The sequence below is a fragment of the Chryseobacterium sp. GW821-FHT04C04 genome (genome assembly GCF_059420365.1).
In genome coordinates this window covers 414,926-472,596 of sequence record NZ_JBWKTO010000003.1, presented here as the reverse complement: position 1 = coordinate 472,596, position 57,671 = coordinate 414,926, and the positions used below count along the sequence as shown (strand labels likewise).

General features: G+C 36.9%; 52 protein-coding genes (1 of these 52 cut by a window edge). 22 read left to right on the top strand and 30 right to left on the bottom strand.

Translation table 11 applies throughout. The features are described 5' to 3' along the window. A protein-coding gene (locus tag AC07UM_RS11985) for a S46 family peptidase (protein WP_494683295.1) crosses the window boundary here: on the bottom strand, positions 1-785 show its 5' portion. The gene continues 1,423 nt to the left of window position 1, outside the view; only the first 785 of its 2,208 coding nucleotides appear in the window; the start codon lies at positions 783-785; its stop codon lies off the left edge, out of view. A gap of 86 nt (positions 786-871) precedes the next feature. Here AC07UM_RS11985 and AC07UM_RS11980 point away from each other — a divergent pair, with 86 nt between their 5' ends. Beyond that, positions 872-1,306, top strand: a complete 435-nt coding sequence (locus AC07UM_RS11980; protein WP_494683296.1) for an META domain-containing protein — start codon at positions 872-874, stop codon at positions 1,304-1,306. Positions 1,307-1,884: 578 nt separating this feature from the next. Here AC07UM_RS11980 and AC07UM_RS11975 read toward each other — a convergent pair. Beyond that, on the bottom strand, positions 1,885-2,571 hold the full coding sequence (locus AC07UM_RS11975) for a LytR/AlgR family response regulator transcription factor (RefSeq protein WP_494685231.1): 687 nt from the start codon (positions 2,569-2,571) through the stop codon (positions 1,885-1,887). A gap of 213 nt (positions 2,572-2,784) precedes the next feature. On the opposite strand from AC07UM_RS11975, the gene hflX reads away from it, so the two are divergent. From hflX to AC07UM_RS11930, 9 genes are all read left to right on the top strand, one after another. Continuing rightward, positions 2,785-4,011, top strand: coding sequence for a GTPase HflX (hflX, locus tag AC07UM_RS11970; protein ID WP_494683298.1), 1,227 nt, complete (start codon positions 2,785-2,787; stop codon positions 4,009-4,011). Further along, positions 4,011-4,646 (top strand): DUF4919 domain-containing protein, encoded by a 636-nt coding sequence (locus AC07UM_RS11965; RefSeq protein ID WP_494683299.1) that lies wholly within the window; start codon positions 4,011-4,013, stop codon positions 4,644-4,646. The genes hflX and AC07UM_RS11965 overlap by 1 nt, the downstream gene beginning before the upstream one ends. 20 nt (positions 4,647-4,666) lie before the next feature. Further along, positions 4,667-5,962, top strand: coding sequence for a cation:proton antiporter (locus tag AC07UM_RS11960; RefSeq protein ID WP_494683300.1), 1,296 nt, complete (start codon positions 4,667-4,669; stop codon positions 5,960-5,962). Positions 5,963-5,983: 21 nt separating this feature from the next. After that, positions 5,984-6,700 carry a DNA alkylation repair protein gene (locus AC07UM_RS11955; RefSeq protein ID WP_494683301.1) on the top strand — a complete coding sequence of 239 codons (717 nt, stop codon included), beginning with the start codon at positions 5,984-5,986 and terminating at the stop codon, positions 6,698-6,700. A 135-nt stretch (positions 6,701-6,835) separates the two neighbouring features. Beyond that, positions 6,836-7,504 (top strand): hypothetical protein, encoded by a 669-nt coding sequence (locus AC07UM_RS11950; protein ID WP_494683302.1) that lies wholly within the window; start codon positions 6,836-6,838, stop codon positions 7,502-7,504. A gap of 95 nt (positions 7,505-7,599) precedes the next feature. Continuing rightward, entirely contained in the window at positions 7,600-9,531 is a 1,932-nt protein-coding gene (locus AC07UM_RS11945) for a hypothetical protein (RefSeq protein WP_494683303.1), read from the top strand. After that, positions 9,532-10,770 (top strand): hypothetical protein, encoded by a 1,239-nt coding sequence (locus AC07UM_RS11940; protein ID WP_494683304.1) that lies wholly within the window; start codon positions 9,532-9,534, stop codon positions 10,768-10,770. Between the two features lie 31 nt (positions 10,771-10,801). Next, complete coding sequence (locus AC07UM_RS11935; protein WP_494683305.1) at positions 10,802-11,140, top strand: DUF6122 family protein; 339 nt, start codon at positions 10,802-10,804, stop codon at positions 11,138-11,140. A gap of 65 nt (positions 11,141-11,205) precedes the next feature. Beyond that, complete coding sequence (locus AC07UM_RS11930; RefSeq protein ID WP_103234979.1) at positions 11,206-12,276, top strand: calcium:cation antiporter; 1,071 nt, start codon at positions 11,206-11,208, stop codon at positions 12,274-12,276. 74 nt (positions 12,277-12,350) lie between these two features. Here AC07UM_RS11930 and AC07UM_RS11925 read toward each other — a convergent pair whose 3' ends face one another. Continuing rightward, positions 12,351-12,731 (bottom strand): group III truncated hemoglobin, encoded by a 381-nt coding sequence (locus AC07UM_RS11925; protein WP_494683306.1) that lies wholly within the window; start codon positions 12,729-12,731, stop codon positions 12,351-12,353. A 155-nt stretch (positions 12,732-12,886) separates the two neighbouring features. On the opposite strand from AC07UM_RS11925, the gene AC07UM_RS11920 reads away from it, so the two are divergent. The 3 genes from AC07UM_RS11920 (at position 12,887) to AC07UM_RS11910 (ending at position 14,761) form a co-directional block, all read left to right on the top strand. Next, the gene (locus AC07UM_RS11920) at positions 12,887-13,858 is read left to right on the top strand and encodes an ion channel (RefSeq protein ID WP_494683307.1); all 972 of its coding nucleotides are present in this window, start codon (positions 12,887-12,889) and stop codon (positions 13,856-13,858) included. Further along, positions 13,859-14,347 carry a YkgJ family cysteine cluster protein gene (locus tag AC07UM_RS11915; RefSeq protein ID WP_494683308.1) on the top strand — a complete coding sequence of 163 codons (489 nt, stop codon included), beginning with the start codon at positions 13,859-13,861 and terminating at the stop codon, positions 14,345-14,347. Between the two features lie 111 nt (positions 14,348-14,458). Further along, the gene (locus AC07UM_RS11910; protein WP_494683309.1) at positions 14,459-14,761 is read left to right on the top strand and encodes a hypothetical protein; all 303 of its coding nucleotides are present in this window, start codon (positions 14,459-14,461) and stop codon (positions 14,759-14,761) included. A gap of 42 nt (positions 14,762-14,803) precedes the next feature. Here the strand turns inward: AC07UM_RS11910 and AC07UM_RS11905 are convergent, their stop codons facing one another. The 4 genes from AC07UM_RS11905 to AC07UM_RS11890 all read right to left on the bottom strand — a co-directional run bounded on the left by AC07UM_RS11905 (position 14,804) and on the right by AC07UM_RS11890 (position 18,764). Next, complete coding sequence (locus AC07UM_RS11905) at positions 14,804-15,172, bottom strand: iron chaperone (protein WP_494683310.1); 369 nt, start codon at positions 15,170-15,172, stop codon at positions 14,804-14,806. 132 nt (positions 15,173-15,304) lie between these two features. After that, positions 15,305-16,663 carry an NADP-specific glutamate dehydrogenase gene (gene gdhA / locus AC07UM_RS11900; protein WP_494683311.1) on the bottom strand — a complete coding sequence of 453 codons (1,359 nt, stop codon included), beginning with the start codon at positions 16,661-16,663 and terminating at the stop codon, positions 15,305-15,307. 190 nt (positions 16,664-16,853) lie between these two features. Continuing rightward, positions 16,854-17,963 carry a DNA-processing protein DprA gene (gene dprA, locus AC07UM_RS11895; RefSeq protein WP_494683312.1) on the bottom strand — a complete coding sequence of 370 codons (1,110 nt, stop codon included), beginning with the start codon at positions 17,961-17,963 and terminating at the stop codon, positions 16,854-16,856. A gap of 33 nt (positions 17,964-17,996) precedes the next feature. Then, complete coding sequence (locus AC07UM_RS11890) at positions 17,997-18,764, bottom strand: rhomboid family intramembrane serine protease (protein ID WP_236852176.1); 768 nt, start codon at positions 18,762-18,764, stop codon at positions 17,997-17,999. Between the two features lie 249 nt (positions 18,765-19,013). On the opposite strand from AC07UM_RS11890, the gene AC07UM_RS11885 reads away from it, so the two are divergent. Next, positions 19,014-19,940, top strand: a complete 927-nt coding sequence (locus AC07UM_RS11885; protein WP_494683313.1) for a DUF3078 domain-containing protein — start codon at positions 19,014-19,016, stop codon at positions 19,938-19,940. Between the two features lie 227 nt (positions 19,941-20,167). Then, positions 20,168-21,091, top strand: coding sequence for a DUF3078 domain-containing protein (locus AC07UM_RS11880; protein ID WP_494683314.1), 924 nt, complete (start codon positions 20,168-20,170; stop codon positions 21,089-21,091). Positions 21,092-21,165: 74 nt separating this feature from the next. On the opposite strand, the gene sufD is transcribed toward AC07UM_RS11880, so the two are convergent. The 4 genes from sufD to AC07UM_RS11860 all read right to left on the bottom strand — a co-directional run bounded on the left by sufD (position 21,166) and on the right by AC07UM_RS11860 (position 25,470). Next, entirely contained in the window at positions 21,166-22,473 is a 1,308-nt protein-coding gene (gene sufD, locus AC07UM_RS11875; protein WP_494683629.1) for a Fe-S cluster assembly protein SufD, read from the bottom strand. Positions 22,474-22,638: 165 nt separating this feature from the next. Beyond that, positions 22,639-23,382: a Fe-S cluster assembly ATPase SufC gene (gene sufC, locus AC07UM_RS11870; protein WP_103233703.1), complete on the bottom strand. Its 744-nt coding sequence runs from the start codon at positions 23,380-23,382 to the stop codon at positions 22,639-22,641. 225 nt (positions 23,383-23,607) lie between these two features. Further along, on the bottom strand, positions 23,608-25,056 hold the full coding sequence (gene sufB, locus AC07UM_RS11865) for a Fe-S cluster assembly protein SufB (RefSeq protein WP_494683315.1): 1,449 nt from the start codon (positions 25,054-25,056) through the stop codon (positions 23,608-23,610). An 84-nt stretch (positions 25,057-25,140) separates the two neighbouring features. Further along, on the bottom strand, positions 25,141-25,470 hold the full coding sequence (locus AC07UM_RS11860) for a HesB/IscA family protein (RefSeq protein WP_045491822.1): 330 nt from the start codon (positions 25,468-25,470) through the stop codon (positions 25,141-25,143). Between the two features lie 213 nt (positions 25,471-25,683). On the opposite strand from AC07UM_RS11860, the gene AC07UM_RS11855 reads away from it, so the two are divergent. Both AC07UM_RS11855 and AC07UM_RS11850 read left to right on the top strand, forming a co-directional pair. Continuing rightward, the gene (locus AC07UM_RS11855) at positions 25,684-26,625 is read left to right on the top strand and encodes a GLPGLI family protein (protein ID WP_494683316.1); all 942 of its coding nucleotides are present in this window, start codon (positions 25,684-25,686) and stop codon (positions 26,623-26,625) included. Between the two features lie 12 nt (positions 26,626-26,637). Next, positions 26,638-27,498, top strand: a complete 861-nt coding sequence (locus AC07UM_RS11850; protein WP_494683317.1) for a GLPGLI family protein — start codon at positions 26,638-26,640, stop codon at positions 27,496-27,498. A gap of 64 nt (positions 27,499-27,562) precedes the next feature. On the opposite strand, the gene ypfJ is transcribed toward AC07UM_RS11850, so the two are convergent. The 13 genes from ypfJ to AC07UM_RS11785 form a co-directional block, all read right to left on the bottom strand. After that, positions 27,563-28,426: a KPN_02809 family neutral zinc metallopeptidase gene (ypfJ, locus tag AC07UM_RS11845; RefSeq protein WP_494683318.1), complete on the bottom strand. Its 864-nt coding sequence runs from the start codon at positions 28,424-28,426 to the stop codon at positions 27,563-27,565. A 66-nt stretch (positions 28,427-28,492) separates the two neighbouring features. After that, entirely contained in the window at positions 28,493-30,571 is a 2,079-nt protein-coding gene (locus tag AC07UM_RS11840; RefSeq protein WP_494683319.1) for an LTA synthase family protein, read from the bottom strand. A 168-nt stretch (positions 30,572-30,739) separates the two neighbouring features. Then, the gene (gene ribH, locus AC07UM_RS11835) at positions 30,740-31,258 is read right to left on the bottom strand and encodes a 6,7-dimethyl-8-ribityllumazine synthase (RefSeq protein ID WP_103233698.1); all 519 of its coding nucleotides are present in this window, start codon (positions 31,256-31,258) and stop codon (positions 30,740-30,742) included. A gap of 3 nt (positions 31,259-31,261) precedes the next feature. Continuing rightward, the gene (locus tag AC07UM_RS11830) at positions 31,262-31,969 is read right to left on the bottom strand and encodes a YfgM family protein (RefSeq protein ID WP_494683320.1); all 708 of its coding nucleotides are present in this window, start codon (positions 31,967-31,969) and stop codon (positions 31,262-31,264) included. Between the two features lie 214 nt (positions 31,970-32,183). After that, positions 32,184-32,720 (bottom strand): adenine phosphoribosyltransferase, encoded by a 537-nt coding sequence (locus tag AC07UM_RS11825; RefSeq protein ID WP_494683321.1) that lies wholly within the window; start codon positions 32,718-32,720, stop codon positions 32,184-32,186. Continuing rightward, a complete protein-coding gene (locus AC07UM_RS11820; RefSeq protein WP_494683322.1) occupies positions 32,721-33,923 on the bottom strand; it encodes a hypothetical protein in 1,203 nt (400 codons plus the stop codon). It lies immediately after the preceding gene. A gap of 101 nt (positions 33,924-34,024) precedes the next feature. Then, positions 34,025-35,041, bottom strand: coding sequence for a hypothetical protein (locus tag AC07UM_RS11815; protein WP_494683323.1), 1,017 nt, complete (start codon positions 35,039-35,041; stop codon positions 34,025-34,027). Between the two features lie 138 nt (positions 35,042-35,179). Then, positions 35,180-36,511, bottom strand: coding sequence for a quinol:cytochrome C oxidoreductase (locus tag AC07UM_RS11810; protein WP_494683324.1), 1,332 nt, complete (start codon positions 36,509-36,511; stop codon positions 35,180-35,182). A gap of 8 nt (positions 36,512-36,519) precedes the next feature. Further along, on the bottom strand, positions 36,520-37,191 hold the full coding sequence (locus AC07UM_RS11805; RefSeq protein ID WP_494683325.1) for a c-type cytochrome: 672 nt from the start codon (positions 37,189-37,191) through the stop codon (positions 36,520-36,522). Between the two features lies 1 nt (position 37,192). Further along, the gene (locus AC07UM_RS11800) at positions 37,193-37,714 is read right to left on the bottom strand and encodes a DUF3341 domain-containing protein (RefSeq protein ID WP_047398786.1); all 522 of its coding nucleotides are present in this window, start codon (positions 37,712-37,714) and stop codon (positions 37,193-37,195) included. Next, on the bottom strand, positions 37,701-39,098 hold the full coding sequence (gene nrfD, locus AC07UM_RS11795; RefSeq protein WP_047380200.1) for an NrfD/PsrC family molybdoenzyme membrane anchor subunit: 1,398 nt from the start codon (positions 39,096-39,098) through the stop codon (positions 37,701-37,703). The genes AC07UM_RS11800 and nrfD overlap by 14 nt, the downstream gene beginning before the upstream one ends. Before the next feature lie 25 nt (positions 39,099-39,123). Beyond that, a complete protein-coding gene (locus AC07UM_RS11790; protein WP_494683326.1) occupies positions 39,124-42,189 on the bottom strand; it encodes a TAT-variant-translocated molybdopterin oxidoreductase in 3,066 nt (1,021 codons plus the stop codon). A gap of 23 nt (positions 42,190-42,212) precedes the next feature. Further along, on the bottom strand, positions 42,213-43,571 hold the full coding sequence (locus AC07UM_RS11785; protein WP_124532654.1) for a c-type cytochrome: 1,359 nt from the start codon (positions 43,569-43,571) through the stop codon (positions 42,213-42,215). Positions 43,572-43,755: 184 nt separating this feature from the next. On the opposite strand from AC07UM_RS11785, the gene AC07UM_RS11780 reads away from it, so the two are divergent. Beyond that, positions 43,756-44,313: an SPOR domain-containing protein gene (locus AC07UM_RS11780; RefSeq protein ID WP_494683327.1), complete on the top strand. Its 558-nt coding sequence runs from the start codon at positions 43,756-43,758 to the stop codon at positions 44,311-44,313. Positions 44,314-44,364: 51 nt separating this feature from the next. On the opposite strand, the gene AC07UM_RS11775 is transcribed toward AC07UM_RS11780, so the two are convergent. The 6 genes from AC07UM_RS11775 to AC07UM_RS11750 all read right to left on the bottom strand — a co-directional run bounded on the left by AC07UM_RS11775 (position 44,365) and on the right by AC07UM_RS11750 (position 52,519). Further along, positions 44,365-45,642: a DUF6080 domain-containing protein gene (locus AC07UM_RS11775; protein WP_494683328.1), complete on the bottom strand. Its 1,278-nt coding sequence runs from the start codon at positions 45,640-45,642 to the stop codon at positions 44,365-44,367. A gap of 74 nt (positions 45,643-45,716) precedes the next feature. Next, positions 45,717-46,580 (bottom strand): T9SS type A sorting domain-containing protein, encoded by an 864-nt coding sequence (locus tag AC07UM_RS11770; RefSeq protein WP_494683329.1) that lies wholly within the window; start codon positions 46,578-46,580, stop codon positions 45,717-45,719. Positions 46,581-46,662: 82 nt separating this feature from the next. Beyond that, entirely contained in the window at positions 46,663-48,204 is a 1,542-nt protein-coding gene (locus AC07UM_RS11765; RefSeq protein WP_494683330.1) for a protein adenylyltransferase SelO, read from the bottom strand. A gap of 75 nt (positions 48,205-48,279) precedes the next feature. Next, positions 48,280-50,658: a transglycosylase domain-containing protein gene (locus AC07UM_RS11760; RefSeq protein WP_494683331.1), complete on the bottom strand. Its 2,379-nt coding sequence runs from the start codon at positions 50,656-50,658 to the stop codon at positions 48,280-48,282. 6 nt (positions 50,659-50,664) lie between these two features. Continuing rightward, entirely contained in the window at positions 50,665-51,129 is a 465-nt protein-coding gene (locus AC07UM_RS11755; protein ID WP_103232300.1) for a gliding motility lipoprotein GldH, read from the bottom strand. After that, positions 51,122-52,519, bottom strand: a complete 1,398-nt coding sequence (locus AC07UM_RS11750; protein ID WP_494683332.1) for a PSP1 domain-containing protein — start codon at positions 52,517-52,519, stop codon at positions 51,122-51,124. The genes AC07UM_RS11755 and AC07UM_RS11750 overlap by 8 nt, the downstream gene beginning before the upstream one ends. Before the next feature lie 469 nt (positions 52,520-52,988). On the opposite strand from AC07UM_RS11750, the gene AC07UM_RS11745 reads away from it, so the two are divergent. The 4 genes from AC07UM_RS11745 to AC07UM_RS11730 all read left to right on the top strand — a co-directional run bounded on the left by AC07UM_RS11745 (position 52,989) and on the right by AC07UM_RS11730 (position 57,427). Next, the gene (locus tag AC07UM_RS11745) at positions 52,989-54,227 is read left to right on the top strand and encodes an OmpP1/FadL family transporter (protein WP_494683333.1); all 1,239 of its coding nucleotides are present in this window, start codon (positions 52,989-52,991) and stop codon (positions 54,225-54,227) included. Positions 54,228-54,239: 12 nt separating this feature from the next. Then, a complete protein-coding gene (locus tag AC07UM_RS11740) occupies positions 54,240-55,703 on the top strand; it encodes a G-D-S-L family lipolytic protein (protein ID WP_494683334.1) in 1,464 nt (487 codons plus the stop codon). Between the two features lie 85 nt (positions 55,704-55,788). Then, positions 55,789-56,727 carry a ribose-phosphate pyrophosphokinase gene (locus tag AC07UM_RS11735; RefSeq protein ID WP_494683335.1) on the top strand — a complete coding sequence of 313 codons (939 nt, stop codon included), beginning with the start codon at positions 55,789-55,791 and terminating at the stop codon, positions 56,725-56,727. Positions 56,728-56,782: 55 nt separating this feature from the next. Further along, a complete protein-coding gene (locus AC07UM_RS11730) occupies positions 56,783-57,427 on the top strand; it encodes a 50S ribosomal protein L25/general stress protein Ctc (RefSeq protein WP_124532638.1) in 645 nt (214 codons plus the stop codon). Positions 57,428-57,671: the final 244 nt, after the last annotated feature.

Below are 57,671 nucleotides of genomic sequence, written 5' to 3'. Positions count from 1 at the left end.
AAGTCACCAGGCTTAATTCCTTTAAGAGAAACAGGAAGGAAATGCTTAGGCTTCAAAGGAGTATTGCTTGGAGAATATTCAGCAGGGTTTCCTGCAGCATCAGCGTACACTCTGAAAACTGTGAAGTCTGCAGTATGTCTTGGCCACTCCCAGTTGTCTGTATCTCCTCCGAATTTTCCTAATGATGAAGGTGGAGCACCTACCAATCTGATGTCTTTATAATCCTGATATACGAAATAGTAGAATTCATTTCCGTTGAAGAAATCTCTTACCACTACAGTATATTTTCCGTTTTCAGAGTTTTCTGTCTGGATTGCTTTAGTCTCAGCATCAATAACAGCTTTTCTCTCTGCTCCGGTCATATTGTTGTTTAGTTTAGAAGTGATCCTTTGAGTAGCATCATCCATTCTCACTAAAAATCTTACGTAAAGATCCTTTGCATTGAACTCGTCTTTCTGTTTCATTGCCCAGAAACCGTTCTTCAAATAATCTTTTTCCGGTGTAGAAGCAGCAGCAACAGCACCGTAACCACAGTGGTGGTTTGTAAATATAAGTCCTTTATCAGAAACAATCTCACCTGTACAGAAACCACCGAAACTTACGATAGCATCCTTTAAGCTTGAATTGTTTACCGAATAAATTTCTTCAGGCGTAAGGTGTAGACCCTCTTTTTGCATATCAACACCGTTAAGTCTTTTGATGAGCATAAGCAGCCACATCCCCTCATCCGCCCTCATCTGAGCAAAGCCCAATAAGAAAGTGAATAGTAGAAATAGTCTTTTCATTTTATAAAATAATTTTTGTGTCGCTAATTTACTAATTTTTACGAGATTCTGTCCCGGATTGGTATGAAAATGGGAGGATAACCTCTATGAAAAAGATACTATTACCACTTTTTGCAGTTTTACTTTTAGGAGTTGTTTTAAATTGCTCCACAGTACCGGATAAAAATCCATCCCTTCAAAGGCAATGGATGCTGGTTTCTTTTGATGGTTTTTCAAAAGATCAATTGATAGCCAATAAAGCAGAAATGAATCTGACAGGCAGCATGGATAATGGTAAAATTCGAGCGAGTGCCTATATGGGGTGTAATCAAATGTCTTTTGTATCCGAGTTTAAAAAAGGAGGAAAAGTGAAAATTTCAAAAGGAGTGAGTACCATGAAAGCTTGTCAGGATATGAATCTTGAAACCTCTTTTCAGAAAAAAATTGAAACCATGACCAGGTATTCGGTAGAAGGGCATTTTCTCACTTTATCCGATGATAAGGGAACCTCAATGAAATTTGTAGCAGCCGATTGGGATTAATGATTCCTGTTTTACAATATAAAAGTCCGCCGGAGCGGACTTTTTTGTTTAAAAAATCTAGTTTGGTTATCAGCTTTTTGAGGGTTATTAGTTCTGAGATTATTAGTTTTTGAGAATAGTTTTTTTATGTGCTCGTCTATATTATGGTTAGTTCAATAAATTTTGTATTTGTGTTCCTAGAATTTATAATAGCGTGATAGACATGCCTGTTGGTCTGTTGGGAATAGTTTTTTGAAATAGTCGAAATTCAGGATGTTGGAACAAAGTTTTCCAAAAGTTCAAATAAAAATATTGATTTTGCATTCTTGCTTTTTATATCAAGTCCCTGTTTAGGAAACCGGACCTGCTGTCAAAACCTAGAATCAACATGCGGAATTGCAAAAAATGAGAGAATAGATAGATTTTTTTTTCATAGAGAGTTGTTTTTAAGGTATTAGGTTTCAGTGTTATAATGCGGGGTAACTTGGGAAGACTAAATTACTATCTATCTTAATCAAATGACAGGAAAATAGACCAACGGCAGAAATAATCGACCAATGACATTTTATGAATTATTTGTTGAATGTCCGGTGAGGTTTTTAAGGATTGAAAAAAGAAAGATTATCCTTATATGTCCGGCCTATAGGAAGCTTTATATGATGGGTAAGCTCTATTTCATGACAGTTTTTTCCGCGGATGAGATGGCGTGGCACAGCATAGCTTTTGTGTATTCTGACAAAAGAATCGAAAAAACTTTTTTGGAGGAGATTCCCCAGAGAATTTAAAATACAGTGATTTTTTTCAAGGGTGATGATTCGCGTATAATCTTTTAAAGCTTCCAGATACAGAATATCTTTCATTTTGATTTGAAAAATATTGCCGCCCTCTTTTATTTTAATGCAATTTTCTCCTACCATAGCATCATAGCATTCACATTTTTCTTTGACTTCAAAAAAATCAAAAAGCTTCTGCATGGAATAGTGAAAGCGCTCGGAAGTAAGAGGTTTAGTAATAAAATCTAATGTGTTGATCTCAAAAACTCTGGCAGCCAATTCAGGATGGGAACTTACAAAGATACAGGCAGGAATCTTATGAGCCAGCTTCCGGAATTCAAGTCCGGTCATTCCCTGTAAATTGGTTTCGGTGATCAGAAGATCTATAGGGAGATCAAGATAGGGAACAGCCTTTTCTGCAGAATCAAAAGAGGCGACAATCTCAATGTTTTGATAGTGTCTGATATAATGCTGAAGAACCAGCCTGTCCAGTTCATCATTATCAATAATCATACATTTAATATGGCTAATCATGATATTCCGGATATTATTTTAATTTAAATATTTAAAAATCAGAAATTTATTATTTAAAGTTATTGATTTTTTGTATAACCTTCCTCATGTAAACTTAAATTTATATTAAAATATGTTATTAAATAAAAATTGATTTTGTTTTTTTTCTGAAAAATATTAACTTGTAAAAATCATAAACATAGACCGAACTTAATGTTAGAAAAGAAAGAACATAACTATGAGAAAGCAGTCTTGGTGGGTGTTATTACCCAGAATCAGGACGAAGATAAACTGACGGAGTATTTAGATGAACTTGAGTTTTTAGCTTTCACAGCAGGAGCAACCGTAGAAAAACGTTTTACTCAAAAACTGACTCAGCCTGATTCCAAAACTTTTATCGGAAGTGGAAAGGCTATTGAAATAAAAGAATATGTAAAAGAAAACGAGATCGGGACCGTAATCTTCGATGATGAACTCTCTCCTTCGCAGCTTAAAAACCTGGAAAGAGATATGGAGGTTAAAATTTTGGACCGTACCAATCTTATTCTTGACATTTTTGCCCAAAGAGCACAGACTTCTTATGCAAGAACTCAGGTGGAACTGGCACAATATCAATATCTTTTGCCACGATTGACAAGAATGTGGACCCACCTTGAGCGTCAGAAAGGGGGTATTGGGATGAGAGGTCCCGGTGAAACGGAAATTGAGACTGACCGTCGTATTATCCGTGACAGAATTACATTGCTGAAAGAAAAACTGAAGACGATTGACAAGCAGATGGCTACTCAGCGTAACAACCGTGGAAAAGTAGTTCGTGCAGCTTTAGTAGGGTATACCAACGTGGGTAAATCTACTTTGATGAATTCTCTTTCAAAATCTGAGGTTTTTGCAGAAAATAAATTATTTGCAACACTGGATACGACGGTAAGAAAAGTGGTCATCGGAAATTTACCGTTCCTGCTTACAGACACCGTAGGATTTATTAGAAAATTGCCAACTCAGCTGGTAGAATCGTTCAAATCTACTTTGGATGAGGTTCGTGAAGCCGATCTTTTGATTCATGTGGTGGATATTTCTCACGAAAGCTTTGAAGACCATATAGAATCGGTAAATCATATTCTAATGGAAATCAATGCTCACCAGAAACCCATGATTATGGTTTTCAATAAGATTGATGATTTCAGTTATGAGAAGAAGGATGACGATGATCTTACGCCTTCAACCCGTAAAAATATCTCTCTGGAAGAATGGACAAAAACCTGGATGGCAAAATCGAAATATCCAACAGTTTTTATTTCTGCCTTAACGAAGGAAAACTTCCCGGAAATGAAGAAAATGATCTATGACGAGGTGATGAAAATTCATATTTCGAGATTTCCATACAACGATTTCCTTTTCGAATATTTCGAAAACGACGAGGAAGAAGAAAGCGACAATTAATGAAGTACCAATTTTTCCTTTTATTCATTCTATTTTCGGTTTTTGGCTTCGGTCAGAACTCGAAAATAGACTTAAAAGCTATTGAGAAAAGTCTCCAAAATTCTGACTCTCCTTATAATTATGAGAAGCTTATTTTCAAGTATAAAGGATATCCAAAGTCTTTGGATAGTATAGAGTCACAATATCTTTATTATGGAATAAATTTCAGAAAAGATAAAGTAACTACTTCAGAAGATAGTTTTAAAAACCTTGTAGATGCCTTTAAGCAGAACAATTTTGCAGACTGTATCAAGCAAGGGAAAGCTTTGTATAATAAAGATCCAACAAATCTGGATATTCTGCTGATCCTTCTCAGGGCTTATGACTCTGTAAAGGACGGCAACAATTTTATACATCATCTGAATCAGTTCCGTGCGATTACTGAAGGCATAAAAAGCTCAGGGGACGGGAAATCTGAGAAGACAGCTTATATCGTTAATTCCGTAGGAGATGAGTATATTCTGCTGAACATTCTGAACATAGGGCAGGATTACAAAAGAAACTCAAAAACGGTTAAAGATGGTATGTTTGATATCTGGGAAAAAGATGGTACAAAGATTTACATAAAAATACTCTATTGGGAACTCACCAATTAATCTCAAAATAAAGACACTTAGTGGAATTATATTATTCATTTTCAGCGTTAATCGTATTAGCATCAATATTTGCATATCTCAATTACAGGTTTTTAAAACTTCCGAGTACCATCGGAATTATGGTGATCGCAATCGTGGTTTCTATTTTTTTGGTAATGTTCGGAGAAACAGTGCTTCCGAGAACTTTCGGACACCTGCATAACCTGATGGACAGCATCGACTTTACGGAGGTTTTGATGGGAGCTATGCTTAATTTTCTTCTTTTTGCAGGAGGAATTCATATTAATATTAACGATCTGAAAGAACAATTCAGACCCGTTGTTATATTTTCCACAGCAGGTGTTGTGATTTCTACTTTTGTGGTAGGATTTGGAATGTTTTATCTGCTTCCTTATGTGGGCGTTAAGCTTCCTTTTATCTACTGTCTTGTTTTTGGGGCCTTGATTTCACCTACTGATCCGGTAGCCGTTCTGAGTGTTTTAAAGCAGGCTAATGTATCCAAATCACTGGAAACAAAAGTAGCCGGAGAGTCTCTCTTCAATGACGGTATGGCGGTTGTAGTCTTTACAGTGATCTTACAGCTTGCGGTAGGAAAAGAAGTGGATCTGAGTGTTGAAACAATAGGATTGCTTCTGCTTAAAGAAGCAGGAGGAGGTCTTTTACTGGGAGTTTTACTCGGATGGGTTACGTCAAGACTTATGCGTGAAGTAGATGATTATATTATTTCCGTATTGGTGACCCTTTCTGTTGTAATGGGAGGGTATCTTATTGCCCGACAAATGCATATTTCAGGACCATTAACGATGGTGGCAGCTGGACTATTTATGGGGAACTTCAACAGAAGTTTTAAAATGAAATCGGTCACTCAGGATTATCTGATTAAGTTCTGGGAACTGATTGATGAAATTCTGAATGCTGTATTGTTCTTATTCATTGGATTTGAACTTTTGATGATTAAAGATCTGAAACATTTTATGGTTCCTGGCTTACTGGCAATTATTGTCGTTCTTTTGGCAAGATTTATTTCCATCTGGGGTCCTACAAAATTTACCTCTCTGAGAAAAAGTTTCAGCCCGCAGACTGTAAAAGTTCTGGTTTGGGGAGGAATTCGCGGAGGAGTTTCTATTGCGCTGGCAATGTCTATTCCTAAAAGTGAATACAGTGAGATTATTTTAAGTATTACTTACTGTGTAGTGGTTTTCTCTATCATTGTTCAGGGGCTTACTATTGCTAAAGTGGCTAATCCTAACAAGATAGCAAAAGAAGAGGAAGAACAGGAAGAACAGGAAAGCCTTGCGGTAGAGGAGAAAGCTTAGAAGTAACAATCGTTCAGAAACATGAGTATGGTCAAAGAAATACAGGAAGCATTAGCTGTTTTATCCATTCCTGAAAAGGCAGAATTTTTCCCAAGATTTTTCAAAACTGGAAAAGGAGAATATGGAGAAGGAGATCTGTTTCTGGGCGTAAAAGTTCCGGATCAGCGCTCTGTAGCCAAAGAATATTATTCGAAAATCAATTTAGAAGAACTCAGTACTTTACTTTCTTCAAAATACCATGAACATAGGCTGACGGCTCTTTTTATGCTGATTTCAAAGTTTGAAAAAACAAAAGATAAAGCTGTAAAAGAAGAAGTGGTCGCTTTCTATCTTAATCATCTTCCTTATGTCAACAACTGGGATCTGGTAGACTCCACCTGTTATAAAATTTTGGGCAGGTATACTTTTGAAAACCAGAAGGAAAGCCTTCTCAGGGAACTTTCTGAATCTGAAGAAATGTGGCATAAGAGAATAGCCGTTGTGGGGACAATGCATTACATAAAAAAAGGATCGTTTGACCTTACTAAGGAATTCGTAACCAGAAACCTGAAACATCCTCATGATCTGATGCATAAAGCAAATGGCTGGTTATTAAGGGAAATGGGAAATAAAAATGAAAGAGCGCTGATCGGTTATCTGAATCAATATTACAAAGAAATGCCCAGAACCTGCCTTCGGTATGCTATTGAAAAGCTGGACGAAGATCTTCGTCAGGACTATCTGAAAGGGCGTATTTAAAAAAGAATAAACCCAAAAGTAGTGTAGTTTCCTGTCTTGAAAAAGTCCCGGAAAACAGCTATTTATGCTCAAAAGAACAAAGATTGTAAGGATTTAAGGTCAAAATTGAGTAATTTTGTGGCTTTAAAACCAATCATGAAAAATTTTCTCAGATTATTTCTTCTATTTTTTCCTTTGTTATTTCTTACAAGCTGTTTCGATATCCTTGATAAAGTGAATGTAAAGGCTGGCGGAACAGGGGAGTATACTATTATTCTTAACGCCAGTAAAAGCAAAACAAGACTGGCATCCATCTCCAAAATGGAAACCATCAACGGAAAAAAGGTTCCTAAAAAGGCTGAAATTGAGAATAAAATCAATGAAGCTGCAAAAATTTTCAAAGGAACTCCCGGAATCAGCAATGTGAAAACATCCATGGATTTTGATAATTATATCATTAAACTGAGCTGTAATTTCAAAAAGATTGAAAATATCAACGCCGGCTTGGAAAAACTGAAGGCTCAGAATATATTGGGCAAAATGGTTCCAACACAAGTGTACAGCCAGAATCTTGAAAAAAAGACGTTGACAAGGAATAAAGTCAATACCTTCAAAGCAGATTACGATAAGATGAGCAAGGCAGATAAGGAAGTTTTTAACGATGCAAAATATACTTCCATTATGCAGTTCGAAAGCACGGTGAAATCACAAACGAATAATACGTACGTACTTTCTCCCAACAAAAAAGCACTCAAACTGGAGGCTGATATTCTGGATCTGATCCTTCAGAAAAAACAAATACAAAACACTATTCTTTTTCAATAAATTTCTAAACTATCGTCATGAAATCTATCTTATTAAAAACACAAAAAATTATTTTTATACTCTTTGGGTTTACACTGGTTTTTGCCCAAAATAGCATGAAAATACCGTCCGATGCTGTATTTTACATGGAGGTGAACGGAAAACAGCTTAACAATAAAATCAATTGGAATAAACTGAATCCTTTGCTGCATGAACTCAGCAAAAAGAGCAAAGAAGCCCTTTCATGGACAGATTATTCCAAAACAGGAATCAAATACGATGCGGTTCAGTACCATTATGCAAGTTTTAATGATTCCATTAAGACCTACAATACCCATTTTATCATTGATAATAAAGAAAAGTTTCAGGAATTCGTTAATTCTGTAAAGAAAAAAGGACAGGAAGTATCTAAGAAACCCAACTATTCCTACGTTGATATCAATGATGATGTTTTTGTAGCCTGGAACGGAAGCCGTGCAGTGCTTAGCATGATAAGCTATACCAAACCCTACAAAGACCTTTGGACAACGGAAGCTGTTGCAGATAGTGCTGCGGTAGCTGTTGATAGCGTAGCAGTAGATGCGGGAGATACTGCTTATACAGATGAGCCGGAAAAACCTTTTGATTATAAAGAAGAAATTAAAAGCCTGAAGGAAGATGTTAAATATCTGAAAGAAAGCATTAAAGATAATAACAACGAGATCGCAAGAATTCAGAAAGATATCAAATACCTGCAGAAGCATCACAAATACCCACAGGAAAAGGAAAATGCAGAGCAGCATGAAGATGAAAATATGCCTGATGAGGGATATGAAGATGATGGGAAAGCCTTCCAAAAAGAGCAGGATTCTATCCGCAGAGAAAACTTCAAGATCGTTAAAAAGAACGCAGAAGATCGTTTTGACCAATACTTCAGTTCAAATTTAGAAATAGAAGTTCCTAAAGAAATGCTGGCTTTCAGAGATGGCAGTTCCGATGTTTTTGTCTACACAGACTACGGAAGAATTGTAAATGAAGGAATTTATGGTAAGATGGCGAAGTTCTATAGTTATGGACAGTTCTTCAAAAATATGTACAACTCTAACTATGCGTATAATCTGTATTTTGATAAAGACAAAGTAAGGCTGGTGAATAATTATCAGCACAAAGATACTGACATTCAGAAGAATATCTCTGCCATTTATAAAGGCAAGAAAAATAAAAAATTGCTGGAACTGATCAATGAAAAAAGCGTTGGCTATTATGCAATGAACGTCAATGGGGCGAAATGTTTTGACATGATGTACAGCCTTCTTCAGAACTCCGGAGAAAATGAGTACAAAAAAGAAATGGAGCTGATCATGGAAACCATGAAAATCGTTTTGGATGAAGAAGCCATTACCAAAATAGCACCAGGAAACGGAATCTTTGTTTTAAACGAACTGAAATCCAAAAAAGTAGAATACACCGATTACGAATACGATGCTGATTTCAATGAAAAAGAAGTAAAGAAAACCAAAGAGATTGCTGTTCCTAACTTCACTTTTGCTTTTGCAACGGAAAATGAAGGATATTGGAACCGTATTTTTGATGTACTCGCTACCAATAAAAAACTGGCTAAAAGATTCTCTAAAAAAGGAAACATCTACACTTTTAAAGAAGAAAAAAACGGAGGGTATATTGATCAGCTATTCTTTACCGTAAAAGACGGTGTGGTGTATCTGATGAGTTCTGCTGATAATATGTTACCTGTCAGCCAGTCTGATATTTCCAGAAAATGGGCGAAAGATTCCGCGAAGTATCCTTTATCCGGAAGATTGGATATTCAGAAACTTTTAACCGGCTTAGATAAAGAGTTTAAAAGTCCTAAGGAAAGAAAAACATTAGAGGCAATCAGAAAAAATGTAGGCGAATTGTATTATAAAACTGAAGTAAAAGGAGAAAGTATCCAGACTGAAATGAATTATAATATTAAAGATTCTTCTGAAAACAGCTTGATGTATTTCTTTGATGTATTTGAGCAGGTTTTTAAAACAAAAGAAAAAGAAGAGAAGCCACAAATTTTATAAATGAAGAAAAAGAAAATTATTGTCCCGTTACTTTTATTGCTCGCAGCTGCAGTATATTTTGTGGTTTTCCGTAAAGATAAGAACCTCAGATATATTCCTGAGAACGCAGATGCAGTTGTTTTAATCGATATCAAGAAAGTAACGGGACAATATCTTTTCAGTTGGATAACCCATCCTTCACATTGGTCTGGAAGCAAAGCAAAAGGTAAAAACTCCGGATCATTGAAAGGTTCAGGAATCAGAATCCCGGATTTTTTACAGATCTTCCATGTAAAAGACAGTAAGTTTTCAGAATGGTACACTGTAATAGAGCTTAAAGATCCACAGAAATTCATTGCTTTTTTAAATAAGCAAAAATTTACAGATAAAGGGAACGGTCGTTTTCAGAAGGACCAGATTTTCATTATGCTAAATGGAGACCATTGTATTGCAGGAACTTCTGACCAGGCTTTTGAAGGCATTCAAAAAAAACTTCTGCAAGCTTCTGCACATCGTGTTTGGAATGCAGATCAGCTTATTGATAATACATTGGGGAGCCTTTCTTTCATTTCAGGGCAGAATATTCAAAACTTTTCCATTGAATTACATGATGATGAGATTGAAATAAAGAATAATGCAAACCTGGAAATCTTTAATTCGATGGCTTCTAAACTTCAAAAGGAAAGCCGCTTCCTGACATTGGAATTAGATAAAGAAAATATCAGGAACTTCAGCCGGTTTTTCAACAAAAGCATTGCGGATTCTTCGCAGGCATCTTACATTAAAGCAGCGGTAGATCTTGAACGCGTTAATGACACCATTATCAGTTATGAGTATGATGATAATTTCAATGAAGTTGAAAAAAAGACCTTTCAAAAGATAACACAGCCTAATTATATCATCGATATCCAATCTAGAAATCCTGTACAGACATGGGAATACTTTCAGTCTAAAAAGTGGATTAATACGGAAAATCAATTCACCGCAATTCCCTTCCAACCCAATGAAATCAGCCAAAACAATAGCGGAGTTGTAATAAAATCGACCAGAAATCCCGTGATGTTATCGGCTCCATTCAACGAAAACTATATTTTCATCAGAAACAATGTTCTGCTGTATTCTTCTTTGAAAATGCTGAATAATACTGAAAAAAGAATCATTTCCGATATAGATTATGTGCTGTATGGGAATAAGTCGAAGGATTATTGGGTAAAAATAAAAGCCAAGAAAGGAGAATTACCCTTAATTTTACGGTGGTAAGCATAGAAACCGAAAAAATAAATACCTATTAATGGCTCCATCAGACATTGCGTTGCTCAAAACATGCACACATTATTTTTTACATTTTGTATTTCCAGTCTTTATTGCATTGGTTTTTTATCCTAAAAACTGGAAGAAAGTATATCTTATCCTATTGGCAACAATGCTGGTAGATTTGGATCACCTTTTTGCTACTCCTATTTTTGATCCTTCAAGAGGAAGCATAGGTTTTCATTTTTTACATTCCTATTATGCCATTGCGGTGTATTTTTTGATGTTGTTTTTTAAAGGAAATATCAGAATTATAGGAATCGGGCTTCTGTTTCATATGTTGACAGATTTTCAGGACTTTACCTTCTGGCCTCATTAAAATATTATTAATATTTTCTTTTGATATTTAAAATTTCATAGATTTTTTGTATTTTGTAGTCACTTATGAGACCTAAAGAATTCTTACATTATACTTATATTTTCCCTGTCCTTGCGGTAGGTTACTACTTTTCCGGATTGATGGGGGGAGGAGTTCTTTATGATATCATTGCCGGTATTTTATTGATCGGGAGTGTTTTATCGGCAGTACATCATGCAGAAGTAGTGGCTCACAAAGTAGGAGAGCCTTTCGGAACCATTATTTTGGCTCTTTGTATCACCATTATAGAAGTCGCGCTGATCATCTCGCTCATGGTTGCCGGCGGAGATCAGGCGATCACGCTGGCCAGAGATACAGTCTTTGCCGCTGTCATGCTTATTCTAAACGGAATTCTGGGAATATGTATCCTTGTAGGCGGTGTTAAATATCATGAGCAGTTCTTCGCAAGAACCTCTGCAACTACTTATCTGGTAAGTATTGTTTCCATCCTGGTGCTTACCCTTGTTCTTCCCAATTTTACGTCAAGTGTAAACGGTCCTTTCTATAACGAAGCACAGCTTATTTTTATATCCATTGCCTGTTTGGTGATTTACGGAATTTTCCTGATGGTACAAACGGTGCGCCACAGAAGCTATTTTATCATTCCTGATGAGCATCCTGAAGAACATTATATCCCGTCATTGACAAAAACTCTGATCAGTTTTGCCTTCTTGGTCGTTTGTCTGATTATTGTTGTGTTAATGGCAAAAGGACTTTCCGATACTATTGAAGGGATGGTACAAAGTGTAGGAGCTCCTAAATCTTTGGTTGGGGTAATTATTGCCGCTGTAGTTTTGCTTCCTGAAGGGGTAGCCGCAATTCGTGCAGCAAGAGCCAATCAGATTCAGTCTAGTTTAAACCTGGCATTAGGTTCAGCTCTGGCAAGTATCGGATTGAGCATTCCTGCTGTTTCAGTAGTGTGTATTATGTATGATATTCCACTGGTACTGGGCTTAGACAAAAAAGACATTATCCTTCTTTCTTTATCAGTCTTTATTGTAATGCTTTCATTGAGCCGCGGAAAGACCAATATCCTTTATGGAACCGTTCTATTAGTGAATCTGGCAGCTTATATCTTTACGGTAATCGTTCCTTAAAAAGACAAAATGATATCATTGAATTTGTCCTTATTTACAAAATAAATCCTTGGAATTTCGAATCCCGGAACTCGCTAAAGTCTTCTTGCTAATTCCATCTTGAAAGCCATCAGTTTTGCTATGTTTTCGGATTTGTAAATTGCCATATCGGCATTTTCTCCAACGAAGTTTTCTTCAATCGTAGTTCGCCAAAGCTCAAGCCATCTGTCAAAATGTTTCTGCTCCATGGCCTGTATCTCATTGATTGGGAAATGTACCCCCATCGGATTGCCTTTATAAGTCATCTGCCCAAAAAGAATACTCTCCCAAAAAGAATACATTTTAGGAAGGTGTTTGTCCCAATCTACTTTAGCGACATCATTAAAAAAGAATCCTATCGTTTTATCCTTTACGACCTTTGTATAAAATGAGTTGACAAGGTGCTCAATATCTTCTCTTGACTCCAGTTTTTTCATATTTCAAATGTACTCCAAAATCGATTTAAAACTCAAATGAATCAATTGATAAAATTCATCAAAACAATATTTTATCTTTGCTCCAGAATTAACGGAAACGCAAGTTTGCAAATTAGCTGAAAGGATATAAACAATAAAAAAACAAATGATATACAATGACAGGAGGATTTAGAAAAAAAATTCGTCAGAAAAATGCGGAAAACAGTGGCTTCGGAACTAATGCATCCGGAAGATTTATCAACAAAGATGGTCTTCCGAATGTTCAGAGAAGGGGAGTGAATGTTTTCAACAGGCTCAGCTGGTATCATACTATGCTGAATCTCTCCTCATTTCGTTTTATTTCCTATCTGGTCATTGCTTACATTCTGATCAACCTTATTTTTGCAATGATTTATTACCTGATTGGTGTGGAGCATCTTACCGGAATTGATAAAAGTGATCCGTTGAATGAATTTATTGATGTCTTTTTCTTCAGTTCTCAGACCTTTACAACAGTTGGATATGGAAGAATAGCTCCTGTAGGGTTTTTAGCCAGTCTTGTAGCTACTTTTGAAGCTTTTCTGGGATTGCTTACCTTTGCCATTGCAACAGGACTTTTTTATGGACGTTTTTCAAGACCGAGAGCATACCTGAGATTTTCTGATATAGCTGTTATTGCTCCTTTTCAGGAATCTTCAGCGTTAATGTTCAGGCTTGCTCCCTATAAAAATAATGCACTGACAGATGCTGATGTGATTGTGTCGGCGGCTATTGAAGTAATAGAAAATGGGACTGCTAAAAGCAATTTTTACAGACTGGAAACCCAATTAAACAAGATTAATACCCTGGCACTCAACTGGACCGTGGTGCATAAAATTGATGAAAATTCTCCGTTTTATGGCTTTTCTGAAGATGATTTTAAAAATACGGATATTGAGCTTATTGTACAGGTACGGGCGTTTGATGAAGTGTTCTCAAATACAGTGGTTCAACGGTCTTCGTACACTACAGGAGAAATTATTTATGGAGCCAGATTTATCCCGATGTATTATCCAAGCAGAGAAAATATCACGACTGTTTTGGATCTGGATAAAATCAATGAATATAAGAAAGAAGAACTTCCGGATGCCGTGAGAAATAAAGAATAAATGAATTTAGATTTTTATAAAAAACAAGCGATACAAAAGCAGAAAGAGCATAAGAAATTTCTGGACGGATTAAAGAAAAAACCGCCCAAAAACCTTGATTATATCGTACAGGAAACCCATGAGGAAGTTTTTGATGAAATAGACTGTTTACAATGTGCCAATTGCTGTAAAACAACCGGTCCGTTGTATACTGAAAAGGATGTTGAACGTATTGCCAAGCATCTCCGCATGAAATCTGCAGACTTTGAAGCCAAGTTTCTAAGGGTAGATGAAGATAATGACAAAGTATTGCAGAATCTTCCCTGCTTTTTCCTGAACAGCGATAATACCTGCTCTATCTATGAAGTGAGACCTAAAGCCTGCCGCGAATACCCTCATACAGACCGTAAGAAGATTTATCAGATTAATAATCTGATGCTGAAAAATACAGTAATCTGCCCCGCAGCATTTGAATTTGTAGAAAAAATGATGAAAAATATAACAAAATAATTTTTTGTGAAATCCTCTTAAATAATTATAAAGTACGTTAAATAAGCTTTTTACACATAATTTTATAAATGATGCTTCGTTTAAGTTAAACAATCATTTAAATATTACATTATGAAAAAGTTATTTTTAACGGCAGCGTTTACATTAGTCGGAGTAATCGCAGTATCAGCACAATCAACACCACAAAAGCCAGCTGATACCTCCACTCATAACCCAACGACAACTCAAACTCAACAACCGAATACACAAACTACAAGTCCTTCGGATCCAAAGAATCAACAGGAAAAAACACCTGCTACCACAATGGAGACTTCTCCTGCAACTGATCCATCGGTAAGTACAACCCCTACGGATGCCACTAAGCCTGCAGATGCTCCTAAAGAAGGAAAGAAAGACAAAAAGAAGAAAAAGTAAGTACTTTAGCAAACACTAGTCGGAATCCTGAAATCTTGTATTTCAGGATTTTTTATGTTCCGTTTCTTTTACTTTGAACTGAACAATTGCATGAATCAAATCCAGCGGAAGATCTTCGGTAATCGGAAACTGTACAGCTCCTTTTGAAAATTTATAATTTCTTTCCTCAAAATCTTTCTCAAAATTACTAATACCTTCAGCTCCCGGATAGAAACCAATATGCTTTTTATACCCAGCAAAGTAAACCAAAGGCTTTCCTTTATACCTGAAAGCAGGCATCTGGTATCCGATATACTCTTCCAGATCCGGAACCTGTGCGTGAATGGCTTGCCTCAGCTCAAGCAGTTTTTCCTGCGCTTCTATTGGGAAGAGAAGAATGTATTCATCAATATTTTTAAAAGTGTTTTTCATAACATAAAAATAAAAAAAAGCGCTGCATATAGCAGCGCTTTCTCCTTTCACTTTTTACTTTTTTCCCATTATCCCGGGAACAGGCTTTATCAAAAAAGGTCGGGAATTTTTCCCAACCTTTTTTTTTTTCTGTTATACAACTCCTTGAGCCAACATTGCTTCTGCTACCTTTACGAAGCCGGCAATATTTGCACCCTTTACGTAGTTTACATAACCGTCTTCGTCTTTTCCGTAGTCTCTACAAGCTTTGTGGATACCGATCATGATTTCCTTTAATCTTGCGTCAACTTCTTCAGAAGTCCAGTTAAGACGGATAGAGTTTTGAGTCATTTCTAATCCTGATGTAGCAACACCTCCAGCATTGGAAGCCTTACCAGGAGAGAATAATACTTTATTGTCTAAGAAATAGTTGATAGCATCTAATGTAGAAGGCATGTTAGCCGCCTCAGTTACACAAACACATCCGTTTTCAACTAGTTTTCTTGCGTCATCTAAATCTAATTCGTTCTGAGTTGCAGAAGGGAACGCAACATCACACTTCACATCCCAAGGACGTTTTCCAGCGTGGAACTCAGCAGATGGATATTTTTTAGCATAATCTTCAGCTCTGTTATTTCCTGAAGATCTAAGCTCTAATAAATAATCAATCTTTTCTCCGCTGATACCATCTTTATCGTAGATATATCCGTCAGGACCAGAAACCGTTACTACTTTAGCCCCTAGTTCAGTTGCTTTTTTGATAACTCCCCAAGCTACGTTTCCGAAACCTGATACAGTTACTATTTTACCTTGGAAATCCTGTCCGATAGTTTTAAGCATCTGCTCAGCGAAGTATACAACACCGTATCCTGTAGCTTCAGGACGGATTAATGAACCTCCGTAAGCAAGACCTTTTCCTGTAAGAACTCCAGTAAACTCGTTTCTGATTTTCTTGTACTGCCCGAATAAATATCCGATTTCTCTTGCTCCAACACCGATATCTCCTGCAGGTACATCTGTTTCAGGACCAATGTGCTTACATAATTCTGTCATGAAAGCCTGGCAGAAACGCATTACTTCCATATCAGATTTTCCTTGTGGATCAAAATCTGAACCTCCTTTACCTCCTCCCATTGGAAGAGTTGTCAGAGAGTTTTTGAATACTTGTTCGAAAGCTAAGAACTTAAGAACTGATAAGTTTACAGTAGGGTGGAAACGGATTCCTCCTTTGTATGGACCAATAGCAGAGTTCATCTGAATTCTGAAACCTCTGTTAACCTGAATTTCTCCTTTGTCATCAACCCATGGAACTCTGAAAATAATAATTCTTTCAGCTTCAGCCATTCTTTCAAGCAGCTTCATTCCGGTATATTCTTTTTTAGTAGCAATGAACGGAATTACGGTTACGGCAACTTCTTTTACAGCCTGTAAGAACTCTGGTTCGTTAGGATTTTTTGCTTCAATTTTTGCAATAAACTCTTGGATTTTCTGGTCAATATTATATTGTTCCATATATTAAGGTTGAATATTATTGTCAACAAATTTAATTTTTTTTTCAAGATTCACAACACTATATTTTAAGATTGTTAAAAATTAAATAATAATGTTTCATAATATTATTAAATTGATAATTTGTGTTTAAATTTTATTAAAAATGAAATGTTATGTATGAAATAATGCAATATTAAGAAATCATTAATTCTTAAATTGCCACAAATTGCCTCCCGGAAAACGATTTTACTTTCCCTAAAAGTTCCAATTCTAAAATTATTGGTAAGATTTTGTGAGGAGAGACATCCATTTTCTGTGACAAATCGTCCAGAGAAATCTGGGGATGTTCTTTTATAGATTGATATATTAAATACTGATTATCAGATAATTGTATTGTGGTCTCGCTATAAGGAAATAACTCTTCAATTTTTTCATTAGGACCATTAAATCCCAGCAAGCTGATAAGATCTTTTATGGTAGAAATGGCTGTCGCTTTATTATGGAAAATCAATTGATTACACCCCTGGCTGCAGAGGTCTGTAATTTTTCCCGGTAGGGCAAAAACATCCCGGTTGTAGTCATTGGCAAAAGCTACTGTACTTACAGAACCTCCTCCAAAACCGGTTTCCACAACAATAGTGGAAGGTGATATTCCCGCCACAATTCTGTTTCTCTGGATGAAGTTTTCGCGGTCGGGTTTTCTGGAAGAGCTGAACTCTGTTATTAATGCTCCTCCTTCCTGAAGAATTTTCTCTGAAAGCTTTCTGTTTTTTGCCGGATATAAATACTGAAAACCATGGGCAAGGACTGCTACCGTAGGTTTTCGGTGATGAATAGACTGTTCATGAACCTCTTTGTCCACTCCTAATGCCAAGCCGCTTACCGATATATATTTTGAAGATTGCGTAGCCTCAAAAAAGTCCCCAATAAACTGTTGCCCATAAGCTGTCATATTTCTGGATCCTACCATGCTTATTGTGGGAAGAGCATCATCAAGGTTTCCTTTTTGGTAAAGTATTGCTGGAGCATCCGTACATTCATTAAGGAGAGAAGGAATTTCATTAAGGTGTCTTAGCCTGATTTGGACATTATGCTTTTCGCAAAATTTTAATTCTTCTTCTGCGAATTTCAAATGATCCTTGTTGCCAATGTCCGAAACCGTTTTTTGTCCTATTCCTTCCAGTAGTTTATACTCTTTCTTTGCTCTTTTCCATGCTTCCTGAGCACTTCCGAAAGTACGCACCAGTCTATGAAAATGGATGTCACCAATCTGGCTGCATTCGCGGAGAGCGATAGCGTAAAAATATTCTTCAGAGATCATGTGTGTGTTTTTTCAAATGTAGTGAAATAAGCTTTATCTTTTTCTTAATTCATCCAAATGATCCCAGATATCATCTCTTTTCTTGTAAGGAAGCTCCATAAAGTCTTCCGGGTGATTTTCCTTGTATTCTTGCCACAGTTTATCATCCTTTTCATTATAATAATTAGGGAATTCCCAAATGAATTTTTTCTTCTTTTCCCCAACATTTTTAAAAGCAAATGCAATGATACTTCCCACTACCGCTCCAGAAAGATGGGCCTGCCATGAAATCTTGCTCGGTTCCTGCATATTATAGAACAATTCTTCCGGAAGCATTCCCCATACTAGACTTCCATAATACAAAACCACAAGCATTGAAATGGTCAGAAGTTTTGTATTCCATTTGAATACGCCGCTGAAAAAGAGGAAAAATGCAAGAACATATACCACACCACTGGCTCCGATAGTACAAGTGTACATATATTCTCCGGTGAGAATGTCAATAGGAGGAAGAAGCCATACCAAAAGTCCTGTTGCCAGCCAGCCGATAATGAAAACCTTGTTGGCGACTAAAGGATAGAACTGATAGAGCAGAAACATCAATGCCGCTATCGGGATTGAATTTCCTATAATATGATCAATATTTCCGTGTAAAAGGGGAGATGTAACTATACCCAGCAATCCTTCTGGCAAAAGCGGAATGATGGCTCCAAAACAGCTTTGAAAAAAGCCCTGCATTTGTAAAAAATACCCGAACCACATCGCAGATAGCATCAACAATGGGTATATAACCGCTTTTTTGGAAATTACATTTTTAAACATGAGGATTTTACGTCAAATCAAAAGCCAATGATAAATTTCGGAAAATTTGTCGATGAATATGGATCTATCAAACTGATTTTAAGACAAAAGGTATCAAATTATTTTTCAAACTTATTATTTTGGCATTGATTTTATAGAAATATAGGGTTGAGAAGTAATTCAACGGTAATGAAATTGGATTCTTTAAAGGAGAATTTACCTTTAAAAAAAAATATATTAATATTTTTGTACTGAAAATTATTTAGAGTAATGAAGAAGTTTTTATTGATTCTTTCCATTTTTATGGGAATTTATGCAAGTGCACAAGAAGAATTGAAAAAAGATTCCGTAGTGGTAGACACCGTAAAATACTGGTCGGTTTTAGGAAAAAATACATTAATGATTAACCAGGCTGCCTTTTCAAACTGGGTAGGAGGGGGAGCCAACAACGTGGGATGGCTTGCCGGTATCAATTACAATCTAACCTATGAAAAGGATAATGATCTTTGGGAGAATATTATTATACTGGGCTACGGGCAGAATGATACCAAGGGATTGGGAATAAGAAAAACCCAGGATGTTATCAATGTTTCTACCAATTATGGGCGGAAGTTTTCAAAAAGCTGGTATTTTTCAGGAGGAGCCGGGCTTCAGTCCCAGTTTGCCGCGGGGTATGAAGACGGGAATAATCCTGAAGCAAAGAAAATATCGAATTTTATGGCACCAGGCTATGTGAATGTTGGTATGGGGATCACGTACAGACCTAATGATGATCTTACGGTCACTTTACGTCCTACCAACGCCAGATGGACTTTTGTATTGGATAAAGACCTTCAGACGGCAGGAAGTTATGGTTTGAAAAGCGACGGTGATACTTCCTTATTACAATTCGGTTTTCTGGGAACGGCAATATATAAACTGAAAATAATGGAAGATATCTACTTAACGAATACAGCTTCTGTCTTTTCAAATTATCTTGACCGTCCGGACAGATTGGTTCTTGCGTATGGAGCACTATTGAACCTGAAAGTAAACAAATATATCTCATCCAATGTGACATTAGATTTGTTGTATGATCACAATCAGATAGAAAAAACGCAGCTGAAACAGACCCTTGGAATTGGATTTGCTTACACACTGAATAATGGGGTAAAAAGATCTGATCGCAAAGACAGCCAATGGTGGATAAAAAAATAATATACAATCATATTTCAATAGAAAAAAACACTTCAGAAATGAGGTGTTTTTTGCTTTTAAAGTACTGTGGTTTTAAGTAGGTTTAAGTTCATAATGGATATAGGTTATCTTTAAATGAGTTGTTTTCATGAGGTTATGAGACTGAAATTATTTATGTTAAATTCATTTTAAAGTGAATTTTATTCCGGCGTAAATTATTATTTATACATTTGTAATAAATCAACATTATGAAAAAACTTTTATTGATCAGTTCCATTTCTTTTGGAGCGATAGCTTTGGCGCAAGAAACTAAAACAGATGCTTCGGCAGCAGACACCGTTAAAGCCTGGTCTATTCAGGGACAAAACACATTAATGCTCAATCAGGCTGCCTTTTCAAACTGGGTAGGAGGGGGAGCCAACAACGTGGGATGGCTTGCCGGTGTCAATTACAACATGACTTATGAAAAAGGGAAAGATCTTTGGGAAAATATCATTATTCTGGGCTACGGACAGAACAATACCCAGGGAACGGGAGTGAGAAAAACTCAGGACGTCATCAACCTTTCTACAAACTATGGTAGAAAATTTGCTGAAAGCTGGTATTTCTCAGGAGGAGTCGGGCTTCAGACTCAGTTTGCTCCGGGATATGAAGATGGGAATAATCCTGATGCTAAAAAGATTTCCAATTTCATGGCTCCGGGATATTTAAATGTGGGTGCAGGGGTTACCTACCGTCCTAATGATAATTTGACGGTGACTTTACGTCCGGCCAATGCAAGATGGACTTTCGTCTTAGATAAGGATCTTCAAACCGCAGGAACGTATGGTCTTAAAAATAATGGGGATTCATCACTTTTCCAGTTCGGTTTCCTTGGGACAGCCATCTATAAGATCAAAATCATGGAGAATATAAACCTGACCAATACAGCGTCTGTATTTTCAAATTATCTGGATCATCCGGATAGATTGGTGTTAGCTTATGGAGCGATCTTAAATATGAAGATCAATAAATATATTTCATCCAATATTACCCTGGATCTGCTATATGATCATAACCAGATATGGAAAACACAGTTGAAGCAGACATTAGGTGTTGGTTTAGCCTATAATTTCGATAACGGTAAGAAACGTTCAGATAATAAAGATAACCAAGGCTGGTTAAAGAAATAAAGCGGAAATAAACCCGTTAAAACGATAAAAGCACTTCTTTTGAAGTGCTTTTATGTATCAATATATATAAAGTTTTAAAATTCTATATCTACTCCTAGTTTCTCAGCCAATAGCTTTGAAATTTTCTCTTTTAGAGGCTCTATATCAATATTCTGCATGGCATCATTTGCGAAAGCATATAAAAGCAATGCCTGAGCTTCTTTTTTAGAGATTCCTCTTGCTCTCAGGTAGAATAAAGCATCTTTATTCAGCTGACCTACGGTACATCCGTGAGAACATTTTACATCATCTGCAAAGATCTCCAACTGAGGTTTTGTATCGATGCTTGCCCCTTCACTTAGCAATACGTTGTTGTTTTGCTGATATGCGTTTGTTTTCTGAGCAATTTTATCTACAAAAACTTTTCCGTTGAAAACTCCGTGGGCATTACCATCGAAGATTCCTTTGTAGTTCTGGTAACTTTCACAGTTCGGGAAGTTATGGTGAACCGCTGTATGGTGGTCTACCAACTGATCTTTCCCGATGATGGTGATTCCGTTCATGAATGAATTGATGTTTGATCCATTATGAATAAAATCCAGATTGTTTCTTACCAGTTTACCCCCGAAAGAGAATGTATTTACAGTCGTTAAGCTGTCTTTCTCCTGTTTTGCGAAAGTATTATCAATAAGATAAGTTGTATTGTTGTCATTTTGAAGCTTATGCCAATCTGCTTTTGCGTTTGGATAGGTAAAGATCTCCGTTACAGAGTTTGTCAATACATACGTGCTGTCAAAATTATGGTGGCTTTCAATCACTTCTACTTTTGCTCCTTCTTCTACGATCAATAGGTTTCTTGTATTGTAGAATGTATTTTCCTCTTGATTTTGAGAGATATAAAAAACGTGGATTGGCTTTTCAATCACTACATTTTTCGGAACCTTAAGAAAGAAACCGTATTTGCAGTAAGCAAGGTTTAAGTTGGTAAAAGCCTGGTCTTTAGAAGCTGCCGTGTTGAAATATTTTTCAAAAACCTCTTTATGCTTCTCGTCGTTCAATGCGTAGTTGAATGAAAGAAACTCTACATTTTCAATAGAAACTTTTGAAAGTTCCTTGTGAAGTTTACCGTTTACAAAAACAATCCAATCAAAATTTTCCTCTCCAAGGTGCAATTCATCAAACTGCTCTTTAGTGATATTGTGGCTCTCTTTCGGGAAGAAGTTATAGCTTTTTTCCGTGATCTCCTTTAGATTGGTATATTTATATTCTTCGTCTTTTTTTGTTGGAACGCCAATGTTTGCAAATCTTTGAAGAGCCGCTTTTCTTTCATCATCCAGAAACCTGTGACGAAGACTCTCCAAAAATTCATTATGGTTCTCTATAATTTGTTCTTTTAATGCCATTACTGGTATATCTGTGGTTTGCACCATTTTTTCTTTTTATTTTGAATTAAAATATTGTTATTCCAAACAATGTGGAACCCAATTTTTAATATTAGAGATTCTTCATTTTGTTACGTCTCATGAATAATCGCAGAAAACTTTAATCTCTGAAATAATATATTCTTCTTAGTTAAGAAGCCAGTCGTACCCTTTTTCTTCAAGTTCTAATGCTAAAGACTTATCACCCGTTTTGATGATTTTTCCGTTAGCTAAAACGTGAACGAAGTCAGGCTGAATATAGTTAAGCAATCTCTGATAGTGAGTAATCAAAAGAACTGCATTTCCTTCATTTTTAAAGTGGTTTACCCCATCTGCAACGATTCTTAGTGCATCGATGTCCAATCCGGAATCGGTTTCATCAAGAATAGCCAATTTAGGATTCAGCATCATCATCTGAAAAATCTCATTTCTTTTCTTTTCACCTCCTGAGAATCCCTCGTTCAATGATCTTGAAAGGAAATCTTTTTTGATACCCAACTTTTCAGATTTTTCACGGATCAATGCAAGCATTTCTTTTGCAGGCATCTCTGTCAATCCGTTTGCTTTTCTCGTCTCGTTTAAAGCAGCTTTGATAAAGTTCGTTACAGAAACTCCCGGAATTTCCACTGGATACTGGAAAGAAAGGAAAATCCCTTTGTGAGCTCTATCTTCAGGAGCGTCTTCGCTGATATCTTCTCCTTGGAAAAGAATTTCTCCACCCGTTACTTCGTAATCATCTTTTCCAGCGATGACAGAAGAAAGGGTAGACTTACCAGCTCCGTTTGGTCCCATGATAGCGTGAACTTCGCCCGGCTTTATTTCAAGATTAATACCTTTTAATATTTCTGCGCCATCTTCAATTTTGGCGTGAAGGTCTTTAATTTGTAACATTCTTGCTAACTTTTGCTTTTATAATTGTGTGAGCTTCTCCTGTATATACATTATGTCCTTATTTGGAAATTTCTCCAACAGACGGATAGAAGCTTTTTATATTTTATGTTTGTAATAATCTTCTGTGAAGATTAGAACTTATATTTCCGTTTGATCCAATAAAAACGCTGAAAACCTTGCCATTATATCAGTTAGTTTTTATCTGAGAGATCCTTTTTGAAGGATTTATCCTACTGAACCTTCTAAAGAAATTTCTAATAATTTCTGAGCTTCAATAGCAAATTCCATCGGAAGTTTATTTAAAACTTCTTTACTGAATCCATTTACAATCAGAGCAATAGCTCTTTCTGTGTCAATCCCTCTCTGGTTACAGTAGAAAATCTGGTCTTCCCCAATTTTTGAAGTCGTTGCTTCGTGCTCTAACTGTGCAGTAGGATCTTTGATTTCAATATAAGGGAAAGTGTGTGCTCCACATTCATTACCCATCAATAGAGAGTCACACTGGGAGAAGTTTCTTGCTCCTTTTGCAGAAGGCATTACTTTTACCAATCCTCTGTATGAGTTTTGAGATTTTCCGGCAGAAATACCTTTTGAAATGATTGTTGATCTGGTATTTTTACCAATGTGAATCATTTTTGTTCCTGTATCAGCATACTGGTGATTGTTGGTTACCGCAATAGAGTAAAACTCTCCAATTGCATTGTCCCCTTTAAGGATACAAGACGGATACTTCCATGTTACTGCAGAACCCGTTTCAACCTGCGTCCATGAGATTTTTGCATTTCTTTCACAAAGACCTCTTTTCGTTACAAAGTTGAATACTCCTCCTTTACCTTCTTCATTACCAGGATACCAGTTTTGAACAGTTGAGTATTTAATTTCAGCATCATCCATCGCGATCAGTTCTACAACTGCTGCGTGAAGCTGGTTTTCATCTCTTGATGGTGCTGTACATCCTTCAAGATAAGAAACGTAGCTTCCTTCATCTGCAATCACAAGAGTTCTTTCAAACTGTCCTGTTCCTGCCTGGTTGATACGGAAATAAGTAGAAAGCTCCATAGGGCATTTTACCCCTTTAGGAATATAGCAGAAACTTCCGTCAGAGAATACTGCGGAATTCAATGCTGCATAAAAATTATCTCCTCTAGGAACTACTTTTCCCAGATATTTTCTTACTAAATCTGGGTGGTTCTTAATCGCTTCAGAAATTGAACAGAAAATAATTCCTTTTTCTGCCAATGTATCCTGGAAAGTAGTTTTCACAGAAACTGAATCTATTACAATATCTACAGCGACCCCAGAAAGTCTTTTTTGCTCTTCAATATTGATCCCTAATTTGGCAAAAGTTGCCAGTAATTCAGGATCAACTTCGTCTAAACTTTCCAGTTCAGGCTTTGCCTTTGGAGCAGCATAGTAACGGATTGCCTGGAAATCTGGTTTTTGATATTTGATATTTGCCCAAGTAGGCTCTACCATTTTCAGCCAGATTTTGAAAGATTCCAGTCGCCATTCAGTCATCCATTCCGGCTCTTCTTTTTTAGCAGAAATTGCACGGACGATATCCTCATTCAAACCAATTGGGAAGTCTTCATAATCTATCTTCGTTTCCCAACCGAATTCATATTTTTTATTTTCTAGATCGACTCTTAAATCGTCTTCTGTATATTTACTCATTATTTTTTTTTAGATTTCAGATTTTAGATTTCAGAATTCAGAAGTTACTCTGAGATCTGAAATCTAGGATCTAATGTCTTTTCACTAAAGACTAAATGATTCCCCACATCCACATGTTCTGGATGCATTCGGGTTGTTAAAGACAAACCCCTTTCCGTTCAATCCTCCTGAATACTCAAGAGTTGTTCCTGCTAGATAAAGGATGGATTTTTTATCTATAATAATTTTGATGTTATTATCTTCAAAAATCTGATCTGCGTCTGTTTTTTGGTTATCAAACTTTAAAACATACTCTAAACCAGAGCATCCGCCGCTTTTCACCCCTACTCTTATATAATCTTCAGCAGGGTTAAAACCATCTTCCGTCATCAACTGGATGGCTTTCTCCTTTGCATAGTCTGATACTTTTATCATTGTATTTATTTAGAATGATTTAATGATGCAAAAATACGAACTAATTTCCGCAATCTCAAATCGAAGATGTCTATTTTAATGATTATGATATTAATAGCGATCTTGGAGGGAATATTTATGTTAAAAAATAGATAAAATTGTTATCCTTATGTGAAGATTTTATTTCTAATTTTAACCTTGAATCGTATTTTCGATCTATAAATAAAATTGGTAATGAAACAAAAAATAACTGTTTTTTTTGTGCTGTTCTTCACCGCAGTGTCTTATGGACAAACGACAAGATTTGTATATGAAACCCTGGTAAACCCAGATTCAATCAATCTTGTAAGCATGAAAAGTGAAAGAACTTTTCTGGATATTAAAGGAGACCACTCTTTATTTATCAGTGAAAATAAATTGAAAAGAGATTCTCTTTTTGCTTCTTTAAGGTCAGAAATGAAGGAAACTCATAAAAAAGAGGAAAAAGATTTTTCAAAATTGGAAGGAGGTAAAAATCATGAACCTACTTTCTTTGAATATTTTATTACTAAAAGTGTTCCGGATCAGAAAGTATATTACTATGAAAAGGCGGCCGGAAAACAAATTTATTATCAGGAAGACAGACCCATACAATGGGAAATGTCCAATATTGTTGAGAAGCAAAACGGATATTCTGCTCAAAAGGCAGTCACAGAGTTTGGCGGCAGAGTATGGACAGCATGGTTTACAAAAGAGATTCCTTTTTCTGACGGACCATACAAATTTTCAGGATTACCTGGATTGATTGTAAAACTGGAAGATGACAAAGGAGACTATAAATTTGATCTTGTTAAAAAAATGATCGTTAAAAATGCTTTTGAAGAACAGATAAACGCTGATGCAAAACAGAGTACAAGAGTTAATTTCCATGGAGATAAAGCTGCGCTGGAGATGGAGTTTGGTAAAAACAGAAAATCGATGGCCGGAAATAATGGAGGAGGAAATATGAATCTTGAAGGAGGAAGACACGGCGGCGGTATGAATGGAGGAGGAATGAGAGGTGGAGGCCACGGAGGTGGCGGAATGCATAGAGGAATGGGCGGGGAAAGCCAAAGTTTTCCTACACAACAGAATTCATCTATAGAAAGTTACTCCTTTACGGGGAGTATGGTCCAGAATCCAATTGAATTAAAATAAAGAAAAATATAAATGAAAAAATTAGGTATTATCGCATTGGCACTCTTCATTCAGAATGTTTCTGCACAGACAAATAGGTTTGTGTATCAGGTGACTATGAAACCGGATGCAGAAAACAAAACAGATATCAAAACAGAAAATGCATATCTGGATATTTCTTCCGAAAAATCTGTATTTTATTCTGAAAACAGAATTAAAAGAGACTCTATCATGCAAAAAGCATTTCAGGGAGGAGGGGGAAGAGGAAGCATCAACAGAGATCAGATGGAAGGCTTGAGAACGAATATCAACTATTCTATAGAAAAGGATAAAAAGAACCAAAAGACGTATTTTAAAGACCGAATTGGGCGTGATGTTTATTCGTATGAAGAAGACAGACCTTTGAACTGGAAAATTGAGTCTGAGACAAGAAAAATAGGAGAATATAAAGTTCAGAAAGCTGAAGCAGACTTTGGCGGTAGGAAATGGACTGCATGGTTTACCACTGATCTTCCTTATCAGGATGGACCTTATAAGTTTGGAGGTCTTCCGGGATTGATTGTAAAAGTAGAAGATGACAAAGGAGAATATTCTTTTGATTTAATGAAGAATTACAAAATCGCTGAATTTCCTACTTTGAATCAGTTTGGAAATACTTTAAAAGTAAAAAGAGCAGATTATTTAAAACAACAGCAAAAATTTAAGACTGATCCTATGTCATTCATGAGTCAAGGTGGTGGACAGGGCGGATTTTCTACTACAGTAAGAGTAGGTGGTGGCGGAGGAAGAGGCTCTGGTGGTGGAAACCAGAATCCTGCCGATATGAGAAAGAGAATGGAAGAAAGGGTAAAAGAAGAAGCCAAGAAAAATTCTAATCCAATTGAATTGCAATAAATAAAAAATGCGGCCTTATTTTGAGACCGCATTTTATTTTTTTAATCAGAATGGTTCTGATAAATTATTTTAATAACTGGTTGAAAGTATCACCCTGTCTGATATCACCGGTGTTATAGCCTTTCATAAACCACTCTTTACGTTGTGCAGATGATCCATGAGTGAAGCTTTCCTGGTTAACGTATCCTTGTCCTCTTTTCTGAATATTATCATCTCCTACAGCTTCTGCTGCATCTATTGCAGATTCAATGTCTCCGGGCTCCAGAATATGTTTGCTGTCATTGGTTCTTTTTGCCCAGACTCCGGCATAGAAATCTGCCTGTAATTCTGTAGCAACAGATACTTTGTTCATTTCAGCTTCAGAATATCTTCCGCTTCTTCTTAATGCATCTACCTTTTGTGTTGTTCCTAAAAGAGTCTGCACATGGTGTCCAACTTCATGGGCCAAAACATAAGCTACTGTAAATTCCGTTACTTTAGCCCCGAATTTTTGCTGCAGCTCCCCGAAAAAACTCATATCCATATAGACTTTCTGATCAGCTGGGCAATAGAATGGTCCCATAGCAGACTGAGCTGTACCACATGCTGAAGAGGTCGTATTTTCAAAAAGCACAACCTGAGGATCACTATAAGTCATTCCGTTTTCTTTAAAGATCTGGTCCCAGGTAAGGGTATTCCATTTGGCCATCATATCGACCATTTCTCCAATTTGCTTTTCATTGGCCGTAAGTTCTCTTTTTTCACCGGAATTTCCTGAAGACTGCATACTGCCGGAATTCAGAATGCCGGATGGATCTCCTCCCAAAAAGAATACGATGGCGGCTATAATTAAAGTTCCAAGTCCGCCTCCTACGATCATACCACCACCGCCTCCTCCGGAACCACGGCGGTCATCAACGTTTCCGCCTCTGTCGTCTGTCCATTTCATACTAATAAATTTATGGGTTAATTTAAATATTTTACGCTAAACTATAGCGGTAAAATATTTAAATCTTTATTTGTTAAGTTGTTTCGTTTTAAGCCAATAAGAAGTAGATTGATACGCGGATACGGCATCATTTACCAGTTTTGGATCTTCTGTTTTTAATAATTTCTCGTTGTAATACAGCTTAAATGCTGGAGCAAGATCACTTTTTTCAAGTTCTAAAGAATATTGCTTCACCTTTTTTACCGGTGAGATAATGGTCAATCGTCCATCTTTTATAAATCCAAGATCCTGATAAGTGGCAACATAAGCCTTGGGCTGGAATTCCTGTTTGAAGACATCCTGACCCAAAAATTTAGATTGATAACTGAAGTTTAATAATCCGAAAAGGGTAGGCATGAGGTCTATCTGAGACATCAACGCATCAAACTTTTGAGGCTGAATAAATCCTTCTGAAAAAATCATAGCAGGAATTCTGTATTTATCCATCGGAAGCTCAGTTTTTCCGGCACTCGATGCACAGTGGTCTGCAATGATGACAAAAACGGTGTTTTTATACCAATCCTGTTTCTTGGCCATATCAAAGAATAATTTCAGGGAGTAATCTGTATATTTTACACCTCCTTCACGGGATTTTGCTGTCCCGGGAATATCAATTCTTCCGTCAGGGTAAGTAAAAGGTCTGTGATTGGAAACCGTCATCCAGTGATTGAAAAATGGCTTTCCTGATTTAGCTTCAGCATTCATTACCTGAATCGCCTTTTTAGCCATATCTTCATCAGCAACTCCCCAAACATTGGCAAAACTGATTTCTTCAGGTTTAAAGTTGTTTCTGTCTACAATGCCATAGCCATTTCCACTGAAGAAGTCCTGCATATTGTCAAAATAGCTGTAACCACCATATAAAAATTTAACATCATACCCTTTGGATTTGAAAACGCTCCCCGTTGTGAATTTATTTTTGTTATCATCTCTTTTGATGATACTTTCTCCAGCTGTTGGAGGAATACACAATGTTAAAGCTTCCAGTCCGCGTACCGTTCTGTTTCCGGTAGCATACAGATTGGTGAACATCATTGATTTATCTGCTAGGCTGTCGAGGAATGGAGTGATTTTTTGTGTATTTCCATAATGTTCCATGAAATCTGCAGAAAGACTTTCAATAGAGATCAACACTACATTTTTCTTCATATCGGGCTGCTCAGCAACAATATTTCTTGATAAGGTCTGCTGTGGATATTGGCTTAGGAAATTTTTTTCTGCCTGCTGCTGGTTGATCTGTGAATAAAACTGAAAGTAATCCAGCTCATTATGAGTAAAGGCCCAATAGAATTTTGGGATTCCGTTGGCTTCAATTTCATCTGCAAAAACATTATCAGATTTAATCTGCATTAGAGAGGGTATTGCCAGCAAACTAAGAGCACCAAGTACCATAAAACTTCCCAAAAGAACCATTTTTTGTTTAAAATCCGGAAGTTCCAGCAGTTCATCCTTTGTTCTTCTATAAATAAACCATGTGATGGTAAGGGTAACGATCATGATGCCAGAAAACAATGGAATAACAGGATAGCTTTCCATGATATTTCCAATGACTTCATTTGTATAAATAAGGTAGTCTACTGCAATGAAATTATAGCGTACTCCAAATTCATTGTAAAAGAAGTATTCACTTACCCCGTTGAAAATAATCAGGAGAACATATAACAATAATGTTATGAAATAGAGTGTGTTGCGTATTTTGATCCTTTGTGTAGGAAGGAAAAGCATTATTCCAAAGAAAAAAGTCTTTATTCCTACAAAAACAAGGGCTACTTCCGTTACAGAACCTCCATATTGCTTGAAAATATTGTTGGGAATAAGCCAGATATAGAGAAAAAATAAAACGAGCGCTCCAAAAATAAGGTAGCCGTAAGGCTTTTTATATTTTGAATTAGAAAGGAAGAGAAAGTATAGGGCGAGAATGGAACTGGCGAGAATGAAAACGAAAATATCATTCACCAGACCTATCAGCAAAACCTTTACAATTTCGAAAAATCCAAAACTAGCTGTTGTAATAGGATGAAAAAAGAATACTGTTCTTATTATCAATGAAATAATAAGATAGAAAACTCCTAAATATAGGAACGGCTTTATTTTTTTTAAAAACATGTATTGACTGTCTATATTAGTTTCACAAAGATAGTTTTTGTACAGAACTTTTGATGGAAAAAAACAAAAACATCCTGTTTATTAGGAAGATTTTAGATTTACAATTATCCCAATAAAAAAGGACTATTAAAAAATAGTCCCTGTGTGTTGGTTAAGGTTGATTTTCGGTTAAGAATGTCCGAAACCGATATTTCCTTTTTTATCAGATAATTTCTTTTTGAAATCAATCATTCTTAGAGCTGTTACAGCTGCTTCTACTCCTTTATTTCCAAGATCACCACCGCTTCTTGCGATAGATTGTTCTTTTGTATCATCTGTCAATACACAGAAAATAGTAGGAGTATCAGTCATGATGTTGCAGTCTTTGATTCCCTGTGCTACTGCAGAACATACATAATCGAAATGAGGCGTTTCTCCACGGATTACACATCCGATAGAGATTACTGCGTCATATTTTCTCTCTTTGCATAGCTGCATGCTTGCATAGTTTAATTCAAAAGCTCCGGGAACAGGGAAAAGTTTGATGTTTTCAGGTTTTACGCCTTCTTTTTCAAGAATTTCCAAAGCTGCATCACGAAGATTGTACGTTACAAAATCATTCCACTCAGAAAAAACAATGCCGATAGAAAATTCTTCGGCATTAGTTATATGAAGTGGCTTGTAATCCGAAAGATTAACTGTTGCCATTTTTTAGTAATATTTAGTCATTTCAATATAAGAATCAGACATTCCGTTGTCGTAGTCCTGATATTTCTCGTCAATTGCAGAGAAGTATTTTTTAGCTTCTGCATTTTTCTTTAATCCTAAAGCAACAATACCTGCTTTTCTTGTGAAGTAGTAGGTTGTGTAAGGATCGTCAGAAGCTGATGCTGCTTTGTCTAGTAAAGCTAAAGCTTCATCGTTTTTGTTAAGACCTGATTTTGCATCTGCCATAGCTCCGAATTTCATGGCTACTAATGTTTTGTTGTCAGATGAAAACTTGTCTAAAAGATCATAAGCTTCCTGATATTTTCCTTCTTTGAATTTTAATAAACCAGCGTTGTAAGAAGAAAGTTTACCGATTTCAGTTGAAGAATATTCATTAGCTGTACCTATAAAACCTGGGTTAGCTGCAGATTTTCCTCCCAAAGCGTCTTTATCTTTACCTTCAGCAAGGCTTTTTTGAGCAGAAAGGAAACTTTTCACAGCCTCAGTGTTCTTCGGAGCAACTACAAATTGCTTGTAAGCAAAGAATCCTAAAACTCCCAAAATCAATACTCCAAATACAAAACCTAGTGGCTTTGAATATTTTTCAACAAATTTTTCAGTGTTTAAAGCTTCTCTATCAAGGTCTTTAAAGAACTCAACTGTTTCTTTACCTTCTTGCTCGTTCTGAGCACTCTTTCCCAATTTTGCCATAAGTTTTTAAAAATTGAAATGCAAATTTAATTGTTTCTGAGAGATTTACAAAATACTTTGTGAGTATTATTGATGAAATTTTGTGAATTGTTAATCGTGAATGATGAATTTATTAAAAAAAGGAGCTTCGACAAGCTCAGCATGGCACTTCTAATCTCACAGTAAATGATTAGCGTTGTCATGCTGAGCTTGTCGAAGCATATATGTTTTAAATTTAATATCCTAAAATGTGATAGATCTCTGCATCAAATTTTTTCAGTTTTTCATCCCCATTCAAACCTTTTAAGCCAATAAGGAAGCTGAATTGGGAAACCGTAGCGCCTTGTTTTTCTACCAATTTTGCCGCCGCTTCAGTCGTTCCTCCTGTTGCTAAAAGATCGTCGTGAATCAAAACTCTTTGTCCGGGTTTTATTTGTCCTTCACGCGTTTCGATAATAGCGCTTCCATATTCCAGGTCATATTTTTCTGAAATGACTGGGGGGGGAAGTTTTCCTGCTTTTCTGATGAGGATGAACGGGACTTCCAATGCTACAGCAATGGCGATCCCAAACAAATAACCACGGCTTTCTATTCCGCAGACTGCATCTACTTTTCCTTTACTGAAGGCAACAAGATCTGCGATAACATCTTCGTAAAGTTTGGGGTCTAAAAAGATGGGCGAGATATCCTTGAACTGTATTCCCGGAATCGGAAAATCAGGGATATTTTCAATTGTTTCTTCTAATTTTTTGATGAGTTCTGCTGAAGCCATTTATTGATTGATTTTATAGCTGGAAATTTTCCAGTCTCCGTTTACATTTTTAAGCCCGAAAGTTACTTTTAAAGAAGTCGTCTTACCGCTTTTATCCGTTACATCATAAGTGGCGTTTACACTGGCCCCGTTTGCAGTGGCTCCGTTTGTTGTAATATTTTTCACACTTACATTTTTCACAGATCCGAAACCTGAAGTAGGATTTGAGAAAGACTCATAACTTCCCCAGCTTGGATTACTGGCTGTTTCATAAGCTGCTTTCAAGTTCTGTGAACTTACATTGTTCAAAAATTTATTTACTGTATTTTTAGGATCAGCAGTTGGCTGTTTTGGAGCAGCTGAAGCTGCTGGAGTCGTTGCTGCTGGATCTGTAGTGGTTCCTGGAGTAGCTGATGGATTATTGGGATCTATCACAGCACTTGGTTGTTCCGGTACAGCAGTTGTATCAGTTTTAGGAATTGCAGGAACTTTCAGAGCGGCTGCATTTACATCAAGTCCGATTTTTGACATTTTGAAAGTCTTGGCAGTTGTTTTTACAGAAACCGTGATATCAATTTTGTTGTCTACTACTTTTGCTGCAGGAATAGAGGAGAACTTTAAGTTGAATCCTTTAAAATTATTATCCTGCATCAGGTTCTTTGCCGTAGCAAGTCTTACTCCATTACTGAAGACTTCCAATGTAGCTTCCAGACCTGCTCCGGTGAAGGCAACAGGCTTTCCAGCCGCATCCACAAGTCTTGGAACGATCTGAATTGCCGTAGCTGCTCCAGATCCGTCATCTCCTGTAGGGGTTGTAATAAGGGTTAATGAGCCAGCCTTAACGTCATTAGGATCGCTTTCTTTGGCTTTATCATCTCCGAAGATATTCATTTCTCCAAGAGATGGTGGGGCAGTACTTGCCCATTCTATTCCGTTTTTCTGTGCAACCTCGTCTGCAAGTGCCATTACTTCAGGAACTTTTTTCCCGTTGATCAGTTTTCCAAGTGCTTTTAGCTCATTAATATCACCATCAGCTTCTACGCCAAATGTCTTAAGGATATAAAGAGCTTCATTAAACTTAATCTGCTTAATGGTAGGTAAACTGGAAGTCATATCATTGATACTTGACTGCAGTGTTTTAGTATTCGTAGCATCTACATGATCTTTCTTACATGCTGTAAAAAGCAACAGACTGAAAACAAGTAGAAAAGAAAACTTTTTCATTTTTATTTGGTTTGTTGCAAATTTAATAAAACCTTTATTAATACTGGATTTTATTTTTTACTTTATGTTTTCAAGTTGATTTTATATTAATTTAGAGCGCTTTATTGTTTTTTAGGCTGCTCTTTTAGCTCTCCTTTGAAAAAGCTGCTGAAAATAGTCTGCATATTGGGGAATGAAGGATCTTGCCAGTAGGATATTTTGTAATTGCTGTTGTCTTTATCAAATTTTACTTTCTCAACATCATTGTCATTGCTGAAGCTAAGCTCTGTAGGATAAAAATTATTATACAGCATGATCTGGTTGTAATCTGGTTCGCTTTTGTGTTTCAGTTTTACAAAAGCCAATTCATTATATTCCAGGAAATCTTTTAATGTTTTTTCTGATCCTTTTTCGAAAGACATATTCAGGATGGTTCTGATATCATAGAATCGAAATCCGAATAGCGAAAATTCTTTTTCCTGAAGCGCTGCATCAGTTACCTCGATCTGATCTTTACGTTCGCCTTTTAATTCTTTAATGGTATTTCTTTTTGTTTTATAGTCTTCGGGATTTCCTACATTTTTAAGTTTTGGGAGCTGCAGAGAATTGCCATAATCCCATGAAGAAGTCTCTTTTTTCTCATTTTTAGAATCTGTAAGCCTGAAAACTCTGTATTGTTCAACATTGGTGCTTTTCAGTTTTTTGGATTTATTATCAAAAATGTAGGTTACAATTCCGTCAGTATAACTATTCAGCTTATTGTTTACTGTTACATAGGCGTTAAAGTTTCCTTTGATGAGAATGTATTTAGCTGGTTTATTATTTTTGATAACCACGGTTTCAATTTCCTTTACCTGATCATTGATTTTAATGATGGGCTGATCAAAGTCTGAATAGGATAATGTGGCCACTGGAAAATTATTATAAACAAGCTGGAATTTTTCCTGAGCCGGAGATAATGTCTGTTTATCAATTTTTCCGTCGATATCAGAAAAAGCGAGTATGCTTCCATCTCTTCCAAACACCGAAACTCTTGGAAGGGGCTGATTGTTTTTTTCAGAAACGAAAGTGATCGTCTGAGCCTGGATCAAGCCGAACAGGAATATGAATAGCGAGTAAAGGAAAAATTTTGTTTTCATAATAAGAATTTGGTTTAGTTAATCATCTCATTATAGAGACGCAAAAAGTTCAGAATAGTTGCCTGGTGATTAATATGCAAAAAAAAAGACTGATTGTTTAACAATCAGTCTTTTATAATTTTATTTTGTTACAAGTCCTTAGAAAGGATACTCATAAATTTCAGATTCGTGTAGGTAAGGGTTCCCTGTAGGGATCAACTTCAGTTTAGATAAAGCTGAAAGTACAGTAAACATAAACAATCCTCCAACAAATAATACAGCTCCAACAATTAATAAGAACACTTCAGGAGTTTTCCAGTATGGCCCTACCGTTCCTGGCATCACCATGTTGAAGTAATCTAGAAGGTGTCCTAAGATAACTACTACAGCCATTGTGGTAACTACTTTATAGTTTCTCTTGATGCTGCTGCTCACTAGTACCAATAATGGTAATAAGAAGTTTACAATCAGCATTGGTAAGAATGTAGTACCATAGTGCTGGAATCTTCCGAAGAAGTAATTTACCTCTTCCGGAACGTTTGCATACCAGTATAACATGAACTGTGCAAACCATGTATATGTCCAAAGCATACTTGTTGCGAAAAGGAAAACTCCTAAATCGTGTAAGTGGTTGTCATTGAACTGTGGTAAGAAACCATTTTTCTTAAGATAAACACTTAATAGAATGATTACAGCGATACCACTTGAAAGGCAGCTAACCATTGAATACCAGATATACATTGTAGAATACCAGTGAGGGTCAATAGACATCAACCAGTCCCATGCCCAAGCTGCAGAAGCAAATCCGAAGAATGCGATATATCCTACTGCCCATCTGTAAAGGAATTGATATTCAACTTTAGATTTAGTCTCATCTACTTTTTTAGACTGAGCTTTCAGTTTCCATGCGAAGAAAGAAGCACCTGCTACATAAATGATGGTTCTGATAGCATAGAAAGGAATATTTAAGAATCTTTTCTTTTCGAATAAGATCACATCAAAATGCGGAGAATCCGGGTTTGTCAATTCAGGGTCCATCCAGTGGAATAAATGACCATTATGAGTGATGTTTAAGATCATCATGATAATCAAGATAGCCCCTCCATAAGGAATATAAGAAGCGATGGCTTCCATTACTCTTGTGATGATAATCGGCCATCCTGCGTGAGCTGCGTGCTGAATACAGTAGAAAAACAGTACAGCGCAACTTACTCCAAAGAAAAAGACAGCTACAAAGTGCAGCGATGCCAATGGCTGGTTGTGAACCTGAAGCTCAGTATGCTCTAAATGAGCTGCGTGATCCTGAGGTCCTACCATTTCACTTGAGTGTGTAGGAGCGTCGTGACCTGAAGCATGAACAGCTTCCATCATTTGTTCTATTTTCTCAGTAGAAATTCCTTTGTTCAAAAAGAAACCAATACCGAAAAGAACTAAACCTACAACAAGAAGTATTATAGAAGTTGATTTTAATTTTGGTGAAAAACTATACATTTCTTTTCTTATTTTTTAGTTTCGGTAGTCGTTTCAGTTTTTGCTGCTGCCGGTGCTGCTGCTCCTTTTTTGAAAGCACTCATCACATACATTGCTACTCTCCATCTGTCTCCTGCGTTCAATTGTCCCGCATAAGATCCCATTGCATTTCTACCGTTTGTTAATACATAATGAACAGATCCTACAGTAATTTCTCTGTCAGCATAGTTTGGCACTCCGGAGAATGCTCCACTTTGTACGATAGGTCCTTGTCCATCACCTCCTGTTCCGTGACATGCAGCACAAGTATGATCGAACAATACTTTTCCTCTTTCAATATCCTTAGCAGCATTTGCTGGGTTTAAAGGAGAAGCAGTCAGCTTTTTAGAAGCATCATATCCTGCGTTGTACTCGTCAACATTCTTTGGTAATAAGCTTTCTTCAAAAACTCCGTCTTTATTCTGAGGAACTGATCCTTCTACGGGAGAAAGACCTGTTGCTCCATTATTTTTAACAAAAGCGGGAATTTCATTTTCATGATCTGAATAAGCATCCTGCGCTTTCATCAATGGATCATAAGCTACCGGAAAATACATATCCGGGAAGTATACCAGTGGTGTATTTTCTTTTGGACCGCAAGAGTTAAGTAAAACTGTTGTTAAACCTAAAACTGCTGTAATTTTTAATACATTCTTTTTCATTTTAAGCGTCTTTAACAGTTATTTCTTCAACTCCAGTTTCAATAAGCAACTGCTTTACAGATTCTACATCTTCAGTTACAAATTCCATCATGAATTTATCATCAGTAGTTCTTGGATCTGGGTTCTGAGCTGGAGCCCCTGGATACATTTTGTTTCTAACTAAGAAAGTTAAAGACATCATGTGAGCAGCACAGAATACCATTAATTCAAACATAGGAACTACGAATGCAGGCATATTGTGAGCCCAGTCAAAAGCTGGTTTACCACCAATATTCTGAGGCCAGTCATGATTCATTACATACCAGGTAACCGTAGCACCGATAGTAACACCATAAAGAGCATAGAAGAAAGCAGCATCAGAAATTCTAGTTTTCTTTAACCCTAAAGCTTTGTCTAGTCCGTGAACCGGAAACGGAGTGTAAACCTCGTTTATTGCGATTCCTTTATCGTTGAATGCTTTAACGCCGTTCATTAAATCGTCGTCGTCAGCATAAAGTCCGTATACAATTTTAGTGGTGCTCATCTCCTTCTTTTGCTTTATAAGTTTCACCTGAAATTTTCAGAATCGATTTTAATTCAGCCTGTGCAATTACAGGGAATGTTCTTGCGTATAGTAAGAATAATACAGAGAAGAATCCGATTGTTCCTAAATATACACCCACATCAATGATCGTTGGCTTAAACATAGTCCAAGATCCTGGTAAGTAATCTCTCGAAAGGTTGATAACGATGATATCAAAACGTTCAAACCACATACCGATGTTGATGATTAATGCAACAATGAATGTCCAGATAATGTTCGTTCTAAGTCTTTTGAACCAGAATGAAGCAGGAACAACAAGGTTACAGATGATCAATGACCAGAATGCCCACCAGTAAGGTCCTACAGCAGCACCTGGAGAAAGATATGTGAAATCTTCAAATCTAGATCCTGAGTACCATCCGATGAAATATTCAGTAGCATAAGCTACGGTTACCATACCACCTGTAAGAACGATTACGATGTTCATAATTTCGATATGATACATGGTGATATATTCTTCTAAGTGACATACTTTTCTAGCAATCAGCAATAGAGTCTGTACCATTGCGAATCCTGAGAAGATCGCACCAGCTACGAAGTAAGGAGGGTAGATTGTAGAGTGCCATCCTTTAATAACTGAAGTTGCGAAGTCAAAAGATACGGTTGTGTGTACTGAGAATACAAGCGGAGTTGCCAAACCTGCAAGAACCAAAGAAAGCTCTTCGAATCTCTGCCAGTGTTTTGCTTTACCACCCCAACCGAATGCTAGGAATGTATAGATTTTCTTCGTCCAAGGAGTTTTAGCTCTATCTCTGATCATTGCAAAGTCAGGGATTAGTCCCATGAACCAGAATACAGTTGATACTGAGAAATACGTAGAGATCGCAAATACGTCCCAAAGTAGAGGAGAGTTGAAGTTCCCCCAAAGAGAACCGAATTGGTTTGGTAAAGGGAATACCCAGTATCCAACCCAAACTCTACCCATGTGAATTACAGGGAAGATTGCTGCCTGTACAACCGCAAAGATCGTCATCGCCTCTGCAGATCTGTTTACAGACATTCTCCATCTCTGTCTAAATAATAATAATACTGCTGAGATTAAGGTTCCGGCGTGACCGATACCTACCCACCATACAAAGTTGGTGATATCCCAACCCCAGTTAATAGTTCTGTTAAGCCCCCATGCTCCAATACCTGTCCCGATAGTATAAGCGATACAGCCGAATCCATAGAGAAAGAGAACTAACGCAGCATATAATGAGATCCACCATAATTTACCTGCTCTTTCTTCGATAGGTCGTGCAATATCTTCTGTGATATCGTGATAAGTTTTGTGACCAATAATTAGAGGTTCCCTTATCGGAGCTTCGTAATGTCCTGACATTTTTTACCTATTTATTATTTAAACTTTATTTTTCTACTCTGTTTCTTACTTTAGTATGATAGAACACGTTTGGTTTTGTTCCGATCTCCTCTAGTAAATAATATCTTCTGTTGCTAGAATACAATTCTCTAACTTCAGACTCTTTATCATTCATGTCTCCGAAAGTCATTGCTCCAGTAGAACAAGCAGCAGCACAAGCACAAGAGTTCTTGAACTCAGTATCTGTTACTTTTCTGTTCTCTCTCTTAGCTGCTAAAATAGTAGCCTGAGTTTCTTGGATACACATTGAACATTTCTCCATTACCCCTCTAGTTCTTACAACTACGTCTGGGTTAAGTACCATTCTTCCTAAATCGTTGTTCATGTTGAAATCGAACTTATCGTTTAGGTTATACGTAAACCAGTTGAAACGTCTTACTTTGTACGGACAGTTGTTTGCACAATATCTTGTACCGATACATCTGTTGTAAGCCATATGGTTTTGACCTTGCTTACCGTGTGAAGTAGCCGCTACCGGACATACCGTTTCACAAGGAGCGTGGTTACAGTGCTGACACATTACTGGTTGGAAGATTACATCCGGATTGTCTGCAGGGTGGTTTAGTGCACCTCCGTCTCCGAAAGCAGTACCATACAATTCTGGTACAGCCATTCCTTCTTTCAATCCTTCGTATACTTCTACTTTCTGTCTTGAAGAATAGTAACGGTCAATTCTTAACCAATACATATCTCTAGACATTCTTACCTCTTCTTTACCTACTACAGGAACGTTGTTTTCAGCCTGACAAGCAATTACACATGCTCCACAACCTGTACAAGAGTTCAAGTCGATCGATAAGTTGAAGTGAGGTCCATCTGTATCATCGAAAGCATCCCAAAGGTCAATTTTTCTTGCCGGAAGAGCTCCACTAATTGTGTGGTATTCCAAAGGCTTGTTCCATCCTTTGTGCTCATCATCGAAAGCTACGTTTACAAAATCAGCCAAAGGAACTTCCTTAGCAATCTCATAACGTCCCATCAATGTATTTTGAAGCTGGATCCCTGCAAATTCGTGGTCTTCTCCTGTTTTTTCAATTTTAACACCTGAAACAACAAGATTAGAACCGTCAAATAAAGGATAAGCGTTTACCCCTGTATCTGCAGTTGCTCCTGAGTTTTTCTTACCATAACCAAGCGCAAGACCTACAGATCCTTCTGCCTGACCAGGTTGAATAAATACAGGAACATCTTTTATTGTTACTCCGTTTACAGTAAGGTTTACAATAGAACCATCCAACTGCATTCTCGCGTTAAGATCGTTATCAATTGCAAATTTCTCTGCATCTTTAGGAGAAATTGTTAAGTAGTTATCCCAAGACATTCTTGTCAATGGATCTGGTAACTCCTGCAACCAAGGGTTGTTTGACTGTGTACCATCTCCCATTGAAGTCTTAGTATATAATACCAATTCTAATTCAGAAGCTTTGAAGTTTCCTAGTTCAGCAACAGCTTGAGCAGCGTTTCCACCCGCATAAGCTAATGTTGTTGCATTATTAGAAGTAGTAATACCGTTGTACAATGCTTTGTTGAAAGAAGTAGCACCTAAGATAGAAGCTGAACTTGCTTTTAAATAATCATAATAATTATTTGCTGCATTGTTTTTACCGTTCTTCCAAACCAATAGAGATTCTTCAATCTGTCTTGATTTGTAGATCTTCTGGATCGTAGGCTGCATTAATGAATATACTCCAGTCTGTGGTTCAATATCTCCCCAAGACTCTAGCCAGTTTGCTACTGGAATTACAGCTTTCGCTGCTTTGTACATTTCATTTTTCTTATCAGCTACAGCAATAACATAAGAAACTTTTGATAAAGATTTTTTGAAATCTTCACCTTTTGGATGAGAGTAGATAGGGTCTACGTTGTTTGCGATTAATACGCCAACCTGACCTGCATTTACCCATCCTAAGAATTCCTGGTATCTTGCTTTATCAAATTCTTTAAGGAAGTTTGCTTTACCTGTGAAAGCTACTGATCCTAATTTTTGGTTGATTAAGTGTGCTAAAACCTGTGCTCCTTTAGAACCGTCAGCTAAAACAACAGCTTTGCTTCCTTTTGCTTTAAGTTCGTTAGCAATTTCAGTTGCAGTCTTATCAGTAGTACCGCCACCTACAATTGCGTTGTAAACTTCAACTAAAGTTTTGTTTACAGCACTTGGTTTTAATCTATATCTTGAGTCAGCGTTCGCTCCAGTTAATGACATGTTAGATTCCACTTGGATGTGTCTCAACATGTTTGCACCTGGCTTTCTAGCTGCTGCATAAGATGTTTCTAAGCTTGAAGCATTATAATCCCCTAAGAAATCAGCATGGAAAGAAACTACGAGTTCAGAACCTTTAAGGTCATAAACAGGCAATGCTCTCTGTCCGAATACTTCCTGAGCAGCATCTAGAGCCGCAGAATAAGGGAAAGCATCATAAGTTACTAATTCTGCTGTAGGATATTTAGACTTAAACTCAGCAAATAGCTTTTTGAAAGTAGGTGAAGCAAAAGAGTGTGATAAAAGCACAATCTTTTTACCTGACGCTTTAGCTTCTTCTAGACCTTTAAGAACAAAACTGTCTACTTTATCGAAAGTTTCGTCTTTACCGTCTAGTTTAGGCTGCTTTACTTTATCATTATCATAAAGAGAAAGTACACTTGCCTGAGCTCTTGCGTTTGTTTTTCCTAAATCACCAGCTGCTGGGTTTGGATCAATTTTGATAGGTCTACCTTCACGGGTTTTTACTAAAACACTAGCGAAATCGAAACCGTCAAAATATGTTGATGCGTAATAGTTGGGAACCCCTGGAATAATATCATGTGGTTTTACCACGTAAGGGATTGTTTTGATTACCGGAGCTTCGCAGGCAGCTAATGTTACTGCTGCTGTAGAGAATCCTAATAATTTAAGGAAATCTCTTCTTGAAGTACTTGATCCGTTTTGTTCAGCATCTCCAAGGAAATCTTCTACCGGAATTTCTTCCTGAAACTCTTTAAGAGCCAGCTTACCATTTAAAGCTGGGTCTTTAAGTTCATGAATACTTCTGAATTGTATTTTGTTTGAAGCCATTTATACTTCTAATTTTTTAGTTATTAATAATGACATTTACCACACTCAAGACCTCCAATTGCATCTACAGTGATCTTACCTCCATCTTGTGGATATTGTTTTTTCAACTTGTCATGTAGATTTTTGAAGTACTCTTTATTATAACCGTTGTTCATATCAACCTCAGTCGTTCTGTGACATTCAATACACCATCCCATAGTAAAGTCATTAGCCATCTGAACAACATTCATTGTATCAATCTTACCGTGACAAGCTTTACATACAACGTCAATTTTGTTGTTAGGATTCTTTTTGTTGAAAGAATTGATGATCGCTTGTTCACCTGCTACTACGTGCTGAGAGTGGTTGAAGTATACGAAATCTGGCATGTTGTGGATTCTTGTCCATTCAACCGGCTGTGTTTTCCCTGTATACTGTTGTTTTGCAGGATCCCAACCTGTTGCAGCATAGATCTTCTGGATTTCTCCGTCATAGAAAGCCTTATCTTTTCCTGGCTCCATGTAGTGATCTTTGTTGTATTCAGAAATTGTTCTGTGACAGTTCATACAAACGTTCATAGAAGGAATCTCAGATACTTTTCCGTATTTAGCACTAGAGTGACATAATTGACAGTCAATTTTCTGTTCTCCAGCGTGAATCTTGTGAGAGAAGTAGATAGGCTGTTCAGGTTTGTACCCTTTATAAACCCCGATCCACATTAACCAGTTCCATACTCCATAAGCTGCTAAAATAGCCAGAATAGCTAATAAGCCCTTACCAATAAAGTGGAACTTCTCATACATTTCACTGAACGAACGAACTCTTGTTTCGTTGAGTCCTGCTAATTCTTCAGACTGACCTAAAGTTACCAATTGTCTTAGTTTAACTAAGATCCAAACCAGTAAACCAGCGATCGCTAAAAGTGAAATGATTACTACGTTTGTAGTAGTTTTGTCTGCGGGAGCTGCCGCAGCAGCGTCAGTTGCAGTTGTTGCTTCCGGCTTTTTCTCTTCCGGAGCAGGAGGATTAGTCGTGAAAGCTAAAATGTCGTCAATATCCTTATCTGTAAGATTTGGAAAGACCTGCATTTCAGTCTTGTTAAACTTTTCAAAAATCTCATTGGCGTATTTATCCCCAGAAGCTCTAAGAGCTTTGTTGTCTTTGATCCACTTGTGAAGCCAATCTTTGTCTACACCACCTTCTGTCTTTACTCGTTCCACAACCCCCTTCAATGGTGGTCCAACAACTTGTTTGTCCAGCGCGTGACATGCAGTACAATTCGCTTTGAAAAGTTTCTCTCCGTTTTTAGGATCGCCGTCTTGCCCGTAAAATGAAGCACTGGTTGATAACAATAAACCTATTGCAATCAACGTTTTTTTATAATGCTTTCTCCAACTAATCATTTAAATTATCTTATGTTAGTAAATTATTGAACATTCAATCAATTCCGCAAAAATAATATTTTTAACAGGAATTTAACGGTATATCGAAAAGGGAAAATATCATTTACGTTTAATTTGTATTGATTCTAAATAACTAGTTTGGTATAGTTTTTTAATTTGTATAAATTTGCGCAAACAAGTTTAAATGAGAAATTTGATTAAAATATTTTCGATATTATCATTGTTTTGGTTTTATAATATTGAAGCACAGCAGGTTGTTAAGAGGGATACTCTTTCAGGGACAGAGCTTGTCATGACAATGGATTCCAAAATAAATGCAGCTTTGGAAGGAATTGAAGGGAAGTGTTCTAAAGTTGTCACAAATAATTCTACTAAAGATTTTACGAATATTGATAGTGGAATTTCTACGGGGACTATTACGAAGCCTCCCAAAATTTATATTCCAAGCAGGGAACTTACCAATGCTGAAATTTGTAAAAAAAATCCAAGAATTTTAGGATTTAAAATTCAAATTACAACAGTAAAAAGTAATGAAGAAGCCAACGAAGTGAAGTCTTATTTCAGAAAAAGATTTCCTAATCTGAAAGTTGAAACGGATGCTTCTTTAAGACCAAATTATAAAATTTTGGCGGGAAGTTATTTCACTAAGCAAAGTGCTGCGGGAGATCTTTCAAAAATAAGAGAGTACTTCAAATCTGCAGTACCAGTACAGTACAGGATTTTCTGTGCAGAAGCAAAATAGGAGAAATTCTTTTTAAAATAAACAAAAAGCCGAGAAATTTTCTCGGCTTTTTTATTGGTAATAAGTTTCCATAAACCAGAAAAATTCTGACATTCTAAATAGATTATTGGCCAGAAGATAAACAAACAATATGGCTGCTGTCCATGTTAAAAATGATAGTATTTTTGGTGATGATCTGTATGCATAAAAAAGCCATCCTATGAGAAGAGGATATACAAAAACAAAGTGTCCTCCGTAGATGTATGATGTATGAAGTCCGAATCTCATAACACAATGAATGACAATGTCAACAATGAATGAAAGAGTAATAATCTGAACCCATTTATTTTTAAAGTTTTTAAAATAACTCCAACTTATAAGGGCTAATAATACCGCTATAAAAAGGTAAGGGAGAACAGAAGAATAAAGATCCATATAAAGGCCCTTGAAATGGAATCCCTTCATATTATGTTTATCTGAAAGAATGAATCCTGGGAAGAGAATATTGCCTCCGAAAAAGAATGAGCTGATCATATCCCATGTTGGCATTGATTCTACATTGGAAAACTTTTCATACTGCTGGTTTGTTTTAGAAAAGATAGTCTGGTATTTGAAATCTATTCTGTTCAAATAAAGGAGTATAAAGCAAATGGTGGCTATAGCTACTCTGAATACAGCGTTTCCGAATTTTTTCCAGTCTCTGAAAAGATTTTTTTCAAAAAGAAGGGGGATGAAAACCTTTACAAAATTGGTAATGGTAAGCCCTCCAATGGTAATTCCTGCAAGAGAAAGAGCTGCAGCAGGTGTTTTTTCTTCTTTCCTTAGTTTTATCGCCGCATAATGATTGTATAAGGATAATAAAAATAAGGTATAGGTGAAATTTTCCGGAGTAAAGGATAGGATGATATTTGTTGAAAATGTTCCAAAGAATAGAATAATCAAAACATTTAACCATAGTGGAAGAGAGATGATATTCTTTAAGTATTTAAAAACCTGTATGATATTCAAGCTGATAATGATGTTGCTAAGCCATGCGAGGGTGAGTCTGAAGTTCACGTCCATTTTCCCACCTGAAATGAATAATGAAAATTCTCTTACCCAGTTGAAAAAGTAATAGGATAGTGGATGTCTTTCAAAGCTTCCTCCGGTCATAAGGATAGATTTGTTATCAAAGCTAAAATAAGCATCCCACGGTATTCTGCTGTCAAATATGATTCTGTAATGAATAGCAATATAGGAACCTAAAATTCCATAGCAGGTAATGAAAAACAGGAAAACAGCCAGCTCGGTATAGGTGGAAGGAAAAACGAGTTTAAGGAAACTGATGATTTTTGTTTTGATAAAAGACACGTGTCAAATTTTTTGCAAAAGTAAAATAAAAAACCACCAAAATTGGTGGTTGTATAAAGATTGTATAAACGTTGTTATTGTTTAATGACTTTTTCTGTGGTAGAAGTTCCATCTGAGAAATCTACTTTCAACAGATAGGTTCCTTTTGGAAGTGAAGAAATATCTGTATTTCCGGAATCGCCCGCCTTAATGGTTTTTCCTGACATATCGATCACGGATGTTGATTTGATTTTTTTATCAGACTTAATATTGACTTCTCCTTTTGAAGGATTAGGATAAACAGAAAGATTATTGGCCTTTGTTTTTGAGATCTCATTGGTGCCAAGAACTCCGTTGGCAACAACCAGAACATCATCAATTGAAACGGCATCAGCATCATTTGCAACATATTGGAACCTTACTTTTACATTGGCTTGCCCAATATAGGTGCTAAGACTTTTCTGTACAATAACAGTGTTGTAAAGGTCGGTGTCTATATTTCCGTCACCATCGTCGGTAAAAGCGGGCTCACTGTCTTCATTCCATAGAGTAGTCCAGTTGGTTCCTCCATCTGTTGAGATTTGTGCTACCAGGTTACCTTTGTTCAAGCTTATCATATATCCCCAGCCTACTTTTACTTTGAAGCTGAAGATGGGGCTTGCTGCTCCGACTAAGCTGAATGTCGGACTTACAAGATTGGCTGTATTGGCTCCGGTGACCCAGTCAATAGTAGCAGAATTATTTCCAGCAATGGTAAATCTTGTTTTCAATTCAAGAGAAGGGGCGGAAGTCCCTGAAAAAACAGTGCCGGTTAAATCCCAGGCTCTTGATGCGTTTGTATTGGACCTTGCCCATCCTATTGGAGGGAATGTCGCTCCTTCGAAACTTTCCGAAAGTAACGTTTGGGCGTTGCTGTAAAAGCATGATGCCAATGCTAGAGAAAATACAATTTTTTTCATATTAAAGATTTTTCTAAATTTAGTAAAAATATTTAATATGTTGAAAACATACTAGATAATTGTATTTTTTGTTGTTAATTTTTTAAGAACTACATGAAAGTGTAGAACATCCTGCAGTGTCATCATAGCCAGATGGTCTTTTGACGGAGAACTTAGGATATACTTCCTGATATGGAGATTCTAATGCTTGGGTGAGTTTTTCAAGCATTTCTTTTTTACCATTACTGATCTCTTCAATGCATTCATAAAGGAGGTAGTTTCTAAGAATAAACTTGGGGTTTGTTTTTTTCATCATCGTTAAAGAATCTCCTCTTGAAATAGAGTTTAAACTTAATCTTGCTTCGTAACTCTTTGTAAAGCTGATAAGTTTTAAAAGTTTTTCTTCATTAATGGGAGCATAAGAAACATCTTTGAAATGTTCTTTTATATTAGTATCCGGAGTTATTGTTTCCAGTTGGGTGAAAAACAAGGTGTAGTCTAGCTGAAGTTCTTGCATTAATCCCTGCCAATTGGTGAAGAATTCTTCATCCTCTTTTTGAAGTTGATCAAATCCAAATTTTTTACAAAGCATTTGATCATGGGCTTCCCAGAAATAGGTTCCAAAACTATTCAAGGTGTCTTCTAGAAATTTTTCATCTTTAATTAATGGATGAAGGGCGTTGGCAAGCTGCCAGAGATTCCACTGAGCAATCTGCCCCTGTTTTCCGAATGCATATCTTCTGCCGGGAAGATCGGTTGTATTGGGCGTGAAATTCAAATCATATTCATCCATCATAGAATAAGGTCCGTAATCAATCGTTAATCCGAGAATAGACATATTATCAGTATTCATAACTCCGTGTACAAATCCCACTCTGAACCATTCCACGATCATTTCGGCAGTCCGGGTGCATATCCTTTCAAAAAAGTCTCTGTATTTCTGACTGTCGGTAGATGTAACCTCCGGAAAATAGTTTTCAATGGTAAAATCGGCAAGATCCTGTAAGGTATTATATTCTCTTTGGGCAGACATCAATTCAAAATGTCCAAAGCGTATAAAGCTTTCAGCTGTTCTGATGACCGCAGCGCCTTTTTCAAGTTGCGGATTTCCGCTATACATGATATCGCGCATCACATCTTCTCCTGTAAATGCCAGGCTGAGTGCTCTGGTGGTAGGTACTCCTAAATGATACATAGCTTCGCTCATCAGGTATTCCCGTACTGAAGATCTTAGTACGGCTCTTCCGTCAGCATGTCTGGAGTAGGGAGTGGCACCTGCGCCCTTCCATTGAATTTCGGTTTTTTTGCCGGCATTATCGGTGATTTCACCTGCAAGGATGGCTCTTCCGTCTCCAAGTTGACCTGCCCAATTTCCAAACTGATGTCCTGCATAGGCTGTGGCATAGGTTTGAACGTTTTCAGGAAGGCTGCTTCCTACCAGGAAATTCAGGTCTTTATCTTCAAATTTCCCCAATCCTATTTCTTCTGATAAAGCTTCATTAAAAGCAATCAGTTCAGGTTTGTCAAAGCCAGCAGGTTTAGTGGTGGCGAATAAAACCTTTGGAGTATTTCTCTGCATAGAATTGTTGGAGAAATCACCAGGGAATTTCTCAATAAAAGGCTGTCTGATACGTTCGATATTCATGCTTCAAAGGTATTAATTATAAAAGAAAAGACCTTCCAAATAATTGAAAGGTCTTGTGTATTTCTAAAAGAGAATTTATTTATTGAAATCTACTTCATCATTAGAATGAAGGTTTTCATTGACGTTGTCCTCTTTCTTTTCTGTAGGTTTTTTAGGGGTAGGATCTGCCGGTCTTGGATTTTTGATCTCATCGATGGTCTGAAGACTTCCATCATCTCCATATCCTCCGCTTAAGCCTTTAAGGTTTGAGCAGCCGTCTTTCCAGTCTGAAGGTTTGACAAATTTATCGTCAGGAGTTATTCCTAAACTCTTATCTGCCCATACTTTCTTCATGAAGATTGCCCAGATCGGTAATGCCATTTTTGCACCCTGACCTTCACCTGTACCGAAGAAGTGAGTGGCTCTGTCTTCCCATCCAACCCATGCTCCGGTTGCTAATTTTGGAGTGATTCCCATAAACCATCCATCGGAGTTGTTCTGAGTTGTACCTGTTTTAGCAGCAATTTCTACCGCTTTTGAGATTCCTCTTCTTCCTAATTCTCCAGAAGCCGTTCCGTACTGTGCTACACCTTTCATCAGTTCAATCATGGTGTAAGCATACATCGGGTTCATTACTTCTTTTGGTTCCACGTTTACTTCCTTAATTACTCTACCATTGGCATCTTCAATTCTCCAGATCATTTCCGGTTTGTTGTGGTTACCATAGTTGGCAAAAGTACTATAAGCTCCCAGCATCTCGTAAATTGTAATGTCTGATGAACCTAGAGCGATTGTATTGTTTCTCGGAATATCTTCTGTTACTCCCAGATCTCTTGCGGTCTGGATTACAGCGTCTACTCCCGTCATTTCAATAAGTCTTGCAGCAACAGGGTTTTGAGAGTGGGCTAATGCATCTTTTAAAGTAAGCATTCCTCCTCTTCCCGGGACATGCCATCCATTATGATCATAAGTTCCGTTAGAAACAGCTGAACAAGGAGTCATTCCCAGTTTCATAATAGCAGTGGCATATACGAAAGGCTTGAAGGTAGATCCTACCTGTCTCTTACCTTGCTTGATGTGGTCATATTGGAAGTGCTGCCAGTCTATACCCCCTACCCACGCCTTGATCTCTCCTGTTCCGGGAACCATAGACATAAGGCCGGCCTGTGCAATTTGTTTGTGGTATCTGATAGAATCCCAAGGAGACATTTCTACCTCTTCTTCGCCATTCCATGTGAATCTTGAAGTTTTGATAGGTTTCTTGAACTCCATCATAATAGAGTCTTCAGGCATACCGTCAGCTTTTAAAAGCTTATATCGGCCAGTTCTTTTCATGGCCTGAAGCATCACGCTTTGGATTTGTTTATCGTTCAGATAATAGAAAGGTCTGTTTTTTCTTCCTCTCTGTTCTGCATCAAATCTCTTCTGAAGATCAGTTAAGTGTTCCTTGATAGATTCTTCCGCATACTTTTGCATTTTAGAATCAAGGGTTACATATATTTTTAAACCGTCTTTATAAAGGTTAAGCTTCTTACCGGTTTCTTTTTCATTAGCTTCAAGATATTTGTCAATCTCTTTTCTCAGATAAAACTTGTAATAAGCAGAATATCCGTCAGTAATGCTTTTAATAGGGTGGAAGTCTACTTCGACCGGAGTGTTGGCTGCCTTTTCATAAGTAGCAGCATCAATGTATCCGGTTTTCTGCATCTGATCCAATACAACATTCCTTCTTTCTTTTGCCTTTTCAGGATATCTGTAAGGGTTGTTTTTTCTTGGGTTTTCAAGCATTGCTACAAATGTTGCAGCTTCAGGTAATGTAAGTTCCGAAGTTTTTTTGTTAAAATAAACTCTGGAAGCCATTTCAATACCGTTAGCATTGAAAAGGAAATCAAATTTATTGAAATAAAGAGTGATGATCTCTTCTTTCGTATATCTTTTCTCAAGACTTACTGCTACAACCCATTCTTTTAATTTCTGGAATCCTCTTTCAAATTTGTTCTGAGAAGCGTTCCCGGTAAAAAGAAGTTTTGCAAGCTGTTGGGTAATGGTAGAACCACCACCACGTCCACCACCATAGGCTACAGCTCTGGCAACGGAATATAAGTCGATTCCTGAATGTTCTTTGAAACGTTCATCTTCTTTAGCCTGAAGAGCATAAATAAGATAAGGAGGAAGATCCTTATAAACGATAGGCTGTGTTTTTTCTTTTTCAAATTTACCTAAAGTGACTCCGTCTGAAGAAATAATTTCAGAAGCGACAAAGATATCTGGGTTCTCCAGTTCTTTTACATCAGGCATTTCCCCAACGAATCCTTGGGAAACCGCAAAGAAAAGCCCCGAAATTCCCAGCACTACTGCAATGAGTCCAATCCAAATAAATGAAACCCATTTTCTCCAGGAGGTATCTTTCTTTTTTTTGGGAGGCAGAGGAAATGTTTTCCCCTTATTTCCTGCATTTTTTTTGTTTTCTTCCATTTATGGTTACGGTTTAGCCGTTTCTATTTTTACCCCAATATCCTCAATTCCCGGAAGGTTATCATTTCTCATCGCCTGAGTCAAGCCGATTTCATATTTTCCTTTTCCCGGAAATTTATAATTTAATTTATACTGAAACAATGTTTCCTTTGTATCACCAAAGCCTGTACCAAGCCATTCTCCGTTTGGTTTTGCCAATACATAATTCAAGGTGTCGGTTTCCTTTTTTTTGTTCTGGAGATTGGTGAAATTTACAATGAACCTTATATTGCTGTAAGGATAACTATTGTTGTTTCTTACGACAAATATAATATTTTTAGGATTCTGCGGATCTGAAATTTCAAGATTAAATTTTTGCTCACTTTTCTTATTCCATTTACTATCAACGGAATTCATGATAACATCCCCTCCTGAGGAAGAGTTACAGCTAAAGAAAAGGATAAGGGAAAATAATCCTAAAATTTTACGCATCTTTATCTTTTTTTGGGGGAAATTTCTTTTTGAATTTCTTCTTGTTCGGATTGTTTTGTGGCTTATTGTCAGCATCAGAATTGCCTTCTACTTTTTCTACAGGTCCTTTTTGCTGTGGATGTTGTTTTTGTGGTTTAGGCTGGTTTCCGGACTGAGCATTTGGATTTTCGGCTTTATCAGATCTTTCCGGTCTTTCTTGTCTCTCCGGTCTGTTTCTTTTTTGCCCTTGTCCTTGTCCTGACGGTGCCTGCTGATTGTTATTTTGCTTATTCTGGTTGTTTCTGTTCCTGTTTCCTCTGTTCTTTTTCTCAAAACGATCCACATTATTTTCCTGGATCAGGTCAATATTGTGAGTAGAAGGTTCCGGCTGTTTCAGGTCTTCCAGAGGAAGTATTCTTTCTCCTCTTTTATTTTTTGCAATCAGTTTTTTTACAAGATCAATGTCAAAATCGTACCATGCCATAGAGCTATCTACATAGGCAAACCACATTTTCTTTTTGAAAACATCAATTTTGATACAGAATGCTTTTCCCTTCTCTGTCTCCAGCATTGTTGAAGAAGATGGGAAGTTGCTCAAGGCATCCAAATAACTGTCAAGCTCATAGTTAAGACAGCATTTCAGCTTTCCACATTGCCCGGCTAGCTTTTGAGGATTAATACTCAATTGCTGATATCTTGCAACATTGGTGTTTACAGATCTGAAATCTGTAAGCCATGTAGAGCAGCAAAGTTCACGTCCACAAGATCCTATTCCACCTACTTTAGCCGCTTCCTGTCTGAAACCGATTTGTTTCATATCGATTTTAGTTCGGAAAGTTCCAGCGTAATCTTTGATTAGCTGTCTGAAGTCTATTCGGTTATCAGCTGTGTAATAAAAAGTGATCTTTGAAGAATCACCTTGATATTCCACATCAGTGACTTTCATTTCAAGGTTTAATCTTTGAGCAATTTTTCTTGCCTCAAGTTTTACACCCTCTTCTTTTTTTCTTGCTTCCTGCCACACCTCAAGATCCTTTTGGTTGGCTTGTCTGTATATTTTGAGTGCAGATTCTTCAGAAAATTTTTTCTTTTTCATCTGAATCTTTACTAGTTCTCCTGTAAGGCTTACAACACCTACATCGTGTCCCGGACTTGATTCTACTGTAATTACGCTACCTATATGTAAAGGAATATTATTTACATTCTTATAAAACGATTTCCTGTCATTTTTAAATCTAACTTCCACAAAATCACACCTGTTCGGTGCCGGATTGTTGATGTCAGAAAGCCAGTCAAAAACACTTAATTTATAACTATTCCCGCAGGTATTTACACTTTCACAGCCACTTGCAGTTTTTTTAGGACCACAAGAATGTGCAGAATCGCCGGATGTTTTACATCCACAACTCATATATTACTATTATTTATAATCTGCAAATTTATGTATTTTTATCTTTATGCAATTCTAAAATACTTAAATAACCTGAATTCGGTATAAAACATTTATGTATTTTAAATCAGAATAAGAGCTCGAAATTAAAATTAAGGATGTCATAGAGGGGATAAAAGGGTAAGATTTAAAAAAAATAATATCTTTTATTTGACTCCTTTTTTTAATTAACATTTATTATCATTTGCCCTCCCACTTTATTTTTTTGAAGTAAGATTATTTAATAGTTAAACAATTGTTTAATATTAAACGGGTTAATTTTAATTATTTTATAATGTACTTAAGTATTTAATAATTAAAATATTGTATTGTCTTTATTTCAATGTGTTATTTTAAACATAGTTTTCTTTTAAGATATTGTTTAAAATATTAGGAAATATTAACAGACGTATTCAAAATAATTTTATATTTGAATTATATATAATAGTCTATGAAAAAAATATTAGTATCAACTGCTTTATTGGCGGGAGTTCTATCTTACGCAGGAGGCTTCAGAGTTTCCCTGCAAGGGGTGAAACAATTGGCAATGGCGCATACTAGTGCTCATGCCGAAGACGCGAGTGTGACATTCTTTAACCCTGCGGGTATGTCATTTATCCCTTCCAAACTGAGTGTAGTGGCTGGAGGGTTTGCTGCAAGTAACAAGGTTACTTTTCAAAACTTCAATACTTTACAAAGTACAGAAACAGATAACCCTGTAGGAACTCCTTTCTATGCTGCGATTACTTATAGACCAATAGAAAAACTAACAGTGGGTCTTAGTGTTACAACACCTTTTGGAAGCACAATTAAGTGGCCAGAAAACTGGGAAGGTAGAGAATTGGTTCAGAAACTAGAACTGAAAAGTTTCTACTTCCAGCCGATGGTTTCTGTGAAACTTGCCCCTTGGGTATCTTTTGGTGCAAGTTATATTTATGCAAAAGGAGTTGTAGATTGGGATAAAGCTGTAACACAATTCGGTGGGCAGGTGAATATCAATGATAAAAAAGCAAGCGGACATGGATATGGTTTCGGTTTTTATTTCAGACCTGATCCAAAATTAGACGTGAGTATTGCTTACCGCTCAGCAATAGATATGAAAGCTAAGAACGGTACTGCAACATTCCAGTTCCCGTCTCAATCTATTTACACACAGTTGAAACTGAATGCAGCAGGACAGGATGGTTTCTCCGCAACTCTTCCTCTTGTTGAAGAATATACAATTGGTTTAACATATAGAGTAACACCGAAATGGCAGGTTTCTGCAGACTTTAACTATCATGGATGGGAAAGATACAGCAAACTTACTTTAGATTTCGAGAATGCACCTATCGGAAATAATCCATCAGATCCGACTATTCTTACCAATCCTAAGAACTTCAAAAACTCCAAAACATTTAGATTAGGGACTCAATATGCCTTCACCAATATGATTTACGGACGTTTGGGAGCTTATTATGATGAAGCGCCTTATACTACAGATAACTTTATTCCGGAAACCCCTTCATATGATACTTACGTTGTAACAGGAGGGATAGGCATTAAATTGAAGCAGTTCGGAATTGATATCGCAGGAGGATATGCAATGCCTCAATACAGAAATGTAAATAACGCTAGTCTAGGTTTCTATGGACAATCAAAAGCAACAGCGTTCTACTTGGGTCTAGGTTTATCTTATAATCCTTTTTAATTTTAGAAGACTATGAAAAAAATTATAATATCGACAATTGCAGTTTCTGCACTTCTTTTTACAGTAACAAGCTGTAATACGGATTTCGATACGGATGTGAAAGATATCCAGGTAACAAAAGGAGATGCCGACTTCTCAAAATATATTTCTTTAGGAAACTCATTAACTGCTGGTTATAGAGACGGAGCTCTTTATAGCAGCGGGCAGAATGAATCTTACCCAAGCATGATTGCAGCACAAATGCAATTGGCTGGTGGTGGTGCTTTTAAACAGCCTATGATGCCTAATGATATCGGAGGATTTACCAATCTATTTAACCCGACAACCGGAGATTTTGCAGGTAAATATGTATTAAGTGTTGTTAACGGTGCTTTAACTCCAGGTCCAACAGCTCCTGGTGGAGCATTGGATAATGTCTCTTCAGGTGGTCCTTACCAGAATATGGGAGTTCCAGGGGCAAGAGTAGCTCATTTAATAGCACCAGGATATGGAAATCCAGCTGGATTAACAGCTACACCAGCTACAGCTAATCCCTATTTTGTAAGATTTGCATCAACAACAACAGCTTCTGTATTAGAAGATGCGCTGAAGCAGGATCCTACCTTTGTTTCTTTATGGATTGGAAATAATGATGTTTTATTATATGCAACTTCAGGAGGTGCTGATCCCAATATTCCAATTACACCGGTAGATGGTGCTGTAGGAGTAGGATTCAGCAATACCTATGCTTATTTAGTGGATAAATTATTCCCTGCTGGAACAAAAAGAAAAGGAATTCTTGCGAATATTCCAACAGTTACCAATGTACCTTATTTTACAAGAGTTCCTGCAATGCCATTAACTGGATTAACAGATGCTCAGGTAACTCAGTTGAATACAGGATATGGTCAGTATAATGCAGGATTACTTCAGGCTAAAACCCTGGGAGCGATCAACGATGCTGAATATCAAAGAAGATTAATTAAATTCACTGCAGGAGCTGCAGTTAACGGAGCGGTTATTGTAGATAAAGATCTTTCAACAGTTCCGGGACTTCCAAAATACAGACAGACTACAGCTAAAGATTTAATTCTTTTGCCGGCAAGTAAAGTTCTTACTCCACAAGCGGGTGGCGGGACTTCAGTTCCTTTAGAGGATAAGCTTGTCCTTACAGAAGCTGAGACTGCAAAAGTAATTGCTGCAACCACTGGTTATAACAATGCTATTAAAAAGGCTGCTTCGGATAAAGGAATTGCTTTCGTAGATATGGATGCTAAAATGCAGGAGTTGAATTCCAAATCAGGAATTGTGTGGGATGGTGTGAAATATACAGCAACATTCGTTACAGGAGGAGCTTTCTCTTTAGATGGAGTACACCTTACAGGACGTGGTTACGGTATTGTAGCTAATGAATTTATCAAAACTATTAATGCAAAATATGGTTCTACACTTCCACAGGTAGATCCGAACAAATATTCAGGAGTTAAATTCCCTTAATTATTGATAAAATAAAAACTTAGAAACCACAAGAGTAATTCTTGTGGTTTTTTTTTAAATTTGCAAAATCTTTTAAAAAGTAAAAATGGCCGATCAGTTAAGTTATCTATTTTGTACAAGAACCAGCAGGGACTTGGCAGAGAAAATTGCCCAGAATTATGGGAAAGAATTAGGAAAAATCAACTTTCAGGAGTTCAGCGACGGGGAATTTGAGCCTGTTTTGGACGAATCTGTAAGAGGAGGAAGAGTTTTCCTAATCGGATCTACATTCCCTCCTGCAGACAATCTTTTGGAGCTTCTTCTAATGATTGATGCAGCGAAAAGAGCTTCTGCAAAGAGCATTACCGTTGTAATTCCTTACTTCGGACTTGCCAGACAGGACAGAAAAGACAAACCAAGAGCGCCGATCGGTGCTAAGTTAGTTGCCAACCTTCTTACAGCAGCGGGAGCAACAAGAGTGATGACAATGGATCTTCACGCAGATCAGATTCAAGGATTCTTCGAAATTCCGGTAGATCACCTGTATGCTTCAAGTATTTTTGTAGATTATATCAGATCATTGAATCTTGATAATCTTACCATTGCTTCTCCGGATATGGGAGGTGCAAAAAGAGCTAAAAACTATGCAGGCCACTTAGGTGCTGAAGTAGTAATTGCTTATAAGGAAAGAAAAAAAGCAAACGTTGTAGAGGAAATGTTCCTTATCGGAGATGTGAAAGGTAAAAATGTAATCCTTATCGATGACATGATTGATACTGCAGGTACGCTTTGTAAAGCAGCAGAAATCTTAATTGAAAAAGGAGCAAAAACAGTAAGAGCAATGGCCACTCACGGAGTGCTTTCAGGAAAGGCTTACAATAATATTGAGAACTCAAAACTCTTGGAAGTTATTGTAACTGACTCAATTCCTGTTAAAAATAATTTGTCATCTAAAATAAAAGTGCTATCTTGCGCCCCATTATTTGCAGATGTTATGACAATGGTTCATGAGCACAAATCAATTAGCAGTAAGTTTGTTATTTAATTGATTTTAAGCGAATTGCAAATTATAATTAGAACAATTTTTTAAATTTTTATAAATGAAATCTATTACAATTCAAGGTACAAAAAGAGAAAGCGTGGGCAAAAAGTCTACAAAAGCTTTACGTGATGCTGAATTAGTTCCTTGTGTTGTTTATGGAGGTGGTGCACCATTGAACTTCTCTGCTGAAGAGAGAGCTTTCAAAGGGTTAGTATACACTCCTGAAGCACACACGGTATCTATTGAAGTTGATGGTCAAACAATTCCAGCAGTTCTTCAAGATATTCAGTTTCACCCAATCACGGACAAAATTCTTCACGCAGACTTCTACCAATTATCTGACGATAAGCCAGTTGTTATGGAAGTTCCAGTAAGACTTGTTGGACGTTCTAAAGGTGTTGTAGCTGGTGGTGTTTTACGTCAGTCTTTCAGAAAGCTAAAAGTAAAAGCTATTCCTGCTAACTTGCCAGATGAAGTCGTTGTAGACGTTACTCCATTAAGAATCGGTAACAAACTTTACATCGGTAGCATCAAAACAGTAGGATATTCTTTCGTTCACCCTGACAATGCAGTAGTAGTTGCTGTTAAGATGTCTAGAAATGCAATGAAAGGTGGTGCAGCTGCAATGGATGATGAAGATGAAGAAGAAGTTGCAACTGAAGAAGGTGCAGCTCCTGAAGCAGCAGAATCTGCAGCAGAATAAGAATTGCTTATTTAAACAATATAAGAACCCGTCAATTTTTGACGGGTTTTTTATTTGGGTTGTTGAAAGATAAATAAGTGAATTTTTACTTTTATCCTTCCCGTCTTCCTTTATCTCATCGTTTTTCTCCGCCTCAAATCATCGAATATTTCTATCAACTGACAACTATCAGCATGCAGCCCCATGCCTTCTTTCAGAAAAAAAACCGTAAATTTGAAGTGTTCTAAATAAGGACGTTTTAATT

Bases quoted from the DNA above. Each gene is read 5' to 3' on its own strand.
- AC07UM_RS11980 (WP_494683296.1), top strand. From the start codon at position 872: ATGAAAAAGATACTATTACCACTTTTTGCAGTTTTACTTTTAGGAGTT.
- AC07UM_RS11975 (WP_494685231.1), bottom strand. From the start codon at position 2,571: ATGATTATTGATAATGATGAACTGGACAGGCTGGTTCTTCAGCATTAT.
- hflX (WP_494683298.1), top strand. From the start codon at position 2,785: ATGTTAGAAAAGAAAGAACATAACTATGAGAAAGCAGTCTTGGTGGGT.
- AC07UM_RS11965 (WP_494683299.1), top strand. From the start codon at position 4,011: ATGAAGTACCAATTTTTCCTTTTATTCATTCTATTTTCGGTTTTTGGC.
- AC07UM_RS11955 (WP_494683301.1), top strand. From the start codon at position 5,984: ATGAGTATGGTCAAAGAAATACAGGAAGCATTAGCTGTTTTATCCATT.
- AC07UM_RS11950 (WP_494683302.1), top strand. From the start codon at position 6,836: ATGAAAAATTTTCTCAGATTATTTCTTCTATTTTTTCCTTTGTTATTT.
- AC07UM_RS11945 (WP_494683303.1), top strand. From the start codon at position 7,600: ATGAAAATACCGTCCGATGCTGTATTTTACATGGAGGTGAACGGAAAA.
- AC07UM_RS11940 (WP_494683304.1), top strand. From the start codon at position 9,532: ATGAAGAAAAAGAAAATTATTGTCCCGTTACTTTTATTGCTCGCAGCT.
- AC07UM_RS11935 (WP_494683305.1), top strand. From the start codon at position 10,802: ATGGCTCCATCAGACATTGCGTTGCTCAAAACATGCACACATTATTTT.
- AC07UM_RS11930 (WP_103234979.1), top strand. From the start codon at position 11,206: ATGAGACCTAAAGAATTCTTACATTATACTTATATTTTCCCTGTCCTT.
- AC07UM_RS11925 (WP_494683306.1), bottom strand. From the start codon at position 12,731: ATGAAAAAACTGGAGTCAAGAGAAGATATTGAGCACCTTGTCAACTCA.
- AC07UM_RS11920 (WP_494683307.1), top strand. From the start codon at position 12,887: ATGACAGGAGGATTTAGAAAAAAAATTCGTCAGAAAAATGCGGAAAAC.
- AC07UM_RS11915 (WP_494683308.1), top strand. From the start codon at position 13,859: ATGAATTTAGATTTTTATAAAAAACAAGCGATACAAAAGCAGAAAGAG.
- AC07UM_RS11910 (WP_494683309.1), top strand. From the start codon at position 14,459: ATGAAAAAGTTATTTTTAACGGCAGCGTTTACATTAGTCGGAGTAATC.
- AC07UM_RS11905 (WP_494683310.1), bottom strand. From the start codon at position 15,172: ATGAAAAACACTTTTAAAAATATTGATGAATACATTCTTCTCTTCCCA.
- gdhA (WP_494683311.1), bottom strand. From the start codon at position 16,663: ATGGAACAATATAATATTGACCAGAAAATCCAAGAGTTTATTGCAAAA.
- dprA (WP_494683312.1), bottom strand. From the start codon at position 17,963: ATGATCTCTGAAGAATATTTTTACGCTATCGCTCTCCGCGAATGCAGC.
- AC07UM_RS11890 (WP_236852176.1), bottom strand. From the start codon at position 18,764: ATGTTTAAAAATGTAATTTCCAAAAAAGCGGTTATATACCCATTGTTG.
- AC07UM_RS11885 (WP_494683313.1), top strand. From the start codon at position 19,014: ATGAAGAAGTTTTTATTGATTCTTTCCATTTTTATGGGAATTTATGCA.
- AC07UM_RS11880 (WP_494683314.1), top strand. From the start codon at position 20,168: ATGAAAAAACTTTTATTGATCAGTTCCATTTCTTTTGGAGCGATAGCT.
- sufD (WP_494683629.1), bottom strand. From the start codon at position 22,473: ATGGCATTAAAAGAACAAATTATAGAGAACCATAATGAATTTTTGGAG.
- sufC (WP_103233703.1), bottom strand. From the start codon at position 23,382: ATGTTACAAATTAAAGACCTTCACGCCAAAATTGAAGATGGCGCAGAA.
- sufB (WP_494683315.1), bottom strand. From the start codon at position 25,056: ATGAGTAAATATACAGAAGACGATTTAAGAGTCGATCTAGAAAATAAA.
- AC07UM_RS11860 (WP_045491822.1), bottom strand. From the start codon at position 25,470: ATGATAAAAGTATCAGACTATGCAAAGGAGAAAGCCATCCAGTTGATG.
- AC07UM_RS11855 (WP_494683316.1), top strand. From the start codon at position 25,684: ATGAAACAAAAAATAACTGTTTTTTTTGTGCTGTTCTTCACCGCAGTG.
- AC07UM_RS11850 (WP_494683317.1), top strand. From the start codon at position 26,638: ATGAAAAAATTAGGTATTATCGCATTGGCACTCTTCATTCAGAATGTT.
- ypfJ (WP_494683318.1), bottom strand. From the start codon at position 28,426: ATGAAATGGACAGACGACAGAGGCGGAAACGTTGATGACCGCCGTGGT.
- AC07UM_RS11840 (WP_494683319.1), bottom strand. From the start codon at position 30,571: ATGTTTTTAAAAAAAATAAAGCCGTTCCTATATTTAGGAGTTTTCTAT.
- ribH (WP_103233698.1), bottom strand. From the start codon at position 31,258: ATGGCAACAGTTAATCTTTCGGATTACAAGCCACTTCATATAACTAAT.
- AC07UM_RS11830 (WP_494683320.1), bottom strand. From the start codon at position 31,969: ATGGCAAAATTGGGAAAGAGTGCTCAGAACGAGCAAGAAGGTAAAGAA.
- AC07UM_RS11825 (WP_494683321.1), bottom strand. From the start codon at position 32,720: ATGGCTTCAGCAGAACTCATCAAAAAATTAGAAGAAACAATTGAAAAT.
- AC07UM_RS11820 (WP_494683322.1), bottom strand. From the start codon at position 33,923: ATGAAAAAGTTTTCTTTTCTACTTGTTTTCAGTCTGTTGCTTTTTACA.
- AC07UM_RS11815 (WP_494683323.1), bottom strand. From the start codon at position 35,041: ATGAAAACAAAATTTTTCCTTTACTCGCTATTCATATTCCTGTTCGGC.
- AC07UM_RS11810 (WP_494683324.1), bottom strand. From the start codon at position 36,511: ATGTATAGTTTTTCACCAAAATTAAAATCAACTTCTATAATACTTCTT.
- AC07UM_RS11805 (WP_494683325.1), bottom strand. From the start codon at position 37,191: ATGAAAAAGAATGTATTAAAAATTACAGCAGTTTTAGGTTTAACAACA.
- AC07UM_RS11800 (WP_047398786.1), bottom strand. From the start codon at position 37,714: ATGAGCACCACTAAAATTGTATACGGACTTTATGCTGACGACGACGAT.
- nrfD (WP_047380200.1), bottom strand. From the start codon at position 39,098: ATGTCAGGACATTACGAAGCTCCGATAAGGGAACCTCTAATTATTGGT.
- AC07UM_RS11790 (WP_494683326.1), bottom strand. From the start codon at position 42,189: ATGGCTTCAAACAAAATACAATTCAGAAGTATTCATGAACTTAAAGAC.
- AC07UM_RS11785 (WP_124532654.1), bottom strand. From the start codon at position 43,571: ATGATTAGTTGGAGAAAGCATTATAAAAAAACGTTGATTGCAATAGGT.
- AC07UM_RS11780 (WP_494683327.1), top strand. From the start codon at position 43,756: ATGAGAAATTTGATTAAAATATTTTCGATATTATCATTGTTTTGGTTT.
- AC07UM_RS11770 (WP_494683329.1), bottom strand. From the start codon at position 46,580: ATGAAAAAAATTGTATTTTCTCTAGCATTGGCATCATGCTTTTACAGC.
- AC07UM_RS11765 (WP_494683330.1), bottom strand. From the start codon at position 48,204: ATGAATATCGAACGTATCAGACAGCCTTTTATTGAGAAATTCCCTGGT.
- AC07UM_RS11760 (WP_494683331.1), bottom strand. From the start codon at position 50,658: ATGGAAGAAAACAAAAAAAATGCAGGAAATAAGGGGAAAACATTTCCT.
- AC07UM_RS11755 (WP_103232300.1), bottom strand. From the start codon at position 51,129: ATGCGTAAAATTTTAGGATTATTTTCCCTTATCCTTTTCTTTAGCTGT.
- AC07UM_RS11750 (WP_494683332.1), bottom strand. From the start codon at position 52,519: ATGAGTTGTGGATGTAAAACATCCGGCGATTCTGCACATTCTTGTGGT.
- AC07UM_RS11745 (WP_494683333.1), top strand. From the start codon at position 52,989: ATGAAAAAAATATTAGTATCAACTGCTTTATTGGCGGGAGTTCTATCT.
- AC07UM_RS11740 (WP_494683334.1), top strand. From the start codon at position 54,240: ATGAAAAAAATTATAATATCGACAATTGCAGTTTCTGCACTTCTTTTT.
- AC07UM_RS11735 (WP_494683335.1), top strand. From the start codon at position 55,789: ATGGCCGATCAGTTAAGTTATCTATTTTGTACAAGAACCAGCAGGGAC.
- AC07UM_RS11730 (WP_124532638.1), top strand. From the start codon at position 56,783: ATGAAATCTATTACAATTCAAGGTACAAAAAGAGAAAGCGTGGGCAAA.